This window comes from Gordonia sp. ABKF26, from assembly GCF_041103195.1.
Classification (GTDB): Bacteria; Actinomycetota; Actinomycetes; order Mycobacteriales; family Mycobacteriaceae; genus Gordonia; species Gordonia terrae.
Genome location: NZ_JBGCVZ010000003.1, coordinates 2,355,450 through 2,412,521, shown reverse-complemented (window position 1 = coordinate 2,412,521; position 57,072 = coordinate 2,355,450). Strand labels below are relative to the sequence as shown.

Below are 57,072 nucleotides of genomic sequence, written 5' to 3'. Positions count from 1 at the left end.
TTGGCCGCAATCTCCCGAGCCGAGGACAGGCGCGCGAGCGTCTTGTCGCGACCCAGGATCTCCATCGACTCGAACAGCGGAGGACTGACCTGGGAGCCGGTCACGGCCACCCGCACCGGACCGAACGCCTTGCGCGGTTTGAGCCCGAGATCGTCCACCAGCGCGGCGTTCAGCGCATCCTGCAGCGCAGCCGTCGTGAAGGAATCCAGCGACTCGATCGCGGCGATGGTGGCGTCCAGAACCGCCACGGCGTCGGCGCCCAGGTTCTTGCTCGCGGCCTTCTCGTCGATCGTGAACTCGGCGTCCGAGACGTAGACGAACGAGATGAGATCCCAGGCATCCCCGAGAACCTGGATACGCGTCTGCACCAGCTCGGCCAGAGCTGCGAAGGTCTCGCCATCGGCGGTCTCGGTGAGCTTGCCCTGCGCGACGAGGTACGACTTGAGCCGAGCGGTGAAGTCACCGAGGTCCAGCCGGCGGATGTGCTCGGCATTGATGGCGTCGGCCTTCTTCTGGTCGAATCGCGCAGGGTTGGAATTGACCTGTCGCACATCGAAAGCCGTGATCATCTCGTCCAGGCTGAAGACATCGACATCACTCTTGTAGCCCCAGCCGAGCAGCGCGAGGTAGTTGAGCAGACCCTCCGGGATGAATCCGCGATCCCGATGATGGAAGAGATTCGACTGCGGGTCGCGCTTGGAGAGCTTCTTGTTGCCCTCCCCCATCACGAACGGAAGGTGGCCGAAGGCCGGGACCGCGTCGGCCACGCCGATGCGGATCAGCGCGTCGTAGAGCGCCAGCTGACGCGGGGTGGAGGAGAAGAGGTCCTCCCCGCGCAGGACGTGGGTGATCTTCATCATGGCGTCGTCGACCGGATTGACCAAGGTGTAGAGCGGATCGCCCGAGGCGCGCGTGAGGGCGAAATCCGGCACGGTACCCGCCTTGATCGTCGTGGTTCCGCGCACGAGATCGTCCCACGAGATGTCGGTGTCCGGCATACGAAGGCGGACAACGGGTTTGCGCCCTTCGGCCACATACGCCGCGCGCTGCTCGGCGGTCAGGTCACGGTCGAAGTTGTCGTAACCCAGCTTCGGGTCACGGCCGGCGGCGCGGTGACGGGCCTCGACCTCCTCGGGGGTGGAGAAGGCCTCGTAGGCCTCGCCCGCCGCGAGCAACCGCGCGACGACGTCGGCATGGAGGTCCCGACGCTCGGACTGCCGGTAGGGTCCGTACGGGCCGCCGACCTCGGGCCCCTCGTCCCAGTCGAGCCCGAGCCACCGGAGTGCGTCGAGGATGGCCGCGTAGGACTCCTCGCTGTCGCGCGCGGCATCGGTGTCCTCGATGCGGAAGACGAAGGTGCCCCCGTCGTGGCGGGCCTGGGCGAAGTTGAAGAGCGCGGTTCGCACGAGCCCCACGTGCGGCGTCCCCGTCGGAGACGGACAGAATCGGACGCGCACACCCTCAGTACTGGTCATGGGCTCAGGGTATCGAAGCGGTGCTGCGCTCCCGACACGCCCGCCGTCAGGCCCGGTGCCGCTCGCAGAACTCGACGAGGACCCGATTCACCTCGGCCGGCTGTTCGAGATAACCGAAATGCCCGGCCCGTTCGATCTCGACGTACTGCGCGCCCGGAATGGCCTCGGCCACTTCGCGCGCCAGCTTCGCCGGCAGCGTCCGATCGTCGGCGAAACCGACGACCAGCGCCGGCCGGTCGATTCCGCGATAGGCCGCGAGGCGGTCGGACTCCTTGTTGTGCAGTTCGAGCTGCGCGCGGACCCCCGGGGTGATCGTCTGCGGTGAGAACCCGATGATGTCGAGCCAGTCACGCGCCGTGCGGTCGTCATCGAGCGTGTGCGGCGACAGGTTCAGATGGGCGGTGATGGCGGCCTCGTACTCCGGCGGCAGCTTGATCTTGTTGTCGTACAGCGCGCGCTCGCCGGCCGAGATCGCCTCCTGCAGTGGGGTGTTGCGGCCATACGTCGCGACCATCACCGCAGCTTTCACCACATCCGGCCGCGCCAGCGCCAACTCCTGGGTGATCCGGGCGCCCAGCGAGGTGCCGATCACGATCGCCGGGCCTCGTCCGAGATGCTCGATCAGCGCAGCCGTGTCGGCGACCATGTCATCGAGCGTGAAGCCCTCGGCACACTCCGAAGACGGCGCCACACCACGGTTGTCGAAGGTCACCACGGTGAATCCGGCCTTCACCAGAGCCGGTTCCTGGTGGGCCTTCCACACCCGTCCGGGACTGCCGGTCCCCATCACCATGACGACCAGCGGGCCGGAACCGGCCACGCTGTAGGAGATGTCGATGCCGTTGACTCGAGCCGTGCTGGGAGCTGTCACTTGTCCACCACCGGGTTGGAGAGCGTACCGATACCTTCGACGGTCACCGAGACGCGCTGGCCGGCGACCATGGGGCCCACGCCTTCCGGGGTGCCCGTGAGGATCACGTCGCCCGGCAGCAGGGTCATGACGCGCGAGATCCACTCGACGATCTCGCCGACGTCGTGGAGCATCAGCGACGTGCGGGTCCGCTGCTTGACCTCGCCATCGAGTTCCGTCACGAGCTCGACGTCGGACGGGTCGAATGCGGTATCGATCCATGGACCGAGCGGACAGAAGGTGTCGTAACCCTTCCCGCGGGTCCACTGCCCGTCGGCCTGCTGGTGATCGCGGGCGGTCACGTCGTTGGCGACCGTGTAACCGAGGATCACGTCTTTGGCCTGTGCCGCCTTCACGTCCTTGCACGCCCGTCCGATGACGATCGCGAGTTCGCCTTCGTAGTCCACACGTTCCGACGACGGTGGGCGCACGATGGGCAGCTCGGGACCGATGATCGACGTGTTCGGCTTGAGGAAGATCACCGGGTCGGCGGGCGCTTCGCCACCCATCTCCGCGGCGTGCGCGGCGTAGTTCTTGCCGATGCAGATCACCTTGCTGGCCAGGATCGGGGCCAGGACCCGCACATCCGCCGCCTTCCACGAGCGACCGGTGAACGTCGGCGTGCCGAAGGGGTGCTCGGCGATCTCCTTCATGACGGCATCGCCACCGTCGCCCTCGACGGACACGAATGCCACGCCGTCAGGACTCGCAATTCGACCTAAGCGCATGTCCAGACCCTATCGCACCGCCGATCCCAGACGTTGGGAGCCGAGTTGGCCGACCGAGGCGGTAGTTCTACAATGTGGGCATATCATTTCACATATTGAGATGGATGAGTGGCGACCGTCGCCCGAGCAGACAGCGAGGTGAGTGACACATGACCGATGTCGACGACATCACCACTGCCAGAAGGTGGATCATCCTCGGCTGTTCGCTCCTCGCCGCACTCACCACGACGTGCGTGGTCAGCGGTGTGGCCTATCTGATCCCTGCTTTGCACACCGACGCCGGACTCTCGCTGGCCGAGGCCTCGACGCTCGCCGCGATCCCGACCATCGGCTTGATGGCCGCGACGATCCCGTGGGGGATCCTGTTGGACCGCTACGGCGAACGCCGCATCCTGCTGCTGTCGCTGTCCATCTCGCTCAGTGGAGCGATCGCGGCCGCGGTCGCCGCGTCGGCCGATGCGTCGTATCTCGTCGTGGGCGCCGCGCTGCTGGTGGGCGGTCTCGGTTCCGGTGCCGCGAACGGGGCCAGCGGCCGGATCGTCGTCGGCTGGTTTCCCGCCCATCAGCGCGGGACCGCGATGGGCATCCGCCAGATGGCTCAACCGCTGGGCATCGGCGTCTGCGCACTCACGATGCCGGTCGTCGCGGCGAGCTCGGGACCTGCTGCCGCGCTGGCGATCCCCGCCGTGGTGACCGCCGCGGGACTCGTCGCGGTGATCGTCGGCATCACCGACCCGCCGCGCCGCACGGCTCCCACCACAGAGGCCGTCGACAATCCTGTGCAGCCCGCGAACCCCTACCGCGGCAACTCTTTCCTCGCGCGCATCCACATCGTCAGCATGCTGCTCGTCATCCCGCAGTCGATGCTGTGGACGTTCGTGCCCACCTGGCTGATCGTCGCCCACGGATGGTCGCCGGCCGGCGCCGGCATCTTGATCACGGTCACCCAGGTCGTGGGTGCGCTGGGACGGATAGTCGCCGGACGATGGTCGGATGCGTGGATGTCGCGGATGCGACCCGTCCGGGTGATCGCGGTCGCCGGTGTCGCCGCGATGTTCGCGCTCGCGATCGCCGACTGGTTCGACAGCCCACTGGCACCCGCACTCATGGCGGTCGCGAGCATCATCTCGGTCGCCGACAACGGTCTGGCGTTCACCGCCATCGCCGAATACGTCGGCCCGGAATGGAGCGGTCGCGGCCTGGCCGTGCAGAACACCGGACAGTATCTGGTGACCGCGGCGACCACACCGCTTCTCGGAGCACTGATCGCCGCGGTCGGCTTCCCACTCGCGTTCGCCGCGACCGCCCTCGCACCGCTCGTCGCCACACCGCTGGTCCCCCGCGACCGGACTCGGGAGCCCGACGAACTGGTGGACGCGTGAACCCGCCACTCACGGACAGAGCCCGCCACCGATCCGGTGGCGGGCTCGTCCGTCCATGGCGGGTGTGCTTGCCGCGAGGGAGTCGTGGGTCGCGGGGGAATTACAGCCGCTCGCGGATGCGCGTCCCGATCTCCGAGGTGCTGAACGTGCCACTGCGGTCGGCGAGGTCGTCGGCGACGGCCTTCTCGATCCGCGCGGCGGCGTCGTCCTCACCGAGATGCCGGAGCAGGAGGGCGACCGACAGGATCGCGGCCGTCGGATCGGCCTTGCCCTGACCGGCGATGTCGGGAGCCGACCCGTGGACGGGCTCGAACATCGACGGGTTGGCACCGGTGGCGTCGATGTTGCCCGAGGCGGCCAGTCCGATACCGCCGCTCACCGCGGCCGCGATGTCGGTGATGATGTCGCCGAACAGGTTGTCGGTGACGATGACGTCGAAGCGGCCGGGATCGGTGACCAGGTAGATGGTCGCGGCGTCCACATGGCAGTAGTCGGTCGTGACGTCGGGGAACTCGGCGCCGACCTCGTCGACCGCACGGCTCCACATGGACCCGGCGAACGTGAGGACGTTGGTCTTGTGCACCAGCGTGAGCTTCTTACGACGCTGCTGCGCGCGCTGAAAGGCATTACGCACCACGCGTTCCACGCCGAAACGCGTGTTGACGCTCACCTCGGTGGCGACCTCGTTCGGGGTACCGACCCGAATCGCACCGCCGTTGCCGGTGTAGGGCCCCTCGGTGCCCTCTCGAACCACCACGAAGTCGATGTCGGGGTCACCGGCGAGCGGCGAGGAGACACCGGGGAACCGGCGCGACGGCCGTAGGTTGACGTGATGATCGAGGGCGAACCGCATGGTGAGGAGGAGGCCGCGTTCGAGCACACCCGAGGGCACCGACGGATCGCCGATCGCGCCCAGCAGGATGGCGTCGTGACGACGGAGCGACTCGAGGTCGTCCTCGGTCAGCAACTCGCCGTTGCGGTGGTAACGACGCGCGCCCAGGTCGAATTCGGTGGTGCTCACCGCCGGTACGACCGACTCGAGCACCCCCAGTGCCTCGGTGATGACCTCGGGACCGATGCCGTCACCGGCGATGACTGCGAGCTTCATGAGAGGTCGACCTGTTCGATCAGGGTCGCGCTGACCGCGTCACCGATCGCGGCGACGACGTCGTCGTCGAGAACGCTGCTCACGCGAAGCATCATCGTGGCCCCGCCGCCCTCGGCGTCCTGGGACAGACCGGCGGCCAGGATGTCGACACCCGCATTGCCGAGCAGGGTGCCGATCTTGCCCAGCGAACCCGGCTGATCGTCGTAGCTGACGATCAGGTTGTGGCCCTCGGCGCGGAGGTCGAAGTTACGGCCGTTGATGTTGACGATCTTCTCCACCAGCCGCGGACCCGAGAGGGTGCCCGACACATTGTGGGTGGAACCGTCGGCGAAGACGGCCTTCACGTCGACCACGCTGCGGTGGTTGGGGCTCTCCGATGCGGTCGTGACCTCGCTGGTCACGCCGCGTCCCTCGGCGACCGCCGGGGCGTTGACGAAGGTGACCGGCTCGTCGAGCACCGCCGAGAACAGACCGCGCAGAGCCGAGAGGCCGAGGACGTCGACGTTGTTGGCGGCGAGTTCGCCACGTACGTCCACGACGAGCGAGGTCGGCGGCTCGTTGCTGATCGCGCCGACGAGAACGCCGGCCTTGCGGGCGACCTCGAGCCACGGTGCGACCTCTTCGTCGACGGCGCCACCGGTGATGTTGACCGCGTCGGGGACGAAGTGTCCGGCCAGCGCCAGCCGCACGCTCTTGGCGACGTCGGTGCCGGCCCGGTCCTGAGCCTCGCTGGTCGAGGCACCGAGGTGCGGGGTCACGACGACCTGCGGGAGCTCGAACAGCGGCGAGTCGGTGCAGGGCTCGGTGGCGAAGACGTCGAGTCCCGCGGCCCGGACCTGACCGGAGGTGATCGCGTCGGCGAGGGCCTGCTCGTCGATGAGACCACCACGGGCGGCGTTGACGATGACCACGCCCTTCTTGGTCCGCGCGAGCTGCTCGGCGCCGATCAGACCCAGGGTCTCGGGCGTCTTCGGCAGGTGGACGGTGATGAAGTCGGCGCGCTCGAGCAATTCGTCGAGGCTGACCAGCTCGATCCCCAGCTGGGCCGCGCGGGCCGGCGACACATAGGGGTCGTAGGCGATGATGTGGGTCTCGAACGCGGCCAGCCGGGCGGCCACGAGCTGACCGATGCGGCCGAGGCCGACGACACCGACGGTCTTGTCGAAGATCTCGACACCGTTGAACGACGAACGCTTCCAGGTCTTCTCACGCAGGGTGGCGTCGGCGGCCGGGATCTGACGCGAGGCCGACATCAGCAGTGCGACAGCGTGTTCGGCCGCCGTGTGGATGTTGGAGGTCGGGGCGTTGACGACCATGACGCCGCGCTCGGTCGCCGCGGGGACGTCCACATTGTCCAGGCCGACACCGGCGCGGGCGATGATCTTCAGCTTCTTGCCCGCGTCGAGGACCTCGGCGTCCACGGTCGTCGCCGAGCGGACCAGGATGGCGTCGGCGTCGACGACCGCCTCGAGCAACTTGGGACGATCCGGACCGTCGACCCATCGCACCTCGACACCGTCACCGAGTGCTTCCACGGTGGACGGCGCCAGCTTGTCGGCGATGAGTACAACCGGGCGGCCAGCAGAGCTCACAGTCATTTCTCCAGGTTCGGGGAGTGCGGTTTCACGATCGGCGGTGCGGAGTGTCGGTGACGACTCCGTACGACAGCTTAAAGGTGTGGTAGATGCCGCCGAGCATGCGGTGTACCCCGAAACCGGAGACCTGTCCCTCGGCATGGGTAGAGTGTGACGCACATTACGGCTACCTTGCTGGGAGCATCACGGAAGTGTTGCAAAGCGACCGCGGGTCGATCCCACGCAGACGTGAGCACCCGGGGGGACCGGTACGGTGTGCTTGCCGCCGGTTGCGAAGTCCCGACCGGTGGCCCGATGCCTGTGACCGAAACTGGTTGGACACGAGAAGTGGAGTGCGGATGACGAAGAAGCTGACAGTGCTGTTGGCGGTTTTGGCTGCGACGGTGCTGGCCGGCTGGGGAGGGGGCGTCGCGGTCGCCGCACCGGCGAAGATCTTCATGGGGGGCGGCTCCGGCATCCTGGTCCTCAAGGGTGGCAACTCGGCGGCAGCCTGCACGCTGACGACCATCGGTCGCTCGAAGACGAACAAGCTCATCGGCGTCACCGCTGGTCACTGCGGCACCCCCGGCCAGAAGGTCTACTCCGAGACCTTCCAGGATCGCGGACAGGCCGGCACCATCACCTACACCGCGCCCGATCTCGACATGGCGATCGTCGAATTCGACGCCTCGCGCGTCGTGCCGCTGCGCACCGTCCGCGGGGTCACCATCCGCTCGGTCGACCCGAAGCCCCTTGCCTTCCCGACCATCGCCTGCAAGGAAGGCCGGACCACCGGCAACACCTGCGGTATCGCCTGGTTCTCCGACGGTGATGTCCACGTGAGCCAGATGTGCGTGATCGAAGGCGACTCCGGCAGCCCCGTGGTCGTGGGCGATCGCCTCGTGGGGATGGTCAACGCCTACTACTTCCTCGGTTGCCTCGGCCCCGAGACCGGCACCAACATCCAGCCGATCCTCAAGCGGATCGGGTCTCTCGACGCCTACAAGGGATTCCGGGTCGCCTGACGACTGGATTCCCACCCCCACCGACGCCCCGGATGGTTTCCCTCCGGGGCGTCGTCGTGTCCGGGGTCAGCTCAGGCGGTGCGGGCGTCGGTTCGTCACGCCTCGACGGATGACGGACCGCCCGCCTGAACGGTCGCGTAGATGCTGCTCGAGCGGACGATCAGTTCGGGCTCGAGCACGATCGACTCGGGTGTCCGGCCGCCGATGACCTCGAGCAGCAAGCCGACAGCGCGCCTGCCCATTTCGTGCATCGGTGATCGAATCGTGGTCAGCGGGACGGCACCGCCCGCGGCGATCGGCGTGTCGTTGTAACCGACGAGGGCGACGTCGTCGGGTACGCGAATCCCACGATCGCGCAGAGCTCCGAACGCTCCGATCGCGGCGAAGTCGTTGGTCGCGAAAATGGCGTCGGGCACCGGGCCGGTCGCGAGCAGCTGCTCGACGGCGGCCCGACCGCCGGCCGGATCGAAGCCCGAATAGACGATACGGTCGTGCGGGATCTCGACGCCGTGCTCGGCGAACGTGGTCACGATGCCGTTGGTCCGGTCACGAGCGGTGGAGGCGAACTCCCAGCCGGCGAGTACCGCGACATCTCGTCGTCCCGTGTCGAGCAGGTGCGAACCGACCAGTCGTCCGCCCTTCACATCATCGACGGTCGCCGAGGGATAGTCCCCCGCCGTTCGGGATACGAGCGCGAATTTGATTCCCTGCGAATGGATCTCGTCCAGGAAGTGGTGGTCGAGGTGGGCGTCCCCGTAGATCAGGCCGTCGACCCGCCGGTCGATCATCATTCGAGTACGTGCCCGTTGGTTGTCCGGCTTGTCCAGCGAGTTGGTGACGAATGTCGACAGACCCGACTCGTAGGCCGCCTCTTCTATCCCCTCGTAGATGGTCGCGAGCACATAGTCCTGTAGTCGAGGGACGAGCACCCCGATCAATCCCGAGCGCCGTGTGCGCAGACTCGATGCCTGGGGATTCGGCGAGTAGTCGTGCTCGGCCGCAAACGCGCGGATCCGGGCGACCGTGTCGGACGAACCCCAGCGGAGCGCGGCGTCACCGGGCGTATTGAGCACTCGCGACACGGTCGACGGGCTGACCCCGAGCTCCGTCGCGATCATGCGGAGCGTCAGCGGTCCCCGCGCCGGCCCCTCTCCTGTCTTCCTCAACCCGGCCCTCTCTTGTCGGTGGCCCACAGCGTACCCAACCCGGTCTGTTACGTCGTGATTTACCCAAACGTTTGGCGGAAGTTACACAAACGATTGCGCCAAACGTTTGTCGTGTGTTTCACTTCACGTCATGCACGTCACAGTCAGCTCCATCGCCGCAGGTTTCCGGGGCCTCACGCCGTCGCGAGACCGTCGCCGATGACCCGGATCGCAGTCATCGCGACGGGCGGCACCATCGCGTCCGAGGCGACCGACGCCGGGGTCGTGGCCACCCAGACCGCCGCGCGGCTGGTCGAGCGCGCCGGCCTCGACGACGTCGAGGTCGAGACCATCGATCTGATGACGGTCGGGTCCTATCGGCTCACGCTCGGACACCTGCGGCAGATCAGTGACGCGGTGGGCGCACTTCTCGCCCGGCCCACGGAACCCGTCGACGGCGTGGTCATCACGCACGGGACCGACACGATGGAGGAAACCGCGATCCTCCTGGACCTCGTCCACGACGATCCCCGTCCCGTCGTCCTGACGGGAGCCCAGCGGGCCGGCGACACCGCCGACGGTGACGGTCCGGGCAATCTCACCGACGCCGTCCGAGTCGCCGCGGCGCCGGCCGCCCGCGACCGTGGCGTCGTGATCGTCTTCGCCGGGCAGATCATCCCCGCCCGCGGGGCACGCAAGATCCACACGATCGCACTCGACGCCTTCCGCTCCGTCGTCTCTCCCCCGTCGGGCTCCGTGACGAATGAGCAGGTCTGCTTCGGTCCCACGGCACCGCGACCCGCCCCGCTGCCGCGCCCGGGCACCGAATTCGACGACACCCGTGTCGATCTCGTCGACGTCTATCCCGGTGCGGACGACGCACTGCTACGCGCGGCCGCGAACTGCGGCGCCGCCGGAATCGTGCTGGCGGGCACCGGCATCGGCAACGGGAATCCCGCCATCGTCGACGCCGCGACCGATCTCGTCGACGACGGCCTCGCTCTCATCTTGTCCACCCGAGTACCGGCCGGACCTGTCCGCGGCGTCTACGGCAACGGCGGCGGCGCCGACCTGGTCGCCGCCGGAGTCCCACCTGTCTCCGGACTACCCGCCACCCAGGCGCGAATTCTGTTGGCGCTGTTGCTGTCGACTGGTCTCGCCCGGGAACAGCCGCTGGCAGAGCTGATCTCGACCTATGCCGACCTGACTCCGTCCGGCACCCCTGGGGCAACCCGTGAGTCATCCGGACCCGGAGCCGGGGACGACACAAAACTCCACACCACCGATCGCCCCAACCAAGGAGGACTGAACAAATGACCAAGGAAATCTTCGTAGCCTTCGGAATCGACGTCGACGCGGTCGGCGGCTGGCTGGGCTCCTATGGCGGCGAGAACTCGCCCGGGGACATCTCGCGCGGTGTGTTCGCCGGCGAGGTCGGAGTCCCCCGTCTCAACAATCTGCTCGCGAAATACGACCTCCCGGCGACCTGGTTCTGGCCGGGCCACTCCGTCGAGACGTTCCCCGAACAGTTCGATCAGGTCGTCGCCGCGGGACACGAGATCGGTCTGCACGGATACAGCCACGAGAACCCGATCGCGATGACACGTGAGCAGGAATCGGAGATCCTCGACCACTGCATCGATCTGATCAGCACTCGGACCGGGAAGCGGCCCACCGGATATGTCGCGCCGTGGTGGGAGTTCAGCAAGGTCACGAACGAGCTGCTCGTCGAGCGCGGGATCACCTACGACCACTCGCTGATGCACCGTGACTTCGAGCCGTACTACGTCCGCGTCGGTGACTCATGGACGCCGATCGACTATGACAAGCCGGCCGCGGAATGGATGAAACCGCTTGTCCGCGGCGAGGAGACCGACCTCGTCGAGATCCCGGCCAGCTGGTACCTCGACGATCTGCCGCCGATGATGTTCATCAAGGGCAGCCCGAACAGCCACGGCTTCGTGAATCCGCGGCACATCGAAGAGATGTGGCGCGACCAGTTCGACTGGGTCTACCGCGAAAGCGACTACGCGGTCTTCACCTTCACCATCCACCCGGACGTCTCCGGCCGTCCGCAGGTACTGCTCATGCTCGAGCGACTGATCGAGCACATCAACTCGCACGACGGCGTCCGCTGGGCGAACTTCGACACCATCGCCGAGGACTTCAAGAAGCGGTCGCCGCGTCACTGACGCCTGTTCGCCACCTCCAACGCTTTCCCATCGCCGACCCGATCACGAGCCGGCGAGCCCGCCAATCCCACTGAGCAAGAGAGCACAACCATGTCTCGACCCACCACCCCCACCCCGGGGTTGCGGCGTGTCACCGGCAAGGAGACCCGCCGCGCATCCGGAATCGCGTTCTTCGCCTGGACGATCGCGGTGTACGACTTCATCCTGTTCGGCACGCTGCTTCCGCGGATCGAGGAGTCGTTCGGCTGGACCACCAGTCATGCGCTCCTGGTCTCCACCCTCGTCAGCGTCGGCACCGCCATCGTGGTCCTCCTCGTGGGCCCCATGGTGGACAAGCTCGGTCGCCGTAAGGGAATGATCATCTCGGTCGGCGGCACGGCCGCGTCGTCGGCGGCCACTGCCGCGACCTTCGGCGCGACCTCGCTGATCGGAGTCCGCGCGATCAGCGGTCTGGGACTCGCCGAACAGTCGGTCAACGCCACATACCTCAACGAGCTCTACGAGCTGACCGAGGACGAGAAGATCAAGAAGCGCCGGGGTTTCGTCTACTCGATGGTTCAGACCGGCTGGCCGGCCGGCGCACTGCTCGCGGCCGGGTTCGTCGCCATCGTGACGGCGATCTTCGGCGCTGACTCCTGGCGGATCGCGTTCCTGCTGGCGACCATCCCGGCGGTCATCGTCGCTCTGGTGTGCCGCACCCTCAAGGAAAGCCCCCAGTTCGAGGCGCAACACGCCGTCAAGCAGCTCCGCAAGGCCGGAAAGCACGACGAGGCAGCAGCACTGGCCGCCGCGACCGCGACGGTCGAGCAGACCTCGGCCCCCTTCAAGCGGATCTTCACCGGCAAGCATCTGCGCAACACCGTCGTGTTGTCCCTGGCCTGGTTGCTCAACTGGTTCGCCATCCAGACCTTCTCGGTCCTCGGCACCACGGCGCTGGAGAAGGGCAAGGGAATCGACGCCTCGAGCACCCTGATCCTCGTGGTCCTGTCCAACCTCGTCGCGGTCGCGGGCTACCTCGCCCACGGGTGGGCGGGCGACCGTTTCGGCCGCCGCAACACCATTGCCGTGGGCTGGTTGCTCTCGGGTCTGTTCTTCGGCGCGATGCTGCTCGGACCGTCGGATCAGATCTTCGTGCTCGTGACCTACATGATGGGCTTGTTCTTCCTCCTCGGCCCGTACGCCGCGATCATGTTCTTCCAGGCCGAGTGCTTCGACACCGATTGCCGCGCAACCGGTAGCGCGTTCATCGGCGCCATGTCGCAACCGGGTGCGATCATCTCGGGCTTCGTCCTCACCGGCCTCACCGCCGCCTCGATCGGCTACTCGACGGCCGCCCTCTGGGTCGGCGCCCTGGGAGCCATCGCATCGGCCGTGATCGTGCTCGGTGCGCGCAAGGTTGCCGACACCCCGCCGTCGGCGGGCGTGCCCGCGGGTCCCACGACGACGGCGGGAGCCCAGGCATGAGCGATCCGACCGTCGCGATGATCACCGGCGCCGCATCGGGTATCGGCGCGGCCACGGCCGTGTGCCTCGCCGAACGCGGTGTGCGCGTGGGAATCGGAACCTTCCCGGGCGATCCGCACGACCCCGAATCAACCCTCCGGGACGTGCACGACGCCGGCGGCGAGGGGCTGATCGTCGAAGTGGATGTGCGTTCCACCGAGTCGGTGGATGCCTTCGCCGACGAACTCGTATCCGCCTGGGGCCGTGTCGACATCGCGGTGGCCAACGCGGGCATCCTGCGGGAGGCGTCGTTCGATTCGATCACCGACGACCAGTGGCACGACATGATGGATGTCGACCTGCACGGAGTCATGCGCACGGCGCGGGCCGGCCTGCGCCACATGGGCGACGGCGGCTCGGTGACGGTGACCTCGTCGATCGCGGGCGGCATCTACGGCTGGCAGAACCACGCCCACTATGCGACCGCCAAAGCCGGGGTCGTCGGCCTGGCGCGGAGTCTCGCCGTCGAGTACGGGCCCCGGGGCATCCGCGCCAACGCCATCATCCCCGGCCTCATCCGTACCCCGCAGTCCAGCGATGCGGTCAACTCACTCGGACCGGAAGGGCTCGACCGCGCGGGCGACTACATCCCGTGGGGCCGAGTCGGACACCCCCGCGAGGTCGCCGAGGTCATCGCCTTCCTGTCGAGTCCTCAGGCGTCTTATGTCAGCGGTCAGGCGATCGTCGTCGACGGCGCCCTGACCACCGCCATGCGTGACTGAATGCACCATCCCCGAGAGGATCTGACATGACCGGACTGTTGGACGGACGACGGGCGCTGGTGACCGGCGCTGCGTCGGGTATCGGACGCGCGATCGCCGCGGCCTACGTCGCCGAGGGCGCCGTGGTGACACTAGCCGATCGCGATACACGGGTCGAGGAGGTGGCGGACGAGGTCGGCGCGCGCCGCGGTGTCGTCCTCGACGCGACGATCGAAACCGAGGTCGACGGGCTGGTGAACCAGATCGTCGACGACGACGGTGGACTCGACATCCTCGTGTGCTCGCACGGCATCCTCACCCAGTCACCCACCGTGGGCATGCCGACCGAGCTGTGGCGCGAGACCGTCGACATCGACCTCACGAGCGTCTTTCTGCTCAATCGTGCGGCGCTGCGGCCGATGCTGGCGCAGGGCAGCGGCCGCATCGTCAACGTGGCCTCTCAGTTGGCCATCAAAGGCGGTGTCTCACTGGCCCATTACGCCGCGGCGAAGGCGGGTGTGATCGCGATGTCGAAGTCGATCGCGCTCGAGACGGCCGCCCAGGGCGTCCTGGTGAACGCGATCGCACCCGGACCGATCGACACGCCGATGGTCGACGCCATCGACGACGAGTGGAAGCGCAGCAAGCGCGCGGAGCTGCCGCTGGGCCGATTCGGACGACCCGAGGAGATCGCCCCGGTGGCCGTCCTTCTCGCGTCCGACCCCGGTGGCAACCTGTTCGTCGGTCAGGTCCTCGGCCCCAACTCCGGCGACGTGATGCCCTGATGTGTGGGGGTTGCGCCGGAGCACCACCGGACTGGGCCGCCGAGTTCGTGAGCGGTCCGCGCCGACGCGTCGAGGTGGCGCGCCGGATGTCGGAGGTGCTGCGCCGGCACACGGTGCGCGCGATCCCGTCGGGGTGGGTCGTCGCCACCCTCACCGGATCGGCGGTCGTGTGCCGGACCTACGACGAACTCGTGCGAGCCGTCGCGGAACGTTCCGGGCTCACGCCGGAAGACGTCCGGTTCCGCGGATTGGCGGCGCACGCCCACTGACACCGACGCCTCGAACCCGGCGCGGCGGCCGAGATCATCCGGCCGCCGCGCCGTTCCACATCGTCGGCCCTCCACCGTCCGCGGGCGCCTCGAGCGTCCGGCGCCCATACGTGTACCGGCTCGTCCGGATCCAGCCAGTAGTGATTCTCCGTCCGTCGCGGCGTGCGATGTTGGACCCCGGTGCCGATGGCATTGCCGGCGCCCTGGACCACGCGGGCGGCCACGAGCCCAGGTAGGCGCAGCGAACTCGCCCGGAAGGAACTGCAGACAGTCGGTTTCGGAGACCGGACGAGCGATCGAACTCGGCTGACCGAGCCTACGGACCGCTGTCGACGAACGCTTCGTCGTCGAGCCGTTGGACAGCACGACCGTCCGTCAACTCGATTCGCGACTCGGCATTCATCCAGTAGAAGCGCAGCATCGCATACAGCGCCGTGCCGCCCGGCGTGTACCAAGGCGCGTCGCCCAGCGCGTAGGGTCTCGACGTTTCCGTCGTTTCGATGAACACCACATCGCGCTTCGGCCATGATCCGATCCTTTCGGCGTCGATGCGCGTGATGTCGTCCCACCGAAACGACATTCGCGACGAAGTTCGATTGATCTCCAGGGCAGTTACGCCGAATGTGATCCTCGGCGGCCCATGTTTGTGGCGCGCGTACTCGCCATAGATTGCGGCGATGACGATGACGCCGACCGCCAGTGGAAAGAAAGTCCGCTGACCGGGTGTCAGCGACAGGTCGAGTTTCCCAGTCGGGACGAGCGCCACGAATACGACGCCGCCTGCCGCCCCCAGAGCGAGCGCGACACGGGATAGACGATCGAAGACACGGTCGTATCGCAACGTAATACGACCGACGGACGTGTCGGTATCCGGTGTCACCTGTTCGAAGACACGCGTACGCAGCCCTCCGGCCAGAAATGCGCACACCGCAAGCGCAAAGGTCACTGCAACAAACACCGTCGGCGCATCCTGCGACCGAAACGCCGTCACCACCAAAGCGACCACCGCCGGTGCCATCAGCGCGACGAACAAAACACCGGTGACACGGCCACCTCGCCACTCAGCAGGTCTGGGAATGTTTGTCATGACGTCCTTTATCGAAAATACGAGATACGGGTGCGCGCACAAGCGGTTCGCTTGGCTGGGTCACGACGTTGGTGACGGACACACCGCTTCGCCTACCTTTGTTCCGACCAAACCGAATATCCAGCTGCCGGCCATCGAACCGACCGCCGCACCGCCCACGGCGAGCGGACCTCCCGCGGAGGAAAATCCGCCGCCGGCGACACCGCCTGCGTATCCGCCGGCGACGCCGAATGCCGCGGAAATACCAGCAACGCACTTGTCCTCGGCCACCACCACGTCGTAGATGCCGACGCCGATTGCCAAGGCCGGACCACCGTACTTGGCACCCACGCCGATGTTTTCGACTGCGGCGGCCGAGACACGCGGAATACTGTGACCATCGGCGACGTACTTGTCGACCCCGCTGAGTGCGCCACCGATGGTCGTCTCGATCGGATGGGTGAAGAACGGGCTGTCAGCCGGGATGTCTCCTGTGCGGCCGTCCGGCGTTGTGACCCGACCGCTCTTGTAACCGTCTGCCCACTCCTCCGCATACGCCGTCGTTCCGTCAGCCCACGTGGTCGACAATCGCTTGGTGCCGCTGAGGTCCTCCCACGAGTACGCAGTCGAGATCACCTCTCCGTCGCGGCCGTAATGCTTCACAGTCGTTTCGGAGAGCTTCATCGATGGCATCGACCCCCGATACGGATTCCATTCGGTGATCACCTGACGAGTCCCGTCCTGCATGTAGAGCACCTTGTGCCGACCCTGATCGTCTTCGAACGTCTCGGTTGCTCGTACCGTTATTGCCATGTCCTCGGCACGCACCATCAATTGCTGTTGGATGCCAAAGAGCGTTCCCGGGTTCGGCACCTGATCTGTCGGCGCTGCTAATCCCGGTATCGGCACGAACGTGTTGGCGACCGGATTGGTCCAGCCATGCTTGCCCGCCGCGGACTGGATCGCTTGTGCGACCGAGTCATCAGCGGCATCGACTGCCAGCAGGAGACGGTTGACCTCGCCCTGGTGCCTGTTCGCCTCTTCTGCGAGACCGTCGGCTTCCTCGAGGGTCAGCTCGATGGGATCAATCAGAACCACCCACGCGTCCGTGACCCATAGCCTGCCCGCGTCTACGGCATCAGCCTTGACCAGCAGGTCTGTTCGCGCCTTCCCGAGCGTGTATGCACCCGTGCAAAGCGCCGAACCCACAGATGCGGCGAATGACGCGACGGCGGTGGCCGTGTTGTTGGCGCGTCGGAACGCCGCCGTTCCAGCATCGTGGCTCTCACCAGTCCACGCGCTCAGAGTGGGTAGGTTCTGACACGCGATGTGTACCGACTCCACAGCCGACTCCGCGGACGTCCCCGCGGTGTCGATCGACTCCCCACCACCGACAAGCGCCGCGGGATCCCAACCGGTCAATTGCGACCGTGTCGGCAGCATGTCAGTTTCTCCGGGGCTCGAACTGGAGACTCTCGAACGTCTGCGCAAGTGCCGCGTCTTCGACCTCAAAGGTATTGCCGGCGCCTCGAACCGCGACTCCGATCGCAGTCATACTGCTGGAAACGGACTCCGCCCGCGAGCGCAGCTCCATGGCGACGAGTCGTGCGAACGGAGCACGTCTGGATCTACCCGCATCACACCCCCAATGATGTTCGTAGGTGACCGTAGCAGTCCCCCGCCGCACCACGTCGAAGGCCATCCACAGCCGATCCTGGCCGACGACGCTGCCAACCAAAGCCTGCGTCGCGGAGGGAACCCCAGCGGTCCACTGACGTCGAGCCACACCCACCCTCTTTCGGCATTTCCTCCCCCCTCGACCCCGGTGGGTTCACCGAAAAGGGGTGGGTGTGCGGAAACGCAAGCGGGCCCGCACCTTTCGGTGCGGGCCCGTTTGTCGTTGTGACTCAGGCGGTCTCGGTGATCGGGCGATCGACCCAGCTCATGAGATCGCGCAGCTTCTTGCCGGTGACCTCGATCGGGTGCTCGGCGTTCGCCTTGCGCAGACCCTCGAGTTCCTTGTTGCCACCCTCGACGTTGGCGACGAGGCGCTTGACGAAGGTGCCGTCCTGGATGTCGGTGAGGATGGCGCGCATGCGCTCCTTGGTGTCGGCATCGATGACCCGCGGGCCCGACACGTAGCCACCGAACTCAGCGGTGTCGGACACCGAGTAGTTCATCCGTGCGATGCCACCCTCGTACATGAGGTCGACGATCAGCTTGAGCTCGTGCAGCACCTCGAAGTAGGCCATCTCGGGGGCGTAACCCGCCTCCACCATGACCTCGAAGCCGGTCTTGACCAGTTCCTCGGTACCGCCGCACAGCACGGCCTGCTCACCGAAGAGGTCGGTCTCGGTCTCTTCCTTGAAGGTGGTCTTGATGATGCCGGCACGGCCACCGCCGATGGCGCTGGCGTAGCTGAGCGCGAGCGCCTGGCCCTCGCCCTTCGGGTCCTGGTGGACGGCGATGAGCGCGGGAACGCCCTTGCCGTCGACGAACTGACGGCGCACGAGGTGGCCGGGGCCCTTCGGGGCGACCATCGCGACGGTCACGTTCTCCGGCGCCTTGATCAGACCGAAGTGGATGTTGAGACCGTGGCCGAAGAACAGCGCGTTGCCGTCCTGCAGGTTCGGCTCGATGTCCTCGGTGAAGATCGAGGCCTGCGAGGTGTCGGGTGCCAGCACCATGATGACGTCGGCCCATGCGGCGGCCTCGGACGCGGTCAGCACCTTGAGGCCCTGCTCCTCGGCCTTCGCCTTCGACTTCGAGCCCTCGCGCAGACCGATCACGACGTCGACGCCGGAATCGCGCAGCGACAGCGAATGCGCATGGCCCTGGCTGCCGTAGCCGATCACCGCGACCTTGCGACCCTGGATGATCGACAGATCTGCGTCGTCGTCGTAGAACAGTTCGATGGCCACTATGTTTCCCTTCGATATGTGGTGACCCCGGCGAACTCTCCGAACGCCCGGGCTTCGTAATTCTCTTGTCGCTGCCGTCCGCGCTCAGTGGCGCACGGCGACAACGGGATTCCCTGTCAGCGGTTGGCCGACATGCTCTTCGGTCCCCGACCGAGGGTCACCGCGCCGGATTGCGCGATCTCCCGGATTCCATACGGATCGAGCATCCGCAGAAGTGCTTCGAGTTTCTCCGACGTACCTGTCGCCTCGATCGTGAGCGACTCGGGCGAGACGTCGATGACCTTGGCGCGGAACAGGTTCACCACCTCGATGACCTCGGTTCGCACGGTGGAGTCCGAGCGGACCTTGACCATCATCAGCTCGCGCGACACCGAGCTCCCCGGGTCCTGCTCGACGATCTTGATCACGTTGATCAGCTTGTTGAGCTGCTTGGTGACCTGCTCGAGCGGGAAGTCCTCGACGGAGACCATGATCGTCATCCGCGAGATGCCCTTGAGCTCGGTGGGGCCGACGGCCAGCGACTCGATGTTGAAGCCACGTCGTGAGAACAGCGCGGAGATGCGCGCCAGGACGCCCGGACGGTCTTCGACCAGGACGCTGAGGGTATGGGTGGTGCTCACTGCTCGTCCTTCTCGGTTGCACGGTCGGCCGGTGCGTTCTCGACCGTCTGATGGCCGTCCATCGTCTGGTGGATCTCCACCGGACCCGACGCCGACTCGTCGTCGTCGAACAGCGGCCGGATGTCGCGGGCGGCCATGATCTCGTCGTTGCCGGTGCCCGCGGCGACCATCGGCCACACCTGGGCGTCCTTGCCGACGATGAAGTCGATGACCACCGGGCGGTCGTTGATCTCCCGCGCCTTCGCGATCACCTCGTCGACGTCTTCTTCGCGTTCGACGCGGAAGGCCACACAGCCCAGCGCCTCGGAGAGCTTGACGAAGTCCGGGATCATCCGCGAGTGGGTCGACAGGTCGGTGTTCGAGTACCGCTCCTCGTAGAACAGCGTCTGCCACTGACGAACCATGCCCAGGTTGCCGTTGTTGATCAGCGCCACCTTGATCGGGATGCCCTCGATCGCGCAGGTGGCGAGTTCCTGGTTGGTCATCTGGAAACAACCGTCACCGTCGATCGCCCACACCTCGGCGTCGGGATCGGCGGCCTTGGCGCCCATGGCGGCGGGCACCGCGTAGCCCATGGTGCCGAGACCACCGGAGTTGAGCCAGGTGCGCGGCTTCTCGTAGGAGATGAACTGCGCGGCCCACATCTGGTGCTGGCCGACGCCCGCGCAGTACACCGCGTCCGGGCCGGCAGCCTTGCCGAGGGCCTGGATGACGAACTCCGGAGACATCGAACCGTCGGTCTGCCGGTCGTAGCTCAGAGGATAGGTCCGGCGCAGGTTGTCCAGGTAGGACCACCACTGCGAGATGTCGGGAGTCGAGCCGCTGGTCGCGCGCTCGTCGCGCAGGGCTTCGGTGAGCTCGGCGATGACCGCCTTGCAGTCACCGACGATCGGCACGTCGACCGGTCGGTTCTTGCCGATCTCGGCAGGATCGATGTCGGCGTGGATGACCTTCGCGTTCGGTGCGAACGACGACAGCTGCCCGGTGACCCGGTCGTCGAAGCGCGCACCGAGGGTGATCAGCAGGTCGCTGCGCTGCAGACCCGCGACCGCCGCCACCGTGCCGTGCATACCCGGCATACCCAGGTGCAGCTGGTGGCTGTCCGGGAACACGCCGCGCGCCATCAGGGTCGTGACCACGGGGATGCCGGTGAGTTCGGCCAGTTCCAGCAGTTCCGCAGCCGCGTTCGCCTTGATGACGCCGCCGCCGACATAGAGCACCGGGGACTTCGCGGCGTTGATGAGGCGGGCCGCCTCGCGAACCTGCTTGCCGTGCGGCTTGGTGACCGGCCGGTAGCCGGGCAGGTCGATCTGCGGCGGCCACGAGAAGGTGGTCTGCGCCTGCAGGATGTCCTTCGGGATGTCGACGAGAACCGCGCCCGGACGGCCACTCTCGGCGATGTGGAACGCCTCCGCGATCGTCTTCGGGATGTCGATGGCCCGGCTGACCAGGAAGTTGTGCTTGGTGACGGGCATCGTGATGCCCGAGATGTCGGCTTCCTGGAATGCATCGGTGCCGATGAGCGCCCGCCCGACCTGACCGGTGATCGCGACGACGGGCACGGAATCCATCTGTGCATCGGCCAGCGGTGTCACCAGGTTGGTGGCACCGGGACCCGACGTCGCCATCATGACGCCGGCGCGACCGGCGACCTGGGCGTATCCGGTCGCGGCGTGGCCGGCACCCTGCTCGTGACGGACGAGAACGTGACGGACCTTCTGAGAATCCAGGAGCGGATCGTAGACCGGCAGGACCGCGCCGCCGGGAATGCCGAAGACGACCTCGACACCGAGTTCCTCGAGGGAACGAACCACGGACTGGGCGCCGCTGACACGCTCGGGCGCAACAGTGTGCTGGGTTACCGCACGGAGGTTGCCCGCCGCCGGAGACTGCTGCCGCAATCCTGCGTTACGCGTCGGCTCATTTCGGCCCGCGTCGGTGCGTGCTGTTGGTGCGCTCACTGCACGATCCTCATCTTGGTTGTGGAATCCGATATCCGTGATGGAAGTACCTGGCATGAAAAAACCCCCGACAGCTTCCGCTGTTCGAGGGTGGCGCGTCGATGCCGGTTGGGGGTCTGCGAGGTGACCGGTCAGGCGAAGACGCGCCAGCCGATTACTACGAGGATCCCGTTCTGCATCACGCGTTCACGGTAGGACTGTGTTCGGTTCAGAGTCAAACTCCGGACCAATGCGTCCCACTATCTGGGAAATCACTGGTCGAACCGGGCGCGATCGCACCGCGCTTCTCATATGGCGCGACGAACCCGTCGGTAGGGAGGCACGGGGCCGGTTGGCACAATGGACGGGTGCCGACTGATTCCACCGACCCCGTAGACCCGAAGACCAGCACGACCTCTGCCGCCGACGACGTGACATTCGACTACCCGGTGACGTTCCGCATCAACCGGATCGCGTACTTCACGGTCCCGATGGTCGCCCTGGTGGTCGTGCTGCTGGTCGGCGCCTCCCCGTGGTTCGCCATCGCCCTGGTCATCCCCGTCGTGCTGTGGTTGTGGATCCACCGACTGCGGACCGTCGTCACCGAGGACGGCCTGCGCGCCGTCCGGATGTTCTCCACCACCGAGATCGCCTGGTCGGAAGTCGCGGGACTGCAGTTCCCGAAGTGGAGCTCGGTCCGCGCGGTGCTGACCGACGGCAGTCGGGTCCGATTGCCCGCCATCGGTTTCCGCGATCTCCCGGCGTTGTCGATCGTCAGCGGCGGCCGCATCCCGGACCCCTTCGAGGCGGCCCGTTCCGCCGAGTGATCGTCTGCCCGTGATTCCTGGCACGGATCAGGCTCCCCTCGGTCTCATCAACGCCCCGCAGGCGGCGATAGAGTGCGGCCGTGGAGAACACCCGAACACTCGACGCCGGTGAACTCGACGAACTGATCTCGGCAGGTGGCCTCGCAGAGGTCGGGACGACGCTGTCCACGTTGCCTGCGGGCGACATCGCCGCCCTGCTCGACCGCCTCCCCCACAAGTCCCGCGGGGTCGCGTTCCGGTTGCTGGCCAAGGACCTCGCGGTGGAGGTGTTCGACGATCTGTCGGCCGGCTCGCAGCGCCGCCTCATCGACGACCTCGGCACCGCGGAGGTGGCCGCCGCGTTCGACCACCTCGACCCCGACGACCGCGCCGAGCTGCTCGACGAGTTGCCCGCGGGAGTCGCGAAGTCGCTGATCCAGCAACTCACCCCGGCCGAGCGCGACATGACGGCGGTGGTCCTCGGCTACCCGCGAGGTTCGGTGGGGCGTCGGATGAGTCCCGAGTTCGTCCACGCGCGCGAGGACGAACCGGCCGGCGACGCACTGGCCCGCGTGCGCGAACGCGGACACGCCGCGGAGACGATCTACACCGTGCCCGTCCTCGACGGCGCGCGCTCGCTGTGCGGTGTGGTCAGCCTGCGCGACCTCCTCCTCGCCGACCCGGCGGACACCGTCCGCGACCTGATGAACAAGCCGATGTTCGCCCATGCCGAGGACGACGCCGAGACCACCGCGCAGCGGTGTGTGGACCGCGGGATCCTCGCGATGCCCGTCGTCGACAACGACAGCCGACTGGTCGGCGTCCTGACGATCGACGATGCCGTCGAGGTCGTCGAGCAGGCCCGCGACACCGACGAGGCCCGCGCCGGCGCGCGCGAACCGCTCCGCGAGCCCTATCTGCTGTCCTCCATCGTGTCGATCACGCGCGCCCGGATCGTGTGGCTGTTCGTCCTCGCGGTGTCGGCGATTCTCACCGTCAACGTGCTGGAGATCTTCGAGGGCACCCTCGAGCAGCGGGTCGCACTGGCACTGTTCATCCCGCTGCTCACCGGGATCGGCGGCAACACCGGTTCGCAGGCGGCGACGACCGTGACCCGCGCGCTCGCCACCGACGAGGTCGCCCCGCGCGACGTCGCCCGCGTCGCCGCCAAGGAGGTCCGGGTCGGGCTGACCATGGGGGCTCTGCTCGGCCTCGCCGGGTTCACCGTCGCCGCACTCGTCTACGGCCTCGACATCGGCGTGGTCATCGGGTTGACGATCCTGTCGGTGTGCACGCTGGCCGCGACCGTGGGCGGCGTGATGCCGTTGATCGCGAAGTCCATCCGTGTCGACCCCGCGGTGTTCTCCACACCGTTCATCTCGACGTTCTGCGACGCCACCGGCCTCCTCGTCTACTTCTCGATCGCCAAGGCGGTGCTGGGGATCTGACCCCGCACCGGCGAGGGCGCCCCCGAGACGCCGAATCGTTTTGTTACCCCTCGTCACAGCGGAGTAGCCTGGCTTCTCGGCGCTCCCCCACGCCCACCCTCAGCGAGGCGGCGCCCGTCAACACAGCCGCGCCCGGCCACAGCCCGTGGGAAACAACCCCGGGGTCGCGGTGTTGAGCCGAAGAGTCCGGCGCCGGTCAGTCACTGCACGGCCGATCGCGCCGGGCCCGCCCGAGCCACACGATCGATTCGAGGAACCCATGCCTGCTCTGAGGTCACGCACCACCACCGTCGGCCGCGAAGCCGCCGGCGCCCGCTCCCTGTGGCGCGCCACCGGGATGACCGACGACGATTTCGGCAAGCCGATCGTGGCGATCGCCAACTCCTACACCCAGTTCGTGCCGGGACACGTGCATCTGAAGAACGTCGGCGACATCGTGGCCGAGGCGGTGCGAGCCGCCGGAGGCGTGCCGCGCGAGTTCCACACCATCGCCGTCGACGACGGCATCGCGATGGGTCACGGCGGCATGCTCTACTCGCTGCCGAGTCGCGAGATCATCGCCGACTCCGTCGAATACATGGTCAACGCCCACACCGCGGACGCACTGGTGTGTATCTCGAACTGCGACAAGATCACTCCGGGCATGCTCAATGCCGCGATGCGCCTGAACATCCCGACGGTGTTCGTCTCCGGCGGACCGATGGAGGCCGGAAAGGCCGTCGTCGTCGGCGATGTCGCACACCCGTCGTCGGATCTGATCACCACCATCTCCGCGTCGGCCAACAGCGAGGTCGACGATGCGGGTCTGAGTGAGGTCGAGGCGGCTGCGTGCCCCACCTGCGGTTCGTGTTCGGGCATGTTCACCGCCAACTCGATGAACTGCCTCACCGAAGCTCTCGGGCTCGCCCTGCCCGGCAACGGTTCGACGCTGGCCACCCACGAAGCGCGCCGCGCCCTGTTCACCAGGGCCGGCGAGGTCGTCGTCGACGCGGCGACCCGCTGGTACCGCGACGACGACGCGTCGGTGCTCCCGCGGAACATCGCCACGCCGACCGCATTCCGCAACGCGATGGCCCTCGACGTCGCGATGGGCGGCTCGACCAACACCGTGCTGCACATCCTCGCCGCGGCGCAGGAGGGTGAGGTCGCCGACTTCGACCTCTCGGTCATCGACGAGATCAGCCGCAATGTGCCGTGCCTGTCGAAGGTCTCCCCCAACTCCGACTATCACATGGAGGACGTCCACCGGGCGGGCGGAATCCCGGCCATCCTCGGCGAACTGCGCCGCGCCGGTCTGCTCGACGACACCACGTCGACCGTCCACACCGCCACCATGGCCCAGGCCCTCGACGACTGGGACATCCGCGGCGGCAAGGCCATCGACGAGGCCGTCGAACTGTTCCACGCCGCACCCGGCGGTGTTCGCACCACCACCCCGTTCTCGACCGCGAACCGGTGGAGTTCGCTCGACACCGACGCCGCGGGCGGCTGCATCCGCGACCTGGAGCACGCGTACACCGTCGAGGGCGGTCTGTGCGTGCTCCGCGGAAACCTCGCCCCGGACGGGGCGGTCCTGAAGACCGCGGGCATCGACGAGGATCTGTGGCACTTCGAGGGCCCGGCCCGCGTCGTCGAGAGCCAGGAGGACGCCGTCCAGGTCATCCTGTCCAAGACCATTCAGGCCGGCGAGGTCCTCGTGGTCCGGTACGAGGGTCCCGCAGGCGGGCCCGGCATGCAGGAAATGCTTCACCCGACCGCCTTCATGAAGGGCACCGGGATGGGCAAGAAGTGCGCCCTCATCACCGACGGCCGGTTCTCCGGTGGATCGTCGGGTCTGTCGGTCGGTCACATGTCTCCCGAAGCCGCGTCGGGTGGTGCCATCGGACTCGTCGAGGACGGCGACCCGATCCTGATCGATGTGAAGACCCGTCGTCTCGAGGTCCTCGTCGACGACGACGTGCTCGCCGAGCGCCGCGCCAAGATGGAGGCCTCCAAGCGTCCCTGGCAGCCGAAGGACCGTGAGCGCACGGTCACGACTGCGCTGCGCGCCTACGCCAAGCTGGCGACGTCGGCGGACCGCGGCGCGGTGCGTCAGGTCGACTGACCGCCACTCGAAACCCAGAGTGCGGGGTACGTATCGGATTCCGATACGTACCCCGCACTCTTGTGTGTCAGACGAGTGGGTTGCTGCCGTTCGCGAGAACCCAGACCGCTACGGCGGCGGCCGCGCCGACGATGAGCCACAAGAACGACCCGACAAACGGCCGTCGCGCCCAACCGCGGGGGTAGTCGAGCGAGTACAGCCCCGGGCCGGTGAGGATGACGACCGCCGCGGCCACCGCCAGGAACAGTTCGAACTCGACTCCGCCGGCTGCGGCGAAGAACGTGAACCCGCCTGCCATCGACATCTTGAAGGCCGCCGCGACGAGCATCGTGCCGAGGATCGCCGACGCCCCGATCGGCGTCAACAGGCCCAGGATCACCATCAGACCGCCGATCGTCTCCGACAGGGCGCCGACGATCGCGAGGACCTGCGCGTAGTCGGCGCTGAACCCGGCGTCGACGAGCATGGACTCGAATCCGCTGAGGCGCGGACCGTTCCACAGTCCGAACAGCTTCTGCAGCCCGTGCGCGCCGACGAGGCCGCCGAGCGCGATGCGCAGTACCAGCAGACCCAGATCGATCGTGCCGCGGCGCGACTTCGCGAGCGCGTCCTCGAGATCGTCGTCGGCCGGACTGTCACGACGGACGACGGTGTCGTCGTCGGTTCGTCGCCGGCCGAACCGGCGGCGGCCCCGCGGCTCGTCGTCGAGCACCTCGGTGTCCGTCGACTCGCCGCGGGCCCGGGCGCGGGACACGACATCGTCGTCGTCCTCGAGGAAGTCGTAGCGCGCGGTACCGACCGGCGGCAGCGCCGGCTCCGGCGTGGTGACCGCGTCGTCGGTGGGGCCGTCGATGGGCTGCGCGCGGGTGGGACCGGGATGCTTCGCGAACTGGACGGTCTCGAAATCGTCGTCCGCCGGCCCTGCCGCCCCGGCCGCCGGTGGGGCGGGGGGCGCGGTCTGCGCGGCGGGTCGGGGTGGCTCGGCGATGGGCCGCGACGTCGTCGGAGTACCCGCGGCGGCGGGACGCGTCTCCACGTCGCCGGGATCGAGGTCGTCGAGGTCGTCCACCCGGGAGTAGGGGGCCGGCGACCGCCGGGCGTGCCGGTTGTAGAAGTCGTCACGGTCGGTCACCGCGGGCGGTGTCGGCGGGCCGGGCTCGGGCCGCGCGGCCGCCGGTCCGGGTCCGACACCGGGCACTCCACTCCCGGTACCCGGGACCGGGATCTGTCCGGTCGGTTCGTCGTAGGGACTCGTCGCCGGTGTGTCGCGCTCGCTGGTGCCCGACGTGTCGCGTTCGCTCACACGCCCGACTCTAGAGGCTCGCACTCCGCCGTCACCGCACCCCGGCGGGGTGAGTCGGGGCACCACGCTCGGGCACCACGGCCCGGGGCACCACTACTGTGGATGCCATGTGGAAGGGGCGCCCGACGGGCACGCGCGGTGATGCCGGCCGGACGAGTTCACCCGCCTCGGCGGATCGACGGATACGGGTTCGGTGGCGCACCCTGCTGACGGTGCTGACCGTGGTGGTCGTCCTGGTCGGCGGCTGTGCGGATTTCACCGCACAGGACAACCAGCGCGAGGCGGGCGCGTTCAGCCCCAACAACCGGCCGAGCGGTCAGCCCGAGCCGACTCCGCCGCCGGAGACCCCCCGCGAGACCCAGCCGCCACCGACCGGTCCGTGCGTCGACCCCGACCCCGCGGTCATCGCCACCTGCCTCGCATCGACGGGCGGTGTGATGCCCGGTGACGAGCAGGGCGAGGTCACCGTCGTCGCCGAACGCACGACCGGGAAGATCATCACCACCAAGCGCTACGGTCCGGCCCGCACCCTGGGCGAGACGCCCGTCGATGCATCCGGGGACGGCGGTCTGATCGATTTCGCCTTCTCCCCCACCTACTCCCAGGACCGGCTGATCTACGCCTACATCACGACCCCGGCGGACAACCGCATCGTCCGTCTGGCGCCGGGTGACGTGCCCAAACCGATCCTGACCGGTATCCCCAAGGGAGCCACCGGGAACATGGGCGCGATGTACTTCCGGTCACCGACCGAACTCGTGGTCGCCACCGGCAACGCCGGGAATCCCGCGGCCGCCGACGATCCGTCCTCACTCGCCGGCAAGGTGCTGCTGGTCACGTCGTTCACCTCGGGGGCGAGCCCGCGGCCGGCGATCCTCGCCTCCGGGTTCGGGTCCACGGTGTCGCTGTGCCCCAACGCTTCCACCGGAACCGTCTACGTCGCCGACCAGACAGCCACCGAAGACCGCGTGCAGGTGCTCGAGGAAGGCGGACCCAAGGTGTTGTGGACATGGCCCGACCGGCCGCAGATCGCCGGCTGCGGTGTCGCGGCCGGCAGCATCTTCGTCTCGACGACGCGCACCCAGCGCATCGAGGCCATCAACGAGCCCACCCGCGAGGAGCCGACGATCACCGCGCCGGCCGTCGTGCTGGAACGCCGCTACGGCGCGCTCGGCCGGATGGCCGCGCTACCCAACGGATTGCTACAGGTGGCGACCGTCAACAAGGAGGTGGGTTCGGCGAAGCCCACCGACGACCGCGTGTTCCGCTTCCTGCCCGCCGGCGGTGGCAACGACCGGACGTGATGCCCGGTCAGGAACAGGCCGCGATGACCAGTTCCTTCACGCGCGCCGGGTCTGCCTGTCCGCGAGTGGCTTTCATGACGTCGCCGACGATCTTGCCGGCGGCCTGGACTTTTCCGCCGCGGATCTTCTCGGCGATGTCGGGGTTCGCGGCGAGTGCGTCGTCGACGGCCTTCTGGAGAGCCGAGTCGTCGCGCACCACTTCGAGACCGCGATCGGCGACGATCTGCGCGGGCTCACCCTCGCCGTCGAGGACGGCGGTCGCGACCTGTTGCGCGAGTTTGGTGGTGAGCTTGCCCTCGTCGACCAGCCCGATGATCTCGGCGACCTGGGCGGGTGTGATGGTCAGGTCGGCGAGTTCGACCCCGCGTGAGTTCGCCTGCTGCGCAAGGAAGGACACCCACCAGCCGCGCGCCGCCTCGGGTGCCGCCCCGGCGTCGACGGTGGCGATGATCAGATCGACCGCGCCGACGTTGACGAGGTCACGCATCACCTCGTCGGAGACTCCCCACTCCCCCTGGATGCGGGCCCGCCGCAGCCACGGCAATTCCGGCAGGGTTGCCCGGAGTTCCTCGATCCACGCCGAATCCGGCTGCACCGGCGGAAGATCGGGCTCCGGGAAGTAGCGGTAGTCCTCGGCGGTCTCCTTGCGGCGGCCGGCCGAGGTGGTGCCGTCGGTCTCGTGGAAGTGCCGCGTCTCCTGGACGATCTCGCCCCCGGCCTGGAGGATGGCCGCCTGGCGGCGCATCTCGTAGCGGACGGCCACCTCGACGCTCTTGAGCGAGTTGACGTTCTTGGTCTCGGTGCGCGTGCCGAACTCGGTGGCGTCCTTCGTCTTCAGCGACAGGTTGACGTCGCACCGCATCGACCCCTGGTCCATGCGCACATCGGAGACGTCGAGCGACTTGAGCAGGTCACGCAGTGCCGACACGTAGGCCCTGGCGACCTCGGGCGCACGTTCCCCGGCACCTTCGATGGGCCGCGTCACGATCTCGACGAGCGGCACGCCGGCGCGGTTGTAGTCGAGCAGCGAATGACTCGCACCGTGGATCCGGCCGGTGGCGCCGCCGATGTGGAGCGACTTGCCGGTGTCCTCCTCCATGTGCGCACGCTCGATCTCGACGCGCCAGGTGGTGCCATCGGTGAGCAGGACATCGAGGTAACCGTCGTAGGACGTGGGCTCGTCGTACTGCGAGATCTGGTAGTTCTTCGGCTGATCCGGGTAGAAGTAGTTCTTCCGCGCGAAGACACTCGACGGCCGGATGGAGCAGTTCAGTGCCAGGCCGATGCGGATCGCGGACTCGATCGCCTTGGCGTTGGCGACCGGGAGCGAGCCGGGCAGTCCGATGCACACCGGGCACACCTGGGTGTTGGGGTCGGCACCGAACTCGGTGGGGCACCCGCAGAACATCTTGGTCGCGGTGCCCAGCTCGACGTGCACCTCGAGGCCCATCACCGGATCGAATGCGGCGAGCACCTCGTCGTAGTCCAACAGGTCAGTCATGGCAGTCAGTTTATGCGGCGATATCCCAGGGGCACGTTCAGGGTGATCACCGATGCCGAGAACGTGCACCCGCTCGTAGCGTCGAAGACACCGGCGAACGACGTCGGGATACATGCCCACCCAGGAGGACGACATGACCACCCCACAACCCGCCTACAGCGGCCCGCGCCTGATGCGTTCGCGCACGAACTCGTGGCTGGGCGGTGTGTGCGGCGGCATCGCCGAACGCTGGGGCTGGGACCCGACACTCATCCGCGTTCTGTTCATCCTGTCGATGCTGCTGCCCGGGCCCCAGGTGCTGATCTACCTGGCTCTCTGGATCATCATCCCGCGCGAGCCCGCCGCGACGATCACCCCCGCCGCCTGAGGCGCTCACGGGCTCAGCCGAAGATGACCCGGATCTCCTTGTACTGGTCCAGCGGCACGGTCTTGAGCTCGCCGAGCGCCTCGTCGAAGGTGATGCGCGCGATCTCGGTGCCGTGCAGGGCGACCATCTGCCCCCAGCCCTTCTCGGCGACGAGGTCGGCGGTCGCCATGCCCATGCGTGTCGCCAGCACCCGGTCATAGGCCGACGGCACCCCGCCGCGTTGGATGTGACCGAGGATGGTGGCCCGGGTCTCGATGCCGGTCCGCTCCTCGATGAGCGGCGCGAGCACCTCGGCCACGCCGCCGAGCCGGGGTCGGTTGAAGCCGTCGAGACCCTTGGTCGAGTGGGCCTCCTTCATCTCCGGGAGTGTGAACCCCTCGGCGACGACGACCATCGGCGACCGGCCACGCGACTTGACGCTGGTGACCCAGGCACAGATCTGGTCGAGGCTCTCGGGGTTCTCCGGGATGAGGATCACGTGCGCGCCGCCCGCGATCCCCGAGTGCAGGGCGATCCAGCCGGCGTGGCGGCCCATCACCTCGAGCACCATGCACCGCTTGTGCGAGTTGCCGGTGGTGCGGAGCCGGTCGATGGCCTCGGTCGCGATCTCCACCGCGGTGTTGAAGCCGAAGGTGTAATCGGTCGCCGCGATGTCGTTGTCGATGGTCTTGGGAACCCCGACGATGTTGATGCCGTCGTCGAACAGTCTCTTCGACGCCGCGGCGGTGCCCTCGCCGCCGATCGCGATCACGCCGTCGATCTCGAGGTTCTTCAGCACCTTCTTGATGTTCTCGGGTCCGCCGTCGGGCTCGGAGTAGGGACCGAACCGGCTCGTGCCCAGGATGGTGCCGCCCTGGTTGGACAGGCCGCGGACCGTCGACCGATTCAGTTCGACGATGTCGCCGTAGACGAGTCCGGCCCAGCCGTCCCGGAAGCCGACGAACTCGTGGCCGTAGACGGTCTCACCTTTGAGCACTGCGCCGCGGATCACCGCGTTCAGTCCGGGGCAGTCTCCCCCGGACGTCAGAATGCCGAACCTCTTGGCCATCTGGTGAGACCACCCTCCCTGTCGTCATCGGTCGAACCTGCCCGAACATCCCCAATCTAGTGCCCCGGCGAGCCGGGCGCTGGCCGCGAAATCACTTGATGCCGTTCTCGTAGGCGAACACGACAGCCTGGGCTCGATCCCGGAGCCGGAGTTTGTTCAGCAGGCTGCTCACGTGCGTCTTGACCGTCTGCTCGGTGACGAACAGGTCGGCACCGATCTCGGCGTTGGACTTGCCGTCGGCCACCAGATCCAGCACCTCGCGTTCTCGGGGGGTCAGGGTGTCGAGTTTGTCGTCCCGCGACGGCCGGCGGCGGTTGGCGGTGACCTCGGTGATGAGTCGCCGGGTGATCGACGGTGCCAGCAAGGCCTCGCCTGCGGCCACGACGCGTACCGCGCGCACCAGCTCGTCGGCGGGTGCGTCCTTGAGCAGGAAGCCCGAGGCGCCGATTCGCAGGGCCTCGTAGACGTAGTCGTCGATGTCGAAGGTCGTGAGCATCAGCACACGAGTGGGCGGCTCGGCGGATGACGCGAGGATCTGTTCGGCCGCCCACAGCCCGTCCTTGCGCGGCATGCGCACATCCATCAGGACGACATCGGGGCGCACCCGGCGACACACCTCGACGGCTTCGACCCCGTCGGCGGCGTCGCCGAGGACCGAGAGATCGGGTTGCGCGGCGAGCAGAGCCGAAAAGCCCTGACGCACCATGGCCTGGTCATCTGCGATGACTACGGTGATCGGCACGCCGTCACGCTACCGTCGTCGCGGCTGCGGCTCACCGGTACCCGAGGAGGTCACGATCGGCTCGGGCACGACGACCTCACGTCGCGGCGCCGCCGGGATTCGAGCGCGGACGGCGAAGCCCCCGGTCGGTGTGGGCGCGGCGACCAGCGAACCACCCACCGCCTGAGCGCGATCGATCATCCCGGGGATGCCCACGCCGCTCCCCCCGATCTGCAACGGATCGGCGGTCGCGACCGTGTTGACCACGGCGACGTCGACGAGGTCGCCGTCACCGCGCGTCACCTCGACGTCCACGCGCCCACCGGGGGCGTGCCGGGTGGCATTGGCCAGCGACTCCTGCACGATCCGATAGATCACCAGCGCAGCCGATTCGCCGACGTCACCGGCGTCGACGTCCAGCTCCAGCACGACCTCGGCGCCGGCGCGGCGTGTCTCGGCGACCAGCGAATCGAGTTCGGCCAGGCCGGGATTGGGCGCCGCCGAAGCCGCCGCATCCTCGACGCGGAGGACCCCGAGCAACTGCCGGACCTCATCGAGGGACGTCCGGGCCGCATCGGCGATCGCGTCGAATTCCGCTGCAGCCGAAGGACTCACATCCGGCAGGCGATATCTCGCGGTCTGTGACATCACCACCACCATCGACATCCGGTGAGCGACCACGTCGTGCAGGTCGCGGGCGATGCGCGCCCGCTCCTGGAGCACGGCCGCCTCGGCTTCGGCGGCCTCGGTCTGCTCGGTGCGAACCGCCAGCTGTCGGCGCGAGGCCATCAGGCCCCGCAACAACGCGACCACCACCGCGAGCACGGATATCCCGAAGACCCACCCGACCCGCGCCGTCGGCTGCACGGCGAAGGCGATGACGATCGAGGTCGAGACCCAGACCACCGGAATCCACCGCAGCGGGCACTTGAGGAAGGCCATGAAGGTGAGGACCAGCAGCTCGATGAGGTGGGTCACCTGAATGGTCAGCTCCCACGTGTCCCGTACCGGGACGATGATCCCGATGAGCTGGGCGGAGACCACCGAGATCGCCCACCCCAGCAGCGGGGCCGACCACGCCAGGGCGATCGGCAGAGCCGCGAAGGCCGCGACCACGGGGAGCACGAACACCGGCATGGAGTGCGTGATGGGCAGGGTCGGCCAGGCGACCGAGTACATGACGAGCGCCACGAACAGGAAGAACCAGTTGAGGCGCGAGGAGAAGTAGTGCCGCACCGCGGGGTCCTGGGCAACCGGTGCGGTCGACGCCCATTCCAGTGAGGACGCCCCCACCGCGCGGAGCTTCTTGCGGTATCCGAACATGCCCTCACCCTAGGCCCGCCGACCACTCGCCGACCTCATACTTTCGAGGGAGACGACCCGATACCGGCGTACGGGTCCGGCGTCGTCGAACCGACCTGGGGACGACCGGGGACGGCTCCGGGGAGCGATGTGCCGGTGGGATTCCGACTCATAGCGTCGATGACCATGACCGGATCAGCACACATCCGAAACACCAGGCCGGACAACGGCTTCCCCGACCCGAAGAGTTTCGCCGCACGCCGGCGACGGTCGCGGTGGTGGGCCGCGACCCTCACCCTCGCCGTTCTCCTGACCGGCCAATGGATCTCGACCGCGCACGCCGTCGCCGGCCCTCTCCTCGCGCCGACGAGCACGACGGTCGCGGCACCTCCGAACGATGCCGACAATCCCTACGCGGCCGTGGTCGTCGCCCTGGTGGGACCGCGCCCGGCGACCGCGACGGCGTCCCTCCCGGCGTCCTTCGTCGCGGCGCAGGGGTACGTTCCCCAGGTCGTCGACGGATACCCGGTCGATCCGGACGGGGACTGCTCGTCGCCAGTCCCGTTGCCGCAACACTTCACGTCCCTGTGCCGCACCCATGACTTCGGTTATGACCTGTTGCGGGCGGCACAGCATGACGGCGCCCCGCTCGGAGCGTGGGCCCGGATCGCCCTCGACCGCATGCTGATCGACCGGATGTACGCGTCCTGCCGGACGCCTGCGTGCACGACAGCCGCGCACGGCGCCCGGATCGGGCTGGCGTGGAACACGTGGCGTCAGTACGGCGGTCCCCCCACCCGGGGCGAGACGCTGCCGGCACTGGTGTACACGAGCTTCGAGCGTGCCCTGGTCGACCCGGACGAGTACGAGGCGAGACAGCGATGACGTCGCACCGATACCCGCGGCGGTTGCGCGACAGCACATTCGGGTCGTGGCCGCACCCGGCCGTCAGTGTCGCGGTGATGCTCGGCTACCTCGCCGCGCTCTACCCGGGCACCCTGCCACGCGATCCGACGACCACCGCGGTCCTGACCACTGTGTTCAGCGCGCTGGGGGCGTGCACCGGGATGGTCCTCGCACGGCGCAGCAAGCGCAGGCCGGATGACCAGGCGCGGCGCATCGTGTTCGGCTCTTGCCTGGTGATCCTCGGATGCGCGGTCGGCATGGCGGTCTGGTGGCAGAACCTCATCCGGTCCGCGGTCGACGTCGCACCCGCGGGTGTGGGGTGGTTCGCCGCGGCGACACTGCCGGCCGCCGTGGTCGTGGTGGCGATCGTGGCTGTCCCGCGGACCGCCGCGGTGGTCGCCGCCGGAGGCCTCGCACTCACGGCCGGACTGCTGGCACCCGCCGATGCCGGCGCCGACGAACAGCGGTTGCCGGTCTCGTCGTCCGCGCAGCAGGACCCGGAAACGCTACTGCGGGGCGAGCTGCGGATCGGTGAGTTCGACGCGGCCGCAGCCGATCTCACGCACAGGTGGACCGCGTCGGGAGGACTCTCGGCGCGTGCGGTCGTGGTTGCGGTGCCGACCGGGTCGGGCTGGGTCGATTCCGCGGCCGTCGACGGATTCGACAGTCGTTTCGCCGGCGACGTCCGGATCCTCGCCCTCCCCTACGACCGGGTTCCGTCGTGGCAGGCCTTCGTGTCCGACCGGTCCGGATCCGCGGAGTCGGCGATCGCCATGGTGTCGGCGCTGGCGACCGTGCTCGACGGTGTCCCCGCGCACGAACGTCCGCGAGTGATTCTCTACGGGCAGAGCCTCGGAGCCGTGGGTGCCGACGCCGCGCGGGTGTGGCTGGAGAACGAGCACCCGTCGTTGATGGCCGAGACCGTGCTGGTCGCCCCGCCGGCGGGAACCGTCACCCCGATCTCCCGCACCCCGCGAACGGTTCTCGCCAATTCCAGCGATCCCGTGGTGCGCTGGTCGCTCACCGAACTGTGGCGTCCGCACCGAGCGACCGACGACACCCATGTCCGTGGTCCGCGGGTGCCCGACGCGCCGTGGTTGCCCGTGATCAGCTTCGTACAGACCAGCGTCGACCTGCTCGGCGCGCTCGACGGGGCGGCCGGCGTCGGTCATCGGTATGGATCGGAGCAGGCCGGACCGCCACACCCGTTGCGGAACTGAGGCTCCGCCGCGCCGGCGCGGCTCGAGGGTCCGTCAGACGATCGGGCCGCGAGCCGCTTCGTAGGAGGCGCCGACGCGGTACAGCCGGTCGTCGGCGAGGGCGGGGGCCATGATCTGCAACCCGACCGGCATCCCGTCGTCGACCGACAGCCCCGACGGCACCGACATCGACCCGATGCCGGCAAGATTCACCGGCAGCGTGCACAGGTCGAACAGGTACATCGCGAGCGGATCGTCGACCTTCTCCCCGATCGGGAACGCGGTGGTCGGGGTGGTCGGCGAGATCAGCACGTCGACCTTCTCGAAGGCGGTGGCGAAGTCGCGCGAGATCAGGGTGCGGACCTTCTGCGCCTGCCCGTAGTAGGCGTCGTAGTAGCCCGACGACAACGCATAGGTGCCGATCATGATGCGGCGCTTGACCTCCGGCCCGAAGCCCTGTTCGCGGGACAGCGCCATGACCTCGTCGGCCGAATGCGAGCCGTCGTCGCCGACGCGCAATCCGTAGCGCATCGCGTCGAAGCGCGCCAGGTTCGACGACACCTCCGACGGGAGGATCAGGTAGTAGGCGCCGAGCGCGTAGGTGAAGTGCGGGCAGCTGACCTCGACCACCTCGGCGCCGCGCTCCTCGAGGAGCTTGACCGCCTGGTGGAACGAGTCGAGCACGCCCGACTGGTAGCCCTCGCCCTGCAGTTCGGTGACCACACCGATCCGGACGCCCGTCAGATCCCGCTCGGCGCCCTCGCGGGCAGCCGAGACCACGTCGGGCACCGGCACGTCGATCGAGGTGGAGTCACGCGGATCGTGCCCGGCGATGATCTCGTGCAGCATCGCGGTGTCCAGGACGGTGCGGCCACACGGTCCGCCCTGGTCCAGGGACGAGGCGCATGCCACGAGTCCGTACCGCGAGACCGTGCCGTAGGTGGGTTTGACCCCGACGGTCGCGGTGACGGCGGCCGGCTGGCGGATCGAACCACCGGTGTCGGTGCCGATCGCCAGGGGCGCCTCGTACGACGCGAGCGCCGCTGCGCTGCCGCCGCCCGAGCCACCCGGGATCTTGGTGGGGTCCCACGGGTTCCGGGTCAGCTGATACGCCGAGTTCTCGGTCGAGCTGCCCATGGCGAACTCGTCCATGTTGGTCTTGCCCAGGATCGGGATACCCGCGGCACGAAGGCGTTCGGTGACCGTGGCGTCGTATGGCGGCACCCAGCCCTCGAGAATCCTGGAGCCGCACGTCGTGGGGGCGTCGACCGTGGTGAAGACGTCCTTGAGTGCGATGGGCACGCCCGCGAGAGCCGACGGGGTCTCACCGGCGGCGATCGCGTCGTCGGCAGCCTTGGCGGCAACCAGCGCTTCGGCCCCGCTCACGTGCAGGAACGCGCCGAGTTGGTCGTCGATCTCGGCGATCCGATCGAGGTGAGCCTGGGTGACCTCCACCGAGCTGACCTCGCGCGCACCGATCTTGGTGGCGAGTTCGGCGGCGGACAGTCCGGTCAGGTCACCCGCGGGACGCGGCGCTGCGGCGCTGGAATCGGGACTCACTGCTCTTCTCCCAGGATCTGCGGGACGGCGAACCGGTCCTGTTCGACCGCGGGCGCACCGGACAGCGCGGCGTCGGTCGTCAGGCCGGGAACGACGACGTCGGGACGCAGCACGTTCGCGAGCTCGGCCGGGTGGGCCGTGCCGGGCACATCGTCGGCAGCCACCTCCGACACCGACGCGACGTGGGTCAGGATCGAGTCCAGCTGCTCGGCGTAGACATCGAGTTCGTCCTCGCTCAGTGCCAGTCGCGACAGTCGCGCCAGATGCGCGACCTCGTCCCGCGATATGGACTTCGGTTCGCCAGCCACTGCAGCGTCCTTCCTCACATCACTGTTCGTGTCGTCCTCTGTGCCGCCCTCATCGCGTCGTGGACACGGTTCGCGCAACGTCTCCAGACTATGGGAACCCGCGACGCGGACTCACCCCAGCCACCCGTTGGGCCGCGGGCGCTGCGCGCACCACGCGCGCGGGTGCGAGAATGTCGCACGTGTCCTACCTGTTGCGGGTCTATCTCGAAGACCGGCCGGGCAGCCTCGGCGTGCTCGCCGTGCAGCTCGGCTCGGTCGGTGCAGACATCCTGTCCCTCGAGGTCGTCGAGCGCGGCAACGGCTACGCCGTGGACGATCTCGTCGTCGAGGTGGCGCCCGGCGCCCTGCCCGACAGCCTGATCACCGCGGCCGAGAAGGTCAACGGTGTCCGCGTCGACTCGATCCGGCCCTACTCCGGCGTCCTGGACACCCACCGCGAACTCGAGCTGGTCGACCAGGTGGCCACCGCCGGTCGTGACCGGCTGCAGGTCCTCGTGGACAACGCACCTCGGGTGCTACGCGTCTCGTGGGCGATGGTGATCACCCCCGCCAGCGGCGGCGTGCTGCAACTCTTCGGCTCATCTGGAGCCCCGGAGACCCCGTTGACCAGGGCCGACTGGCTTCCTCTGGAGAGAGCCACCGAGCTCGACGCCGAGGGTGACTGGGTTCCGGGTGCTTGGCAGGACATGGACACCCGCCTCGCCGCGGCGCCGCTGGGCTCGGAGTCGAAGGCGATTCTCCTCGGACGTATCGGCGGACCGGACTTCCGGCCGTCCGAGGTCGCGCGGCTCGGTTACCTCGCGGGGATCGTCAGCACCGTGTTGCGCACCGAGAGCTGAGAGCCGGCCACATCGGGCCGTCCCGCGGGCATCATGGACTGATGACGTCCATCACTCTGGTTCAGGGCGACATCACGACGCAGTCGGTCGACGCGATCGTCAACGCCGCCAATTCCACGTTGCTCGGCGGTGGTGGGGTCGACGGCGCGATCCACCGGCGCGGCGGCCCGGCGATTCTCGCCGAGTGTCGGGAGCTCCGCGCGGGTCCCTACCGCCGCGGTCTGCCGGTCGGCGAGGCGGTGGCCACCACCGCGGGCGACATGGATGCGCGCTGGGTCATCCACACCGTCGGTCCGGTTCACTCCTACGACGAGGACCGCTCCGACCTCCTCGTCTCCTGCTACCGCGAATCAGTACGTGTCGCAACCGAACTGGGCGCCACCACGATCGCCTTCCCGGCGATCTCGACCGGCGTGTACGGCTGGCCGATGGACGACGGGGCCCGCAGGGCGGTCGAGACGGTGCGCGCCACGGTGCCGGACACGTCGATCGAAGAGGTCCGGTTCGTCCTGTTCGATCAGCGCGCCTACCGCGCGTTCGAGTCCGCGTTGGGCTGAACGATCACTCCGCTTCGCCGGTCTCCAGCAGCCGCTTGAAGGCGTCCTCGTCGAGCACCGGCACGCCGAGCTGTTCGGCCTTGTCGGCCTTGGTCCCCGGCGAATCCCCCACCACCACGTAGTCGGTCTTCTTCGACACCGAACCCGACGCCTTGCCACCGCGCTGCAGGATCGCCTCCTTGGCCCCGTCACGGGAGAAGTCCACCAGCGAGCCCGTCACCACGATCGTCTTGCCCTCCAGCGTTCGGACGATCGACTCATCCCGTTCGTCCTCCATGGAAACGCCTGCAGCCCGCCACTTCTCGACGATGTCCCGGTGCCAGTCGACGGTGAACCAGTCATGGATGGACTGGGCCAGGGTCATCCCCAGCCCTTCGACCGCGGCGAGTCGCTCGATGTCGGCGGCCTCGATCGCCTCGAGCGAACCGAACTCGGTGGCCAGGGCGCGGGCGGCGGTGGGCCCGACGTGGCGGATGGACAGCCCGACCAGCACGCGCCACAGCGCCACGTCCTTGGCCTTGTCGAGGTTCGCCAGCAGGCGCTTGCCGTTGGCCGACAGCGCACCCGCCTTGGTGGTGAACAGGTCGGTGCGGACCAGATCGTCGGCGGTCAGCGAGAACAGGTCGCCCTCGTTGGTGAGGACCCCCGCCGACAGCAGGGCCGACGCAGCCTCGTAGCCGAGCGCCTCGATGTCGAAGGAACCGCGGCCGGCGAGATGAAAGAGCCGCTCGCGCAACTGAGCCGGGCAACTCTCCTGATTCGGGCAGCGAAGGTCGGCGTCGCTCTCCTTCTCCGGCCGCAGCGGTGTGCCGCATGCCGGGCATTTCTCCGGCATCTCGAACTCGACTTCGCTGCCGTCACGGAGGTCGACGACGGGTCCGAGGACCTCGGGAATCACGTCGCCCGCCTTGCGGATGGTCACGGTGTCGCCGATCAGCACGCCCTTGCGCTTGACCTCCGATCCGTTGTGCAAGGTCGCACGGGACACCGTCGAACCGGCGACGAGGACCGGCTCGAGGACCGCGAAGGGGGTGACGCGGCCGGTCCGTCCGACGTTGACCTGGATGTCGGAGAGCTTGGTGGTGGCTTCCTCGGGCGGGTACTTGTAGGCAATGGCCCACCGCGGCGCACGCGATGTGGATCCGAGGCGTCGTTGCACGGTGACGTCGTCGGCTTTGACCACGATGCCGTCGATCTCGTGCTCGACGTCGTGACGGTGTTCGCCCCAGTAGGTGATCTTGTCGATGATCTCGTCGGCACCGGACACCTTGGTGGTGTGCGTCGACACCGGCAGACCCCAGGCGCCGAGCGCCAGGTAGGCATCGTGCAGGGACTCCGGCCGCCACCCCTCGGTATGCCCGATGCCGTGGCAGATCATCCGCAGCCTCCTGCGGGCGGTGATCTGCGGGTTCTTCTGGCGCAGCGAGCCGGCGGCCGAGTTGCGGGGGTTCGCGAAGGGCGCCTTGCCCTCCGCCACGAGGGAGGCGTTCAGCGCCTCGAAGTCCTCCACCCGGAAGAAGACCTCGCCGCGCACCTCGAGGACCTCGGGAATCGGGTACTCCGCGGACTCGGCCAGGCGCATCGGGATGTCGTCGATCGTGCGTGCGTTCAGCGACACGTCCTCACCGGTGCGGCCGTCGCCGCGGGTGACGCCCCGTTCCAGGACCCCGTTCCGGTACACCAGCGCGAGGGCCACCCCGTCGATCTTCAGTTCACAGAGGAAGTTCACCCGGGTGCCGGCGTCGGCGACCACGCGGTCGACCCAGGTGCGCATCTCGTCGTGGTCGAAGACGTTGTCCAGCGACATCATTCGCTCGAGATGGTCCGCCGGGGAGAATGCGGTGGAGAATCCACCACCGACGAGCTTGGTGGGTGAGTCCGCGGTCGCGAGTTCCGGATGCGCTTCCTCGAGTGCCTGCAGACGCCGAAGGAGGAGATCGAACTCGCCGTCGGTGATGACCGGCGCGTCCTTCACGTAGTAGCGGAACTGGTGCTCGCGGATCTCCTCGGCGAGAGCTGTCCACTCCTCGCGAAGGTCTCCCTCCGGCCCCGACTGCTCGGTGACCGGCTGACCCGACTCCGTTGTATCTGCCACGTTCCGAGGGTATCGGAGCAGTCGGACAGACCCAGCTCGTCAACCGATGTCTCGTTCGCGCGGTACTGCTTCCCTCCCGCTGATGAGATCCGATCAGCGGGACGGAGACGGGACCGCGGGAGTTTCCGCGCCGACGATCACAACGGACCGAGCTTGGCCACCGACCGTTTGGGTGCGATCTGGCGGTAGCTGGCGTCGAGGAGTTCGCCGACCTCGTCCCAGTCTGTGTCGTCGTCGAGGATCAGACCCACCCAGCCTGCGGGGCCGAGATAGGCGGGTAGGAAGAACCGCGGATCGTCCAGCAGGGCGGGCCGTTCGGAGTCGTCGGCGAGGACCAGGATCGACTGGTCGTGGCGAACCTTGCTGCCCTTGACTCCACCGCCGTAATTGCCGAACATCTTGCCGCAGCGGAAGGTCGGCCGACCATGCGCGACGACCTCGGTGGCGTCGGGTAGCGCGAGCGCGATCTCGCGGATCCGGCCCAGATACGGGTCCGCGTCGTCGAACATGATCGGGTGCGGCATACCGACGAGGATAGGTCCGGCGCGTCGAACCCGCAGTGTTTTCTACAGCGCCGAGGGATCGCCGGCCAACAGCTGACCGGCTTCGGCGGTGATCGCCAGCGCCGACTTGGCCCAGCTTGCCGAGGCACCGGCGAGACCACAGGTCGGCGTCACGATGACATTGTCCGCCAACACTTTCCGGTTCAGTCCGATGCGGTCGGTCAGCGCGGCTAGTTCGGTGGCCACGCGTTCGGCGGCCAGCGGGCGGTCGGGCGCGGTCGAGGGCACGCGTCCGGCGACGAGCACGCCGCCGCGATCGACGAGGGCGCCGATGCCGTCGAGATCGGTCGCCGACGGCTTGGTGACATCGATCGAATACGCGACGCCGGGGAGGTGCTCGAGCAGGTCCCATCGTGGTCGGCCGCAATCGTGCAGGATCACCGGCGCACCGACGTGGTCGACGAGTTCGGTGAGTGCTCGCGCCACCTCGACCACCGGTACCGCCCGGATGGGGTCGAAGCGCGTCAGCGGCTTCACCGCGCCGTCGATGACCTGGCCGATCATCGGCTCGTCGAGCTGGACCACCACGCGCGCACCGAGCCGGCGTTCCACCTCGGCGACATGCTCACGCACACCCTCGGCCGTCGACTCGACGATGTCGCGGACCGCACCATGGTCCTTGAGGACTCGCTGCCCATTGGCCAGCTCGACCGACGCCGACGTGGTGAACGGACCGGCGACCTGCACCTTGAACGGGCGACCGGTGCCGACGAATCCCGCGGTCTCCCAGAGTTCCTCGACGACATCGAGGTCCTCGGCGAGGAGATCTGCAGCCCGCCGGGCCAACCGGGAATGGCGTTGCGCGAGGCGGTATCCCCACGTCGCGGTGTCCATCGGCAGGTCGACGAGGATGGCTGCCATCCGGCCGATCAGATCCGAGCCGATGCCACGTCCGGGGAGTTCGACGAGGTGCGTGAAGTCGAGCTCACCGTTGACCACCTCGGCGGCGGCACGCGCGTCGGTTCCGGGCATCGAACCCACGCCGGTGCCCACGCCGGTGGGCAGCCCCGATCCGGTCACGGAGACGGTACGACCGTCGGCTGCGACGAGGTGGTGGCGATGCGCCCGCACCCGACGACCTGGTCGCCGCGTCGGGCATCGGGCAGATACAGCACCGCGGCCTGACCGCGGGCGACGCCGGTGAGCGGCTCCTGCAGCGCGATCTCGATTCCGGGCTCGCCGTCGACCATGGTCGCGGTCGCCCGCACGGGCGCGAGTCCGCCGTGGGCCCGGACCTGCACCATGGCGTCGAAGGGTTCGTCGGGGGTGACCCCCGACGTCCAGACCGCGCGGGTGGCGGTGATCCCCCAGACCTGGAGATCGGCGGCCGTCCCGACCGTCACCGTCCCGGAGTCCGGATCGATCTCGGTGACATAGCGCGGCTTCCCGTCGGCGGCCGGTGCCTCGACCCCGAGGCCCTTGCGCTGACCGATGGTGAAGCCGTGGACACCGTCGTGCTCGGCGAGACGCTCACCCGACGACGCGTCGACAATCGCTCCCGGCCGGACGCCGATGCGGGCACCGAGGAACGCGCGGGTGTCACCGCTGGGGATGAAGCAGATGTCATGGGAATCCGGCTTGTCCGCGACGGCCAGACCGCGCCGGGCCGCCTCGGCCCGGATGTCAGTCTTCGGAGTGTCGCCGATCGGGAACATCGCCCGCGACAACTGGTCACGCGTCAGGACGGCGAGCACATAGGACTGGTCCTTGTCGGCATCGACCGCGCGCCGCAACTCCCCGTCGACGAGCTGGGCGTAGTGGCCCGTGGCCAGCGCGTCGAAACCCAGGGCGACCGCCTTGTCGGCGAGGGCGGCGAACTTGATCTTCTCGTTGCACGTCAGGCAGGGGTTCGGCGTGCGTCCGGCCGCGTAGGCCTCGACGAATTCGTCGATGACGTCGTCTTTGAACCGATCGGCGAAATCCCAGACATAAAACGGGATTCCGAGGACGTCGGCCGCCCGGCGGGCGTCGGACGCATCCTCCCGCGAGCAGCAACCGCGCGAGCCCGTGCGCAACGCACCCGGCGCCGTGGACAGTGCCAGGTGAACTCCGACCACCTCGTGGCCGGCCTCGACCGCTCGTGCCGCGGCGACCGCCGAGTCGACGCCGCCACTCATCGCCGCCAGTACTCGCATCAGGAGATCCTTCCGCCGGGGACGGACACCAGACCCGCGGCCCGCGCCCGGTCGACGACCTCGTCGATGACCGCGGCGACCGCATCGATGTCGGCGTCGGTGGTGGTGTGGCCGAGGGAGAAACGCAACGACGATCGGGCATCGGCCATGTCGAGCCCCATCGCCAGCAGCACATGGCTGGCCTGAGCGACGCCGGCGGTACAGGCCGATCCGGTCGAGCACTCGACACCCTTGGCGTCGAGGAGCATCAGCAGCGAGTCACCCTCGCACCCGGCGAACGACACGTGCACGTTGCCGGGAAGACGACCGGCGCCATCGGCACCGTTGAGCACCGCCCCGTCGACGCCGAGCAGTACGTCGGTCAACCGGGTCCGCAGCGCTCGGACGTGCGCGGTGGTCGCATCCAGGTTCTCGACGCACCACGAGAGAGCGGCAGCCATGCCGGACACGCCGGCGACGTCCTGGGTTCCCGACCGCACGTCACGTTCGTGCCCGCCACCGTGCAGCAGCGGAACGCATCCGACGTCGCGACCGAGGAGCAGGGCACCGACGCCCTGCGGGCCGCCGAACTTGTGGGCGGTCAGGCTGAGTGCGGACAGGCCGCTCGCGGCGAAATCGACCGGCAGGTGGCCGACCGCCTGGATCGCGTCGGAGTGCACCGGGACCCCGAACTCGGACCCCAGCGCGGCGATCTCGGTGATCGGCTGGATCGTGCCGACCTCGTTGTTGGCCCACATGATCGAGATGAGGGCGGTCTCGTCGGCGTGCGCCTCGAGCTCGGCGCGCAGGTCGGCCGGCGAGACCACACCGTCGGCGTCGACGGGCAGCAGCACGAGTTCGGCGTCGCCCTCGTCGGCGAGCCATTGCGCGGGGTCGAGAACCGCGTGGTGTTCGACGGCGGAGGTGATGATCCGGCGACGGCGCGGGTCGGCGTTCCGGCGGGACCAGAAGATCCCCTTGATCGCCAGATTGTCGGACTCGGTCCCGCCCCCGGTGAACACGACCTCGGAGGGCCGGGCGCCGACGGCCGCGGCAATGGCCTCGCGCGCCTCCTCCAGCCGGCGTCGCGCGGTGCGGCCGGACCCGTGCAATGACGAGGCGTTACCCGGCTGGGCGAAGACGGCGGTCATCGCCTCGACGGCTTCGGGCAGCATCTGCGTCGAAGCGGCGTGGTCGAGGTAGACAGGCGCCTTCACGGGCGGTCGGCTTGGCACGGGCATCGCTAGCAAGGATAAACGCGCGTCGGTCGCCGACAAATTCCACGATCGGGTCGCCGATCGGCGACCCGACCCCTCACCGACCCGACTCCTGCCGCTTGTCAGCGAGCGCGGGCGCCGAAATCGCGCGTATCGACGGATCGACCCGTCGTCCTCAGACCCGCTCGAGGTAGAAGTACAGGTGACGACCGTCGATGACGCCGCCCTTGCCGTTCATGATCCCCATCACCGTGGTGTCGTCGACGCGCTTGAAGTGATCGATGACCGGCTGGCCGTCGTAGACCATCGACGCGGTGATCTCGCCGCGGAACTCGATCGCCCACAGGCTCGCCTCGCCCTTGCCCAACTTCGTGTTGGAGTAGAGGTCGCCGTTCTCGTCACGGCACACCAGCGGCTGTACGTCGCTGCGCGAGGTGAAGGTCTTGCCGAACCAGTTTGCCTTGGCGAGCATGCCGTTGATGGCGTGCCCGGTCGTGAACTCCCCGCCCTTCCAGGCGCCGAGCATCTCCTCGGGTCGCAGCGTCGACAGTCCGGCCCAGACGGTGTCGAGATCGGCGTCGTCAACCCGGCCGTCGACATCTCGGAGTTCGAAGAACCTGGTGCGCGCGGCTTCTCGGGTTTGGGTGGACGTCATCGTCGCCTCCTGGAGGTACGCGGTTGATCGTCCGCAGAGCTACGGACGGCTACCCGAGAAACCTATATGAGAGAACGGATGATGTCACTTTCGGTGACCGCGCGCGGACCTGCCACGACGCGCTCGCACCGACCTGCCAGTTCGCGGCGATCCCGGCCCGGCTCCTCGGGCGGGTGGATGACCATCGTGACGGCGAGGCCGCGTGCCCGCAGAACCCGCCGCAGGGTGTCGGCCGGGGTGTCCGCGCCGATGAAGCTCGGTGCCGTCGCCGTCGTTCCGTCGGTGCCAACGAAGCGGAGTTTCACCGGCACCACCGGCACGTTCGCATCGATCGCGGCCTGGAAGAAGGCGGGGCGGAACGCGCCGCCGGACCGACCGCAATAGGTGGTGCCCTCGGGGAACACGATCACCGACGAATCGCGGTGCAGCCGCCCGGCGACCTCGCCGACCGTCCCCGGCAGCCCGCGAAGCGTGCCGCGGTCGACGGCGATGACGCCGAACCTGCGCGCGAGAGACGACACCACCGGCATCCCGACGACATCGGATTTGGCGACCACGTGCGCGGGGCTGACCAGTGCGAGAGCGAGGACATCGAGGAACGAGATGTGGTTGGCGACCACCAGACCCGGACGCGCCGGATCGGATCGTCGGTCCTCGACGTCCACGGAGATGCCCAGAGCGGCGAGCAACGCACTCGACGCAGGGGCGCGGAGGGCGCGCGGCGGTCGTCGCCGCAGGCGCGCCACCGACCCGGCCGCCAGGACGGCCCAGAGGATCCACACCACGACCGCGGCGAGACGGCACAGGCGCCACGCGACGATCGTCGCGTCGGAGATCGCGTCGATCCGCCGCGCCGCCGTCACGCCGATGCAGCCTTCGCCGCAGGTGCTGATCGGGAACCACGGGTGGGCGAGCCCACCGGTCGAGCGGACCGTGGAGCACTGGGCGTGACCGCGACGCGGACCAGCCGTGCGCGGAGCGACCGGATCGACCAGCAGCGCGGTCATCGCGCCGCGCCCCCGGGCGCCGGCACCGCGTCCGTACCGGGCGATCCGAGCCGTCTGGCACTCGATCGCAGCCGGTCGAGGTAGCGCTTGTTCGCACCCTCTCGGTCGAGCAGGGTCAGGAAGTCCGCGACGTCGAAGACGTCGTCGACAGCCGGCTCGCCACAGATCCGGGCACCGAGTCGGAGATACCCGCGCATCAGCGGCGGCATCGCGACCGTGTCCGCGGGCACGATGTCGTCGAGCAGGCGTCCGCCGATGCGGGCCGCCGCTAGCGGGTGTGCCCGCCGCCGGAGGTCCTGGTGGTCGTCGCGCAGTCGATCTCGGAGGGCGCGCAACGACGATCCCGGGTGCCACTCCCCCGGACTGTGCAGCGGCACCGACACGCACCCCATCAGGTAACGCAGACCGGCGTCGTCCATGTACTGGAGCAGCGCCGCCCACATGAGCGCGGTCACCGAGCCGTCGCGGTACGCGGAGTGAACACAGGCTCGGCCCAATTCGACCGTGGCGGAGACGATGTCGTTCATCTCGCGGAGATCGAACTCGGTGGCCGAGTACCAGCCGCCGGCGGCGATGGCCCGGGCCGGCGCGAGGAGACGTGCGCAGCCGACGACACCGTCCTCGTCGTGGCGGACGATGAGGTGTTCGCAGAAGGCGTCGAACCGGTCGGCATCGCGTCCGGTGACCGCGTCACCGATGCGGTTGGAGAAGCCGGGCTCGTCGGCGAAAACGCGGTACCGCAACTCCTGCGCGGCGACGATGTCGGCGGGATCGTCGGACACGATGACGCGGATGGGTCCCGTGGTGAGCAGGGTCGTCGGTACGGCCCGCGTGAACCGTGCGCGCGAGACGTGGCTGGTGCGGACTGGCGACTGCATGGCGTTCATGACTCGAATGAAAGCCAGACCGGGCGTCGGCGGGACCACCGCAGTGTGTCGTGTCGGTGCGGGTTCGATGAACTCGGGCCGCCATCGGGTGAACATGCTTCGCGACGGTCACCTGCGGGTGAACGACCCGCGAACGCACGGTGACCCCCGACACGGAGTCGAGGGTCACCGGGTTGTGGAGCTGATCAGCGCACGATCACTTGCGCTTCTTGACCTCTTCGGTCAGCTGCGGCGCGACGTTGAACAGGTCGCCGACGATGCCGTAGTCGGCGATCTCGAAGATCGGGGCCTCTTCGTCCTTGTTGACGGCCACGATCGTCTTCGAGGTCTGCATGCCGGCGCGGTGCTGGATGGCGCCCGAGATGCCCAGTGCGACGTACAGCTGCGGCGACACGGTCTTGCCGGTCTGACCGACCTGGAACTGACCCGGGTAGTAACCGGAGTCGACGGCCGCACGCGAGGCGCCGACCGCGGCACCGAGCACATCGGCGAGTTCCTCGACGACCGAGAACTTCTCGGCACTGCCGACACCGCGGCCACCCGAGACGACGATGGACGCCTCGGTCAGCTCGGGGCGGTCGCCGCCGACATTCGGCTCGACCTTGGTGATCTTGACCGCGCCCTCGCCCTGAGCGGGGACCTCGACGTCGACGCGCTCGCCGGCACCGGCCTGCGGAGCGGCCTCGACGCCACCGGGGCGGATCGAGAAGACCGGCACGTCGCCCTTGGCCTGGGCGTCGACGGTGAAGGCGCCACCGAAGATCGAGTGGATGCCCACGCCGCCTTCCTTGACGTCGACGATGTCGGCGAGGACGCCGGAGCCGAGGCGCACGGCCAAGCGTCCCGCGATCTCCTTGCCGTCGGCGGTCGCCGGGACGAGGATGCCGGCCGGCGAAGCGGTCTCGGCGATCGAGGCGAGGACGTCGACCTGCGGGGTGATGAGGTAGCTGCCCGCGTCGTCGGACTCGGCGACGTAGATCTTCTCGGCGCCGGCCTCCTTGAGGCCGTCGAGGATTCCGTCGGCCGAGCCGGGCTTGCCGACGACGACTGCCGACGGGGTGCCGAGCGCGCGGGCGGCGGTGATGAGCTCGCTGGTGACCTTCTTCAGGGCGCCTTCGGCGTCCTGTTCCACGAGAACGAGTACTTCTGACATGGTGGTTATCTCCTGAATGTCTGGGGGTTCGCCGGTGGTCTGCGTCGAGAAGGTCAGATGATCTTCTGGCCGACCAGGTACTCGGCGACCTTGGTGCCGCCGTCGCCTTCGTCGGTGACGCGCTCGCCCGCGGTCTTCGGCGGCTTCGGGGTGTTCGCCGTCACGACCGAGCCGGCATTCTCCAGGCCCACATCGCTCGCCTCGACGTCGATCTCGGCGAGGGTGAGAACGGTGACTTCCTTCTTCTTCGCGGCCATGATGCCCTTGAAGGACGGGAAGCGCGGCTCGTTGATCTTCTCGTTGACGCTGACGATGGCCGGCAGGCTCGCCTCGACATGGAAGATGCCGTCGTCGGTCTCGCGCTCACCCTTGAGGGTCTCGCCCTCCAGGGTCAGCTTGCGCAGGTGCGTGAGGTGCGGCAGCTCGAGGTACTCGGCGATCATGGCCGGGATGGCGCCGACGCGGCCGTCGGTGGCCTCGTTGCCGGCGATGACCAGCTCGACACCCTCGACCGTGCCGAGTGCCCGCGCGAGGACGTATGCGGTCTGCACCGCGTCCGAGCCGTGCATGAGGTCGTCCTTGATGTGGATCGCCTTGTCCGCACCCATCGACAGTGCCTTGCGGATGGCGTCGGTCGCGCGCTCGGGGCCCGCCGTCAGGATGGTGACCTCACCGCCGTCGGCCTCCTTGATCTTCAGCGCTTCCTCGACGGCGCGCTCGTTGATCTCGTCCAGGACGGCGTCAGCGGCCTCGCGGTCCAGGGTGTAGTCGTCATCGGACAACTTGCGCTCGGACCACGTGTCGGGAACCTGCTTGATCAGTACGACAATGTTTGTCATGGGTCTACGTCGACCTCCTGCATCGGGTTCGGCAACTTACCGGCGGGTAAGGCCATGGGTCTTCACCACTTTAGCCTCTCCTATGGTTCCACTAAACATCGACTACCTCACACAATGGACATGACCGGTCGCTCGCTCGGTACGACGGCCCCGGCAACCGGAGGGCATGCCCTACTCTCTCTCAGATGACTGACGCAGACCTCGGATCGTCGCGCGGGACGGCAACCACTGGTCTCGAGGCGCTCGACACCGACCAGCAGCTCGCGCTCACCGGCGAGCGCACGGTCCCGGGAATTCCCGCCGAGAACTACTGGTTCCGGCGCCACGAGATCGCCTATCGCCACATCGCCGGCCGATGTGCCGGGCGGGACGTCCTCGAAGCCGGGTCCGGCGAGGGTTACGGCGCCGCGATGATCGCCGCCGCCGGGGCGTCGTCGGTGGTCTGCGTCGACTACGACACCGCCGCCGTCGAGCACACCCGCCGCCGGTATCCCGAGCTCGTCGTGCACGAGGGCAACCTCGTCGACCTCCCGCTCGTCGACGCCTCGGTCGACGTCGTGGTCAACTTCCAGGTGATCGAACACCTCTGGGACCAGTCGCGCTTCGTCGCCGAATGCCACCGCGTGCTGCGCCCCGGCGGCGTGTTGCTGATGTCGACGCCCAACCGCATCACCTTCTCCCCTGGTCGCGACACACCGCTCAACCCGTTCCACACCCGGGAGCTGGATGCGGCGGAACTCACCGAGCTCCTCATCGACGGAGGCTTCGTGGTCGACGCGATGCTCGGCGTCGTGCACGGACCGCGCCTGCGGACGCTCGACGCCAAGTGGGGCGGTTCACTCATCGACGCCCAGATCGAGCGCGCACTCGCCGGTGAACCCTGGCCCGACGAACTCGCCGCGGATGTCGCCGGCGTGGTCGCCGCGGACTTCGAGGTCGTCGACTCGGGCGAGCATGACATCGACGCCTCCCTCGACCTGTTCGCGGTCGCGTTGCGGGGCTGAGTGTGACCACCGGAACCGCTTCCGTTCCGGGCCAGTTCACACTGGTCCTGCATTCGCATCTGCCGTGGTTGGCCAATCACGGACGCTGGCCGGTCGGCGAGGAATGGCTGTACCAGTCGTGGGCGGCGTCGTATCTGCCGTTGGTCGACGCGCTCGAGCGTCTCGCCGCCGACGGGTTCACCGATCAGCTCTCGTTGGGCATCACGCCGGTCCTGGCCGCACAGCTCGACGACCCGCATTGCGCGTCGTCGATGTACGAGTGGCTCGCCGACTGGCAACTGCGCGCCACGCAGGCCGCGATGTCTCGCGACCCCGACCGCGCGGCCGCGGGACGGCGTGAGTACCTCGACGCCCAACGCGCTCTCGACACCTTCGCCAACCGGTGGCGCCACGGCGCGTCGCCACTGATCCGCGGGCTGGCCACCAGCGGGGTCGCCGAGATCCTGGGTGGTCCCCTCGCCCATCCCTTCGCGCCGCTGCTCGACCCGCGACTGCGCCACTTCTCACTGACCGAGGGCCTCGCGGACGCCCACGCGCGCTGGGGTTTCGATCCAGTCGGCATCTGGGCCCCGGAATGTGCCTTCGCGCCGGGGATGGAGACCGAGTACGACCGTGCGGGTGTGCGCCACTTCATGGTCGACGGCCCCGCCTTGCACGGGGACACCGCGCTCGGCCGCCCGGTCGGCGACAGCGCCGTCGTCGCCTATGGACGTGATCTGACGGTGAGTTATCGCGTCTGGTCGCCGAAGTCGGGCTATCCGGGCCACGCCGCGTACCGCGACTTCCACACGTATGACCACGACACCGGGCTCAAGCGATTCCGGGTCACCGGCCGGACCGTCTCCGGCGAGGACAAGAAGCCGTATGACCCCGCTCGGGTCGACGCGGTTCTCGACCGGCACGTCGAGGACTTCGTCGCGCACGTCCGCGCCCGCCTCATCGACGAGTCCGATCGGATCGGCCGTCCCGCGCTGGTCGTCGCGGCGTTCGACACCGAATTGTTCGGGCACTGGTGGCACGAGGGCCCGATCTGGCTCGAGCGAGTGCTCCGCCGCCTGCCCGAGGTCGGGGTCACCGTCGGAACACTCGCGGGCGCAACGCAAGCCGGATTCGTCGGTGCGCCCTTCGACCTCCCCCGCTCGTCGTGGGGCTCGGGCAAGGACTGGCGGGTGTGGAACGGTCCGGCCGTGCAGCACCTGGTCGACCTGAACGCGGAGGTGACCGAGACGGCCCTCGACGCGGTGGCCAAGTTGCGGCACCGAGGCGGCGGGCGGAATCGCGTGGCCGATCAGATCCTGCGCGAGACGCTCCTGACCGTGTCGTCGGACTGGCCGTTCATGGTGTCGAAGGACACCGCCGCGCAGTACGCTGTGGCGCGAGCTCACACGCATGCACACGCCACCCGCGAGATCAGCGACGCGGCGATGCGAGGCCGCGACGACGCTGCCGAGACGCTCGCCGCCAACTGGTCGCGCGCCGACAATCTCTTCCCCGCACTGGATGCGCGTCGGCTGGAGACGACGCTGACTGCCGACCGGGACAGGGCTGCGCGGACGAGTGCCGACGGGATGAGCGCCGGGGAAGTCGTCACCGAGGGGGAAATCGGATGAGGGTGTTGTTCGTGTCGTGGGAGTACCCGCCCGTGGTGGTCGGCGGACTCGGTCGGCACGTCCATCACCTGGCGACCGAGATGGCCGCCGCGGGTCACGACGTGGTGGTCCTGACCCGGCGCCCGTCGGGAACCGACGCGGTGAGTCACCCGACGACGGACACCGTCGTCGAAGGCGTGCGCGTCGTGGCCGTCGCCGAGGATCCACCGGAGTTCGAGTTCGGCCAGGACATGATGGCGTGGACCCTCGCCATGGGGCATGCGTTCGTGCGGGCGGGGTTGCGGGTTCTGCACGGCGCCGGGAGCGGAGCGAGCGGGCCGAATCTGCACGGCGCCGGGAGCGGAGCGAGCGGGCCGAATCTGCACGGCGCCGGGAGCGGAGCGAGCGGGCCGAATCTGCACGGCGCCGGGAGCGGAGCGAGCGGGCCGAATGGACACGGCGCCGGGAGCGAGCCGGGGGCGCGGTGGGTGCCCGACGTGGTGCACGCGCATGATTGGCTGGTCGCCCATCCGGCCATTGCGCTGGCCGAATTCTTTGACGTGCCTCTGGTTTCCACGATCCACGCGACCGAGGCCGGGCGGCACAGCGGCTGGGTGAGCGGCCGGACGAACCGGCAGGTGCATTCGGTGGAGTGGTGGCTGGTGTCGGAGTCCGACGCCCTCATCACGTGTTCGGCGTCGATGCGCGACGAGGTGCATCGACTGTTCGGGTACGACGCCGCCGACATCACGGTGATCCACAACGGCATCGACATCCGCACGTGGCCGTTCGCGGAGCGTTCGCGGACGGGCGGTCCGGCGGAGTTGCTGTTCGCGGGGCGGCTCGAATACGAGAAGGGCGTGCAGGATCTGCTGGCCGCGCTCCCGCGGATCCGGCGTAGCCATCCGGGGACGACGCTGACCGTCGCCGGTGACGGCACCCAGCGTGACTGGCTGATGGAGCAGGCGCGCAAGCATCGGGTCAGCAAGGCGGTGACCTTCGTCGGTCCGGTCGACCACGGCGAGCTGGTCACGCTGATGCACCGCTGCGACGCGATCGTCCTGCCCAGCCGCTACGAACCGTTCGGGATCGTGGCGCTGGAGGCGGCGGCGACCGGCGCGCCGTTGATCGTGTCGACCGCGGGTGGCCTGGGCGAGGCGGTCCGCGAGCCCGACACCGGCCTGACCTTCGAACCGGCGGATGTCGCGGGGCTCGCGGCGGCGGTCCGCGCGACGCTGTCCGACCCGGGGGCGGCGGCGCAACGCGCGCTGCGGGCCCGTGCGCGGCTCACCGCGGAGTTCTCGTGGGCCGAGGTCGCGGAACGAACCGCGAGCGTGCACCTCGCGGCGAAGCGTCGGGTCCGGCACGCAATCGGACGACCTGACATCCCGGAACGCCCTCTGCCGGAACGGGACCCGGGGCAGGCGTAGGCCTTCCAGTCAGCTCAGTACAACTAGTCGCGCTCGGCCGCGGCCTTCTTGCGTTCGATGTCGGCGAGGGCGCGTTCGAGTTCGGCGCGTTCCGCGGCAGACGACGCCCAGTCGTCCATCCGGTTCTTGACCACCCGGGCGGGTGCGCCGACCGCGATGGCGTAGTCGGGGATGACGCCCTTGACCACCGCGTGCGAGCCGAGGACGCATCCTCGGCCGACGATCGTGTTGCGCAGGACCGACACCTTGGCCGCCACCCACGTGTCCGGGCCGATCCGGACCGGGCCCTTGACGATGCCCTGGTCTTTGATGGGCAGCGTGATGTCGTCCATCTTGTGATCGAAGTCGCAGATGTAGCACCAGTCGGCGATGAGGGTGGAGCCGCCGATCTCGAGGTCGAGGTAGGAGTTCACCACGTTGTTGCAGCCGAAGACGGTCTTGTCACCGATGCGGAGGCTGCCCTCGTGACAGCGGATGGAGTTGCCGTCGCCGATGTGCACCCAGCGTCCGATCTCCATGCGGGCCAACTCAGGTGTCGCGTGGATCTCGACGTTGCGCCCGAGGAACACCATGCCCCGCAGCACGATGTGCGGGTTGGCCAGACGAAACCGCGCGAGACGGTAGTAGCGGACGAGGTACCACGGTGTGTACGCGCGATTGCGTCTCACCCAGCGCAGCGAGTCCAGGGTGAGGAAACGCGCCTGGTCGGGGTCGCGGCGTCGGCCCGCGCGCCGGCGGGACCGGTACGAGGCGTTCCACATGGTGGTCATGACGAGAAACCCTAATCGACGCGATTTTCGCGCACGATAGGCTCACTGCTGGCACGCTCGGGTGCCGTTTCGATGGCATGGGTGCCGAGCGAGCCCCACTGTTACCGGCCGGCGCCTTACACAGACGACGACCAGGACACGACGACGAGGAGCAGGATGGCTTTCGCACGACCGCAGGTGTCTCGACGCCGCCGATCTGCGCTGACCCGCCTGCTCGTCGCGCTCATGGCCGTGAGCTCGCTGGTCCTCGCCGGCTGCTCGGACGGCCACATCGACGTCCGCTCCGTCCCGAGCGTCGGCTGGCCCAGCTATGGGGGCGTCCCGGGCAACGCCAACTTCGCGTATGCCGATGTGCCCGAGGATCTGACGCTGAGCTGGACTCGCCCCACCGGCGGCCCGGTCACCGCGCCGGTCACCATCTCCGGCAAGGGGAACGTGGGCGTGACGTCGAACGCGGCCGCCGGATGCAACGTCCTGGTCCTCGACAGCCGGTCCGGGCGCAAGAACTTCTGCAAGGACATGCGAGCCGGCGTCGAGATCAACGCGATGCTCGTCGACCAGTACGACCAGCCCTATCTGGGCGAGGAGTCGACCTTCCTGGCCTTCAACGCCGGCGGGGCGATCCGCTGGCGGGCGGGCGTGATCGGCGTTCCGCTGTCGGCGAAGTTCGCGGCTCCCAACGCCGTCCTCGTCGCCAGTACGCAGGGCCAGATCCTTCTGATCGACACCCAGCGCAACGAACTCCTCGCTCCTGAGGTGACGTTGCGCTCCGACGTCGACCCGGCGCAACCGCTCCGTGGCTTCGGCGACTGCGTGCGCAACGGTCCGCAGTGCGCGATACCCGCACCTCCGGCAGTGGACACCCAGCGAGAACTGTTCTATCTCAACTTCTTCCCGCAGGGCGCGGCGACTTCGCAGATCCGGGCGATGAAGTACGGCCCGGTCGCCGGGAACCGTGAGGTCCGGACCGCCTGGCAGGCCGACGTCCCGAGCGGCGTCGTCGGGACACCGACGCTCTCGGCCGACGGCGCGACCCTCTATGCGTTCTCGCGCGACGGCAAGATCGTCGCCCTGAACACCGACGACGGATCGACCCGGTGGACTCATGACATCGGCGGGCACGGTTTCGCGACGATGACCGTCTCGCCGGACGGCCTGATCATCCCGACCGGTTCACTCGGCGCCCCGCTGACCCTCCTGCGCGACCGCGGCGATCGCGCCGAGCAGGTCTGGCAACGCACCGATCTGGCGACGGTGAGCCTGTCCGCACTGACCCAACAGCAGACCGCGTGGACGGTCGCCCGCGATCCCGGTGAGGACTCACTGTCCCTGGTCGAGGTGTCCACGACCGACGGCGCGACGAAACGCACGCTGCCGCTGCCCGATTCGCGCGGCTTCGCGACCGGGGTCTCGGTGTCCTACTCCGGACAGATCGCCACCGCGACCAACCTCGGCGAGGTGTACTTCTTCGACAGCAAGGCCAACCTCGAGTAATCGCTCAGCGAGTGCGGGATTCGTACCGGAAACCGATACGGATCCCGCATTCTGCGCGACTAGAACCGCACGCCCGGCTCACAGATGAACGCGACACCCTTGCGTCCGATCCGGGTGAGTACCACCGACAGCGGTCGGGAGCCCTTGAGCTTGAGCTTCTTTCGCAGCCGGTCGGGGTCGACGTCGAGTCCGCGGACGAGGATCTCGAGCGGGCCGCACTCCAGGGTGGCGAGCGCCTTCCGGAGCGCCTTCTCGGTCACGCCCGTCTGCTCGATCACCCGGAATCCGCGCGCTCCGTCGGGGACCGAATCTCCGGTGAGATAGGCGATCTGCGGATCGAGCTGCCAGAGCCCGTGCCGGTGGGCGTAGTGCCTGACCAGACCGGCGCGGACGATCGCCCCATCTGGATCGACGATCCACTCCCCGACCTCACCGGCGGGCACGTCGTCGGCCTCACGGTCGGTGATCTCCACCACGGCGACCGTGCCGTCGGCTCTGGTCCGCAGCACGGTGGCCCGACGACCGGGCTCCACACCCGGCCCCGACCACAGACACGCCTCCCGCACCCCGCCGTCGAGGGAGGTGATCTGGACCTCGCCGTCGAAGCCGAAGCGGTTCAGCAGCATCTGATGATCCAGTCCGGGTGCGCATTTCACGACCAGGACACGGCCCGGGTAGGTGGTCAGCAGCTCGAAGAGCGGAGGGGTCAGCTGGTCGAGCCGAAAGATCCGGCCGGCGTCGGAGCGTCGGGCGGGGTCGGCGAGCAGGACATCCGCGGTGGAGGTCGGGGTCAGCGCATCCGCGACCAGTAGCGTCGCGTCGGGTACGTTCGCCCGTGCCATCGCTAGCCGGAGCCGATCGATGTCGCTGCCGATGACACCCTGGATATCGCTGACGCGCACCAGTTCCCGGAGTTCCGCACCGATCGAGCAGGTCAGGTCGTGCACCACCGGCGCGGGGAACCGCTGTGCGATCTCGGCGGCGCGATGCGCGGCGACCACCGATGCGGTCGCCTGCTGCACGGCGTCGTCGGTGAGCAGGAGGGCTTCGGCGTCACGCAGTTTCGGGTGCGCACGCCGCCGGCACCGCACCGTCTCGATGAGCGCGGCATCGTGCGGCGCATACCGGCTACGGGTCTCGGTGATGTCAGCGAGCATCGTCGACGGCGAGAGCTCGAGGCCGGACACCGTCTCGAGCGCCTTCTCACCGTGCCGCGACCGCAGGAACGCGACATCGTCGAGACTGAAGGAGTAGCCCATGGTCCTGAGGGCGAGAACCGCTTACCGCGGCTTCACACCGGTTACCACGACGTTGTAGAAGAACTTCGGCGGCACGATCTTGCGCAGCACGTTCTCGTCGAGCCAGGTGAGGCGCTTCCACCCGCCGAAGGCGAAGCGGGCCCAACCCCAGCCCAGCTTCTCCGGCGGCACCGCGGCTTCGAAGGTGCGGACCGGCCAGCCGAGCATCGCGGCGGCCAGCTCCTCGGTGGCGGTGTCCACCTTGTGCGCACCGGCGGCGCGGGCGATGCCGGCGAGCTCGTCGGGATCGAAGGTGTGGATGTCGACCACGGCTTCGAGCGCGGCCGCGCGGGAGGACTCGTCGAGTTCCTCCTGCGGGCGCCGCCACCCCTGCAGCGGG

52 protein-coding genes (2 of these 52 running past the window's edge) are annotated in these 57,072 nt (G+C 68.4%); 21 read left to right on the top strand and 31 right to left on the bottom strand.

Features of this window, described 5'->3' with window-relative positions; translation table 11 throughout:
* The 3 genes in view from gltX to AB4Z55_RS11240 are tightly spaced (at most 46 nt apart) and all read right to left on the bottom strand, a layout consistent with a single transcriptional unit that may run on beyond the window.
* On the bottom strand, positions 1-1,475 hold the 5' portion of the coding sequence (gene gltX, locus AB4Z55_RS11250; RefSeq protein WP_369519730.1) for a glutamate--tRNA ligase. The gene continues 4 nt to the left of window position 1, outside the view; only the first 1,475 of its 1,479 coding nucleotides appear in the window; it begins with the start codon at positions 1,473-1,475; its stop codon lies beyond the left edge, outside the window.
* A 46-nt stretch (positions 1,476-1,521) separates the two neighbouring features.
* Positions 1,522-2,346, bottom strand: coding sequence for an alpha/beta fold hydrolase (locus tag AB4Z55_RS11245; protein ID WP_004023109.1), 825 nt, complete (start codon positions 2,344-2,346; stop codon positions 1,522-1,524).
* The gene (locus tag AB4Z55_RS11240) at positions 2,343-3,113 is read right to left on the bottom strand and encodes a fumarylacetoacetate hydrolase family protein (RefSeq protein WP_004023110.1); all 771 of its coding nucleotides are present in this window, start codon (positions 3,111-3,113) and stop codon (positions 2,343-2,345) included. The genes AB4Z55_RS11245 and AB4Z55_RS11240 overlap by 4 nt, the downstream gene beginning before the upstream one ends.
* Before the next feature lie 149 nt (positions 3,114-3,262).
* On the opposite strand from AB4Z55_RS11240, the gene AB4Z55_RS11235 reads away from it, so the two are divergent.
* Positions 3,263-4,495, top strand: coding sequence for an MFS transporter (locus AB4Z55_RS11235; protein ID WP_004023111.1), 1,233 nt, complete (start codon positions 3,263-3,265; stop codon positions 4,493-4,495).
* Positions 4,496-4,595: 100 nt separating this feature from the next.
* Here the strand turns inward: AB4Z55_RS11235 and AB4Z55_RS11230 are convergent, their stop codons facing one another.
* Together AB4Z55_RS11230 and serA are read right to left on the bottom strand one after the other, a co-directional pair.
* On the bottom strand, positions 4,596-5,603 hold the full coding sequence (locus AB4Z55_RS11230; protein WP_004023112.1) for a 3-isopropylmalate dehydrogenase: 1,008 nt from the start codon (positions 5,601-5,603) through the stop codon (positions 4,596-4,598).
* The gene (gene serA / locus AB4Z55_RS11225) at positions 5,600-7,195 is read right to left on the bottom strand and encodes a phosphoglycerate dehydrogenase (protein ID WP_004023113.1); all 1,596 of its coding nucleotides are present in this window, start codon (positions 7,193-7,195) and stop codon (positions 5,600-5,602) included. The genes AB4Z55_RS11230 and serA overlap by 4 nt, the downstream gene beginning before the upstream one ends.
* A 341-nt stretch (positions 7,196-7,536) precedes the next feature.
* On the opposite strand from serA, the gene AB4Z55_RS11220 reads away from it, so the two are divergent.
* A complete protein-coding gene (locus tag AB4Z55_RS11220) occupies positions 7,537-8,202 on the top strand; it encodes a trypsin-like peptidase domain-containing protein (protein ID WP_004023114.1) in 666 nt (221 codons plus the stop codon).
* Positions 8,203-8,297: 95 nt separating this feature from the next.
* Here the strand turns inward: AB4Z55_RS11220 and AB4Z55_RS11215 are convergent, their stop codons facing one another.
* Positions 8,298-9,368, bottom strand: coding sequence for a LacI family DNA-binding transcriptional regulator (locus tag AB4Z55_RS11215; RefSeq protein ID WP_369519729.1), 1,071 nt, complete (start codon positions 9,366-9,368; stop codon positions 8,298-8,300).
* A 198-nt stretch (positions 9,369-9,566) separates the two neighbouring features.
* Here AB4Z55_RS11215 and AB4Z55_RS11210 point away from each other — a divergent pair, with 198 nt between their 5' ends.
* The 6 genes from AB4Z55_RS11210 (at position 9,567) to AB4Z55_RS11185 (ending at position 14,797) form a co-directional block, all read left to right on the top strand.
* Positions 9,567-10,664 (top strand): asparaginase, encoded by a 1,098-nt coding sequence (locus AB4Z55_RS11210; RefSeq protein ID WP_369519728.1) that lies wholly within the window; start codon positions 9,567-9,569, stop codon positions 10,662-10,664.
* Positions 10,661-11,539 carry a polysaccharide deacetylase gene (locus AB4Z55_RS11205; RefSeq protein ID WP_101819342.1) on the top strand — a complete coding sequence of 293 codons (879 nt, stop codon included), beginning with the start codon at positions 10,661-10,663 and terminating at the stop codon, positions 11,537-11,539. Before AB4Z55_RS11210 ends, AB4Z55_RS11205 begins: the two co-directional genes overlap by 4 nt.
* A 90-nt stretch (positions 11,540-11,629) precedes the next feature.
* Positions 11,630-13,003 carry an MFS transporter gene (locus tag AB4Z55_RS11200; protein WP_369519727.1) on the top strand — a complete coding sequence of 458 codons (1,374 nt, stop codon included), beginning with the start codon at positions 11,630-11,632 and terminating at the stop codon, positions 13,001-13,003.
* Positions 13,000-13,764, top strand: a complete 765-nt coding sequence (locus AB4Z55_RS11195) for an SDR family NAD(P)-dependent oxidoreductase (RefSeq protein ID WP_369519726.1) — start codon at positions 13,000-13,002, stop codon at positions 13,762-13,764. Before AB4Z55_RS11200 ends, AB4Z55_RS11195 begins: the two co-directional genes overlap by 4 nt.
* Positions 13,765-13,790: 26 nt before the next feature.
* Positions 13,791-14,528 (top strand): SDR family NAD(P)-dependent oxidoreductase, encoded by a 738-nt coding sequence (locus tag AB4Z55_RS11190; RefSeq protein WP_369519725.1) that lies wholly within the window; start codon positions 13,791-13,793, stop codon positions 14,526-14,528.
* Positions 14,528-14,797, top strand: coding sequence for a hypothetical protein (locus AB4Z55_RS11185; protein WP_369519724.1), 270 nt, complete (start codon positions 14,528-14,530; stop codon positions 14,795-14,797). Before AB4Z55_RS11190 ends, AB4Z55_RS11185 begins: the two co-directional genes overlap by 1 nt.
* A gap of 316 nt (positions 14,798-15,113) precedes the next feature.
* Here the strand turns inward: AB4Z55_RS11185 and AB4Z55_RS11180 are convergent, their stop codons facing one another.
* From AB4Z55_RS11180 to AB4Z55_RS11160, 5 genes are all read right to left on the bottom strand, one after another.
* The gene (locus tag AB4Z55_RS11180) at positions 15,114-15,884 is read right to left on the bottom strand and encodes a hypothetical protein (RefSeq protein WP_369519723.1); all 771 of its coding nucleotides are present in this window, start codon (positions 15,882-15,884) and stop codon (positions 15,114-15,116) included.
* Positions 15,885-15,944: 60 nt separating this feature from the next.
* Positions 15,945-17,207 (bottom strand): hypothetical protein, encoded by a 1,263-nt coding sequence (locus tag AB4Z55_RS11175; protein WP_369519722.1) that lies wholly within the window; start codon positions 17,205-17,207, stop codon positions 15,945-15,947.
* Positions 17,208-17,770: 563 nt separating this feature from the next.
* The gene (ilvC, locus tag AB4Z55_RS11170; RefSeq protein WP_004019306.1) at positions 17,771-18,784 is read right to left on the bottom strand and encodes a ketol-acid reductoisomerase; all 1,014 of its coding nucleotides are present in this window, start codon (positions 18,782-18,784) and stop codon (positions 17,771-17,773) included.
* Between the two features lie 116 nt (positions 18,785-18,900).
* Entirely contained in the window at positions 18,901-19,404 is a 504-nt protein-coding gene (ilvN, locus tag AB4Z55_RS11165; protein WP_004019305.1) for an acetolactate synthase small subunit, read from the bottom strand.
* The gene (locus tag AB4Z55_RS11160; protein ID WP_004019304.1) at positions 19,401-21,365 is read right to left on the bottom strand and encodes an acetolactate synthase large subunit; all 1,965 of its coding nucleotides are present in this window, start codon (positions 21,363-21,365) and stop codon (positions 19,401-19,403) included. The genes ilvN and AB4Z55_RS11160 overlap by 4 nt, the downstream gene beginning before the upstream one ends.
* A gap of 347 nt (positions 21,366-21,712) precedes the next feature.
* Between AB4Z55_RS11160 and AB4Z55_RS11155 the strand changes: the two genes are divergently transcribed.
* The 3 genes from AB4Z55_RS11155 to ilvD all read left to right on the top strand — a co-directional run bounded on the left by AB4Z55_RS11155 (position 21,713) and on the right by ilvD (position 25,702).
* Positions 21,713-22,171, top strand: coding sequence for a PH domain-containing protein (locus AB4Z55_RS11155; RefSeq protein WP_004019303.1), 459 nt, complete (start codon positions 21,713-21,715; stop codon positions 22,169-22,171).
* A gap of 80 nt (positions 22,172-22,251) precedes the next feature.
* Complete coding sequence (gene mgtE / locus AB4Z55_RS11150) at positions 22,252-23,598, top strand: magnesium transporter (protein WP_354562147.1); 1,347 nt, start codon at positions 22,252-22,254, stop codon at positions 23,596-23,598.
* Between the two features lie 259 nt (positions 23,599-23,857).
* Positions 23,858-25,702 carry a dihydroxy-acid dehydratase gene (gene ilvD, locus AB4Z55_RS11145; RefSeq protein ID WP_354562148.1) on the top strand — a complete coding sequence of 615 codons (1,845 nt, stop codon included), beginning with the start codon at positions 23,858-23,860 and terminating at the stop codon, positions 25,700-25,702.
* Between the two features lie 67 nt (positions 25,703-25,769).
* On the opposite strand, the gene AB4Z55_RS11140 is transcribed toward ilvD, so the two are convergent.
* A complete protein-coding gene (locus tag AB4Z55_RS11140) occupies positions 25,770-27,005 on the bottom strand; it encodes a DoxX family protein (RefSeq protein WP_239402530.1) in 1,236 nt (411 codons plus the stop codon).
* A gap of 107 nt (positions 27,006-27,112) precedes the next feature.
* Between AB4Z55_RS11140 and AB4Z55_RS11135 the strand changes: the two genes are divergently transcribed.
* Complete coding sequence (locus tag AB4Z55_RS11135; RefSeq protein WP_239402531.1) at positions 27,113-28,309, top strand: PQQ-dependent sugar dehydrogenase; 1,197 nt, start codon at positions 27,113-27,115, stop codon at positions 28,307-28,309.
* Positions 28,310-28,316: 7 nt separating this feature from the next.
* Here AB4Z55_RS11135 and gatB read toward each other — a convergent pair whose 3' ends face one another.
* Complete coding sequence (gene gatB / locus AB4Z55_RS11130; RefSeq protein WP_004019298.1) at positions 28,317-29,810, bottom strand: Asp-tRNA(Asn)/Glu-tRNA(Gln) amidotransferase subunit GatB; 1,494 nt, start codon at positions 29,808-29,810, stop codon at positions 28,317-28,319.
* A gap of 133 nt (positions 29,811-29,943) precedes the next feature.
* On the opposite strand from gatB, the gene AB4Z55_RS11125 reads away from it, so the two are divergent.
* Positions 29,944-30,177, top strand: coding sequence for a PspC domain-containing protein (locus AB4Z55_RS11125; RefSeq protein WP_033204042.1), 234 nt, complete (start codon positions 29,944-29,946; stop codon positions 30,175-30,177).
* Between the two features lie 13 nt (positions 30,178-30,190).
* Here the strand turns inward: AB4Z55_RS11125 and AB4Z55_RS11120 are convergent, their stop codons facing one another.
* The 3 genes from AB4Z55_RS11120 to AB4Z55_RS11110 form a co-directional block, all read right to left on the bottom strand.
* On the bottom strand, positions 30,191-31,225 hold the full coding sequence (locus AB4Z55_RS11120; protein WP_064570641.1) for a 6-phosphofructokinase: 1,035 nt from the start codon (positions 31,223-31,225) through the stop codon (positions 30,191-30,193).
* Between the two features lie 91 nt (positions 31,226-31,316).
* Entirely contained in the window at positions 31,317-31,967 is a 651-nt protein-coding gene (locus tag AB4Z55_RS11115; RefSeq protein ID WP_033203972.1) for a response regulator transcription factor, read from the bottom strand.
* Positions 31,968-31,976: 9 nt separating this feature from the next.
* Positions 31,977-33,269: a sensor histidine kinase gene (locus AB4Z55_RS11110; protein WP_248643062.1), complete on the bottom strand. Its 1,293-nt coding sequence runs from the start codon at positions 33,267-33,269 to the stop codon at positions 31,977-31,979.
* Between the two features lie 159 nt (positions 33,270-33,428).
* Between AB4Z55_RS11110 and AB4Z55_RS11105 the strand changes: the two genes are divergently transcribed.
* Together AB4Z55_RS11105 and AB4Z55_RS11100 are read left to right on the top strand one after the other, a co-directional pair.
* Positions 33,429-34,133: a hypothetical protein gene (locus tag AB4Z55_RS11105; RefSeq protein ID WP_354562315.1), complete on the top strand. Its 705-nt coding sequence runs from the start codon at positions 33,429-33,431 to the stop codon at positions 34,131-34,133.
* On the top strand, positions 34,130-35,374 hold the full coding sequence (locus AB4Z55_RS11100) for an alpha/beta-hydrolase family protein (RefSeq protein ID WP_354562149.1): 1,245 nt from the start codon (positions 34,130-34,132) through the stop codon (positions 35,372-35,374). Before AB4Z55_RS11105 ends, AB4Z55_RS11100 begins: the two co-directional genes overlap by 4 nt.
* 33 nt (positions 35,375-35,407) lie before the next feature.
* Here the strand turns inward: AB4Z55_RS11100 and gatA are convergent, their stop codons facing one another.
* Together gatA and gatC are read right to left on the bottom strand one after the other, a co-directional pair.
* Positions 35,408-36,913, bottom strand: a complete 1,506-nt coding sequence (gene gatA, locus AB4Z55_RS11095; RefSeq protein WP_101819327.1) for an Asp-tRNA(Asn)/Glu-tRNA(Gln) amidotransferase subunit GatA — start codon at positions 36,911-36,913, stop codon at positions 35,408-35,410.
* A complete protein-coding gene (gatC, locus tag AB4Z55_RS11090; RefSeq protein ID WP_010841341.1) occupies positions 36,910-37,221 on the bottom strand; it encodes an Asp-tRNA(Asn)/Glu-tRNA(Gln) amidotransferase subunit GatC in 312 nt (103 codons plus the stop codon). The genes gatA and gatC overlap by 4 nt, the downstream gene beginning before the upstream one ends.
* Positions 37,222-37,391: 170 nt before the next feature.
* Between gatC and AB4Z55_RS11085 the strand changes: the two genes are divergently transcribed.
* Together AB4Z55_RS11085 and AB4Z55_RS11080 are read left to right on the top strand one after the other, a co-directional pair.
* Positions 37,392-38,060 (top strand): amino acid-binding protein, encoded by a 669-nt coding sequence (locus AB4Z55_RS11085; protein WP_248643064.1) that lies wholly within the window; start codon positions 37,392-37,394, stop codon positions 38,058-38,060.
* A gap of 41 nt (positions 38,061-38,101) precedes the next feature.
* Entirely contained in the window at positions 38,102-38,617 is a 516-nt protein-coding gene (locus AB4Z55_RS11080) for an O-acetyl-ADP-ribose deacetylase (protein ID WP_248643065.1), read from the top strand.
* A 4-nt stretch (positions 38,618-38,621) separates the two neighbouring features.
* Here the strand turns inward: AB4Z55_RS11080 and ligA are convergent, their stop codons facing one another.
* From ligA to AB4Z55_RS11030, 10 genes are all read right to left on the bottom strand, one after another.
* Positions 38,622-40,712 (bottom strand): NAD-dependent DNA ligase LigA, encoded by a 2,091-nt coding sequence (gene ligA, locus AB4Z55_RS11075; RefSeq protein ID WP_248643066.1) that lies wholly within the window; start codon positions 40,710-40,712, stop codon positions 38,622-38,624.
* 137 nt (positions 40,713-40,849) lie between these two features.
* A complete protein-coding gene (locus AB4Z55_RS11070; protein ID WP_248643067.1) occupies positions 40,850-41,236 on the bottom strand; it encodes an MmcQ/YjbR family DNA-binding protein in 387 nt (128 codons plus the stop codon).
* Positions 41,237-41,278: 42 nt separating this feature from the next.
* The gene (locus AB4Z55_RS11065) at positions 41,279-42,295 is read right to left on the bottom strand and encodes a vitamin-B12 independent methionine synthase (protein WP_248643068.1); all 1,017 of its coding nucleotides are present in this window, start codon (positions 42,293-42,295) and stop codon (positions 41,279-41,281) included.
* Positions 42,292-43,410: a tRNA 2-thiouridine(34) synthase MnmA gene (mnmA, locus tag AB4Z55_RS11060; protein ID WP_248643069.1), complete on the bottom strand. Its 1,119-nt coding sequence runs from the start codon at positions 43,408-43,410 to the stop codon at positions 42,292-42,294. The genes AB4Z55_RS11065 and mnmA overlap by 4 nt, the downstream gene beginning before the upstream one ends.
* Positions 43,410-44,630 (bottom strand): cysteine desulfurase family protein, encoded by a 1,221-nt coding sequence (locus AB4Z55_RS11055; protein WP_248643070.1) that lies wholly within the window; start codon positions 44,628-44,630, stop codon positions 43,410-43,412. Before AB4Z55_RS11055 ends, mnmA begins: the two co-directional genes overlap by 1 nt.
* A 151-nt stretch (positions 44,631-44,781) precedes the next feature.
* On the bottom strand, positions 44,782-45,261 hold the full coding sequence (locus AB4Z55_RS11050; protein ID WP_004019282.1) for a DUF4334 domain-containing protein: 480 nt from the start codon (positions 45,259-45,261) through the stop codon (positions 44,782-44,784).
* Positions 45,262-45,323: 62 nt separating this feature from the next.
* On the bottom strand, positions 45,324-46,268 hold the full coding sequence (locus AB4Z55_RS11045; RefSeq protein ID WP_101819322.1) for a 1-acyl-sn-glycerol-3-phosphate acyltransferase: 945 nt from the start codon (positions 46,266-46,268) through the stop codon (positions 45,324-45,326).
* Entirely contained in the window at positions 46,265-47,251 is a 987-nt protein-coding gene (locus AB4Z55_RS11040) for a GNAT family N-acyltransferase (protein ID WP_354562150.1), read from the bottom strand. The genes AB4Z55_RS11045 and AB4Z55_RS11040 overlap by 4 nt, the downstream gene beginning before the upstream one ends.
* Positions 47,252-47,351: 100 nt before the next feature.
* Complete coding sequence (locus AB4Z55_RS11035) at positions 47,352-48,308, bottom strand: electron transfer flavoprotein subunit alpha/FixB family protein (RefSeq protein ID WP_004019279.1); 957 nt, start codon at positions 48,306-48,308, stop codon at positions 47,352-47,354.
* Positions 48,309-48,361: 53 nt separating this feature from the next.
* Positions 48,362-49,147: an electron transfer flavoprotein subunit beta/FixA family protein gene (locus AB4Z55_RS11030; protein WP_004019278.1), complete on the bottom strand. Its 786-nt coding sequence runs from the start codon at positions 49,145-49,147 to the stop codon at positions 48,362-48,364.
* A gap of 185 nt (positions 49,148-49,332) precedes the next feature.
* Between AB4Z55_RS11030 and AB4Z55_RS11025 the strand changes: the two genes are divergently transcribed.
* The 3 genes from AB4Z55_RS11025 to AB4Z55_RS11015 are packed head-to-tail and all read left to right on the top strand — an operon-like array spanning position 49,333 to position 53,170.
* Complete coding sequence (locus AB4Z55_RS11025) at positions 49,333-50,151, top strand: methyltransferase domain-containing protein (RefSeq protein WP_354562151.1); 819 nt, start codon at positions 49,333-49,335, stop codon at positions 50,149-50,151.
* Positions 50,152-50,153: 2 nt separating this feature from the next.
* Entirely contained in the window at positions 50,154-51,761 is a 1,608-nt protein-coding gene (locus AB4Z55_RS11020; RefSeq protein WP_354562153.1) for a glycoside hydrolase family 57 protein, read from the top strand.
* A complete protein-coding gene (locus tag AB4Z55_RS11015) occupies positions 51,758-53,170 on the top strand; it encodes a glycosyltransferase family 4 protein (RefSeq protein ID WP_369519721.1) in 1,413 nt (470 codons plus the stop codon). The genes AB4Z55_RS11020 and AB4Z55_RS11015 overlap by 4 nt, the downstream gene beginning before the upstream one ends.
* A gap of 23 nt (positions 53,171-53,193) precedes the next feature.
* Here AB4Z55_RS11015 and AB4Z55_RS11010 read toward each other — a convergent pair whose 3' ends face one another.
* On the bottom strand, positions 53,194-53,940 hold the full coding sequence (locus tag AB4Z55_RS11010; RefSeq protein ID WP_004019274.1) for an acyltransferase: 747 nt from the start codon (positions 53,938-53,940) through the stop codon (positions 53,194-53,196).
* Positions 53,941-54,096: 156 nt separating this feature from the next.
* Between AB4Z55_RS11010 and AB4Z55_RS11005 the strand changes: the two genes are divergently transcribed.
* A complete protein-coding gene (locus AB4Z55_RS11005; RefSeq protein WP_354562156.1) occupies positions 54,097-55,434 on the top strand; it encodes a PQQ-binding-like beta-propeller repeat protein in 1,338 nt (445 codons plus the stop codon).
* A 59-nt stretch (positions 55,435-55,493) separates the two neighbouring features.
* Here the strand turns inward: AB4Z55_RS11005 and AB4Z55_RS11000 are convergent, their stop codons facing one another.
* Together AB4Z55_RS11000 and AB4Z55_RS10995 are read right to left on the bottom strand one after the other, a co-directional pair.
* Positions 55,494-56,693: a class I SAM-dependent methyltransferase gene (locus AB4Z55_RS11000; RefSeq protein ID WP_354562157.1), complete on the bottom strand. Its 1,200-nt coding sequence runs from the start codon at positions 56,691-56,693 to the stop codon at positions 55,494-55,496.
* Positions 56,694-56,714: 21 nt separating this feature from the next.
* Positions 56,715-57,072 carry the final stretch of a class I SAM-dependent methyltransferase gene (locus AB4Z55_RS10995; RefSeq protein WP_101819316.1) on the bottom strand. It continues 617 nt past the right edge of the window, so only the last 358 of its 975 coding nucleotides appear in the window; its start codon lies off the right edge, out of view; the stop codon is at positions 56,715-56,717.

Excerpts from the sequence above, each read along its gene's own strand:
- AB4Z55_RS11240 (WP_004023110.1), bottom strand. The coding sequence starts at position 3,113 with ATGCGCTTAGGTCGAATTGCGAGTCCTGACGGCGTGGCATTCGTGTCC.
- AB4Z55_RS11235 (WP_004023111.1), top strand. The coding sequence starts at position 3,263 with ATGACCGATGTCGACGACATCACCACTGCCAGAAGGTGGATCATCCTC.
- AB4Z55_RS11230 (WP_004023112.1), bottom strand. The coding sequence starts at position 5,603 with ATGAAGCTCGCAGTCATCGCCGGTGACGGCATCGGTCCCGAGGTCATC.
- AB4Z55_RS11220 (WP_004023114.1), top strand. The coding sequence starts at position 7,537 with ATGACGAAGAAGCTGACAGTGCTGTTGGCGGTTTTGGCTGCGACGGTG.
- AB4Z55_RS11210 (WP_369519728.1), top strand. The coding sequence starts at position 9,567 with ATGACCCGGATCGCAGTCATCGCGACGGGCGGCACCATCGCGTCCGAG.
- AB4Z55_RS11205 (WP_101819342.1), top strand. The coding sequence starts at position 10,661 with ATGACCAAGGAAATCTTCGTAGCCTTCGGAATCGACGTCGACGCGGTC.
- AB4Z55_RS11200 (WP_369519727.1), top strand. The coding sequence starts at position 11,630 with ATGTCTCGACCCACCACCCCCACCCCGGGGTTGCGGCGTGTCACCGGC.
- AB4Z55_RS11195 (WP_369519726.1), top strand. The coding sequence starts at position 13,000 with ATGAGCGATCCGACCGTCGCGATGATCACCGGCGCCGCATCGGGTATC.
- AB4Z55_RS11190 (WP_369519725.1), top strand. The coding sequence starts at position 13,791 with ATGACCGGACTGTTGGACGGACGACGGGCGCTGGTGACCGGCGCTGCG.
- AB4Z55_RS11185 (WP_369519724.1), top strand. The coding sequence starts at position 14,528 with ATGTGTGGGGGTTGCGCCGGAGCACCACCGGACTGGGCCGCCGAGTTC.
- AB4Z55_RS11180 (WP_369519723.1), bottom strand. The coding sequence starts at position 15,884 with ATGACAAACATTCCCAGACCTGCTGAGTGGCGAGGTGGCCGTGTCACC.
- ilvD (WP_354562148.1), top strand. The coding sequence starts at position 23,858 with ATGCCTGCTCTGAGGTCACGCACCACCACCGTCGGCCGCGAAGCCGCC.
- AB4Z55_RS11135 (WP_239402531.1), top strand. The coding sequence starts at position 27,113 with ATGTGGAAGGGGCGCCCGACGGGCACGCGCGGTGATGCCGGCCGGACG.
- gatB (WP_004019298.1), bottom strand. The coding sequence starts at position 29,810 with ATGACTGACCTGTTGGACTACGACGAGGTGCTCGCCGCATTCGATCCG.
- AB4Z55_RS11125 (WP_033204042.1), top strand. The coding sequence starts at position 29,944 with ATGACCACCCCACAACCCGCCTACAGCGGCCCGCGCCTGATGCGTTCG.
- AB4Z55_RS11120 (WP_064570641.1), bottom strand. The coding sequence starts at position 31,225 with ATGGCCAAGAGGTTCGGCATTCTGACGTCCGGGGGAGACTGCCCCGGA.
- AB4Z55_RS11110 (WP_248643062.1), bottom strand. The coding sequence starts at position 33,269 with ATGTTCGGATACCGCAAGAAGCTCCGCGCGGTGGGGGCGTCCTCACTG.
- AB4Z55_RS11105 (WP_354562315.1), top strand. The coding sequence starts at position 33,429 with ATGACCATGACCGGATCAGCACACATCCGAAACACCAGGCCGGACAAC.
- AB4Z55_RS11100 (WP_354562149.1), top strand. The coding sequence starts at position 34,130 with ATGACGTCGCACCGATACCCGCGGCGGTTGCGCGACAGCACATTCGGG.
- AB4Z55_RS11085 (WP_248643064.1), top strand. The coding sequence starts at position 37,392 with ATGTCGCACGTGTCCTACCTGTTGCGGGTCTATCTCGAAGACCGGCCG.
- AB4Z55_RS11080 (WP_248643065.1), top strand. The coding sequence starts at position 38,102 with ATGACGTCCATCACTCTGGTTCAGGGCGACATCACGACGCAGTCGGTC.
- AB4Z55_RS11070 (WP_248643067.1), bottom strand. The coding sequence starts at position 41,236 with ATGCCGCACCCGATCATGTTCGACGACGCGGACCCGTATCTGGGCCGG.
- mnmA (WP_248643069.1), bottom strand. The coding sequence starts at position 43,410 with ATGCGAGTACTGGCGGCGATGAGTGGCGGCGTCGACTCGGCGGTCGCC.
- AB4Z55_RS11055 (WP_248643070.1), bottom strand. The coding sequence starts at position 44,630 with ATGCCCGTGCCAAGCCGACCGCCCGTGAAGGCGCCTGTCTACCTCGAC.
- AB4Z55_RS11050 (WP_004019282.1), bottom strand. The coding sequence starts at position 45,261 with ATGACGTCCACCCAAACCCGAGAAGCCGCGCGCACCAGGTTCTTCGAA.
- AB4Z55_RS11045 (WP_101819322.1), bottom strand. The coding sequence starts at position 46,268 with ATGACCGCGCTGCTGGTCGATCCGGTCGCTCCGCGCACGGCTGGTCCG.
- AB4Z55_RS11040 (WP_354562150.1), bottom strand. The coding sequence starts at position 47,251 with ATGTTCACCCGATGGCGGCCCGAGTTCATCGAACCCGCACCGACACGA.
- AB4Z55_RS11035 (WP_004019279.1), bottom strand. The coding sequence starts at position 48,308 with ATGTCAGAAGTACTCGTTCTCGTGGAACAGGACGCCGAAGGCGCCCTG.
- AB4Z55_RS11030 (WP_004019278.1), bottom strand. The coding sequence starts at position 49,147 with ATGACAAACATTGTCGTACTGATCAAGCAGGTTCCCGACACGTGGTCC.
- AB4Z55_RS11025 (WP_354562151.1), top strand. The coding sequence starts at position 49,333 with ATGACTGACGCAGACCTCGGATCGTCGCGCGGGACGGCAACCACTGGT.
- AB4Z55_RS11015 (WP_369519721.1), top strand. The coding sequence starts at position 51,758 with ATGAGGGTGTTGTTCGTGTCGTGGGAGTACCCGCCCGTGGTGGTCGGC.
- AB4Z55_RS11010 (WP_004019274.1), bottom strand. The coding sequence starts at position 53,940 with ATGACCACCATGTGGAACGCCTCGTACCGGTCCCGCCGGCGCGCGGGC.
- AB4Z55_RS11005 (WP_354562156.1), top strand. The coding sequence starts at position 54,097 with ATGGCTTTCGCACGACCGCAGGTGTCTCGACGCCGCCGATCTGCGCTG.
- AB4Z55_RS11000 (WP_354562157.1), bottom strand. The coding sequence starts at position 56,693 with ATGGGCTACTCCTTCAGTCTCGACGATGTCGCGTTCCTGCGGTCGCGG.